Annotated in this window: 51 protein-coding genes and 1 pseudogene (2 of these 52 running past the window's edge); 33 read left to right on the forward strand and 19 right to left on the reverse strand. The window is 67.7% G+C overall.

What is annotated here, in order from left to right:
- The 3 genes in view from F627_RS0106870 to truD are tightly spaced (each overlapping or abutting the next) and all read left to right on the forward strand, a layout consistent with a single transcriptional unit that may run on beyond the window.
- Positions 1 to 1418: the 3' portion of an ATP-dependent DNA helicase gene (locus F627_RS0106870; protein ID WP_018879024.1), read on the forward strand. The gene continues 559 nt to the left of window position 1, outside the view; 1418 of the gene's 1977 nt are visible here — the last part of the coding sequence; the start codon falls outside the window, past its left edge; it ends in the stop codon at positions 1416 to 1418.
- Positions 1409 to 2092, forward strand: coding sequence for a tRNA (adenosine(37)-N6)-threonylcarbamoyltransferase complex dimerization subunit type 1 TsaB (tsaB, locus tag F627_RS0106875; RefSeq protein ID WP_019557983.1), 684 nt, complete (start codon positions 1409 to 1411; stop codon positions 2090 to 2092). Before F627_RS0106870 ends, tsaB begins: the two co-directional genes overlap by 10 nt.
- Positions 2089 to 3165: a tRNA pseudouridine(13) synthase TruD gene (truD, locus tag F627_RS0106880; protein WP_019583640.1), complete on the forward strand. Its 1077-nt coding sequence runs from the start codon at positions 2089 to 2091 to the stop codon at positions 3163 to 3165. Before tsaB ends, truD begins: the two co-directional genes overlap by 4 nt.
- 11 nt (positions 3166 to 3176) lie before the next feature.
- Here the strand turns inward: truD and F627_RS0106885 are convergent, their stop codons facing one another.
- From F627_RS0106885 to F627_RS0106895, 3 genes are all read right to left on the reverse strand, one after another.
- Positions 3177 to 3608 carry a PAS domain S-box protein gene (locus F627_RS0106885; protein ID WP_026332050.1) on the reverse strand — a complete coding sequence of 144 codons (432 nt, stop codon included), beginning with the start codon at positions 3606 to 3608 and terminating at the stop codon, positions 3177 to 3179.
- Positions 3609 to 3829: 221 nt separating this feature from the next.
- Positions 3830 to 4438, reverse strand: a complete 609-nt coding sequence (locus tag F627_RS0106890; protein ID WP_018867398.1) for a DUF3365 domain-containing protein — start codon at positions 4436 to 4438, stop codon at positions 3830 to 3832.
- 598 nt (positions 4439 to 5036) lie between these two features.
- The gene (locus tag F627_RS0106895; protein WP_018875373.1) at positions 5037 to 5594 is read right to left on the reverse strand and encodes a Smr/MutS family protein; all 558 of its coding nucleotides are present in this window, start codon (positions 5592 to 5594) and stop codon (positions 5037 to 5039) included.
- Between the two features lie 109 nt (positions 5595 to 5703).
- Here F627_RS0106895 and surE point away from each other — a divergent pair, with 109 nt between their 5' ends.
- The 5 genes from surE to rpoS are packed head-to-tail and all read left to right on the forward strand — an operon-like array spanning position 5704 to position 9671.
- A complete protein-coding gene (gene surE / locus F627_RS0106900; RefSeq protein ID WP_018875374.1) occupies positions 5704 to 6474 on the forward strand; it encodes a 5'/3'-nucleotidase SurE in 771 nt (256 codons plus the stop codon).
- Positions 6464 to 7129 carry a protein-L-isoaspartate(D-aspartate) O-methyltransferase gene (locus F627_RS0106905; RefSeq protein ID WP_018867401.1) on the forward strand — a complete coding sequence of 222 codons (666 nt, stop codon included), beginning with the start codon at positions 6464 to 6466 and terminating at the stop codon, positions 7127 to 7129. Before surE ends, F627_RS0106905 begins: the two co-directional genes overlap by 11 nt.
- 56 nt (positions 7130 to 7185) lie before the next feature.
- Positions 7186 to 7770 (forward strand): YqaA family protein, encoded by a 585-nt coding sequence (locus F627_RS0106910; RefSeq protein WP_018867402.1) that lies wholly within the window; start codon positions 7186 to 7188, stop codon positions 7768 to 7770.
- Positions 7771 to 7773: 3 nt separating this feature from the next.
- Positions 7774 to 8559 carry a peptidoglycan DD-metalloendopeptidase family protein gene (locus F627_RS0106915; protein ID WP_026279289.1) on the forward strand — a complete coding sequence of 262 codons (786 nt, stop codon included), beginning with the start codon at positions 7774 to 7776 and terminating at the stop codon, positions 8557 to 8559.
- Between the two features lie 23 nt (positions 8560 to 8582).
- Positions 8583 to 9671, forward strand: a complete 1089-nt coding sequence (gene rpoS, locus F627_RS0106920) for an RNA polymerase sigma factor RpoS (RefSeq protein WP_018867405.1) — start codon at positions 8583 to 8585, stop codon at positions 9669 to 9671.
- Positions 9672 to 9697: 26 nt separating this feature from the next.
- Here the strand turns inward: rpoS and F627_RS0106925 are convergent, their stop codons facing one another.
- On the reverse strand, positions 9698 to 10072 hold the full coding sequence (locus F627_RS0106925) for an Mth938-like domain-containing protein (protein WP_018875375.1): 375 nt from the start codon (positions 10070 to 10072) through the stop codon (positions 9698 to 9700).
- Between the two features lie 189 nt (positions 10073 to 10261).
- Between F627_RS0106925 and alaC the strand changes: the two genes are divergently transcribed.
- The 3 genes from alaC (at position 10262) to thrC (ending at position 14056) form a co-directional block, all read left to right on the forward strand.
- The gene (gene alaC / locus F627_RS0106930; protein ID WP_018875376.1) at positions 10262 to 11485 is read left to right on the forward strand and encodes an alanine transaminase; all 1224 of its coding nucleotides are present in this window, start codon (positions 10262 to 10264) and stop codon (positions 11483 to 11485) included.
- Between the two features lie 74 nt (positions 11486 to 11559).
- Positions 11560 to 12873 carry a homoserine dehydrogenase gene (locus tag F627_RS0106935; protein WP_018877755.1) on the forward strand — a complete coding sequence of 438 codons (1314 nt, stop codon included), beginning with the start codon at positions 11560 to 11562 and terminating at the stop codon, positions 12871 to 12873.
- 40 nt (positions 12874 to 12913) lie between these two features.
- The gene (thrC, locus tag F627_RS0106940) at positions 12914 to 14056 is read left to right on the forward strand and encodes a threonine synthase (protein WP_018877754.1); all 1143 of its coding nucleotides are present in this window, start codon (positions 12914 to 12916) and stop codon (positions 14054 to 14056) included.
- 22 nt (positions 14057 to 14078) lie between these two features.
- Here thrC and F627_RS0106945 read toward each other — a convergent pair whose 3' ends face one another.
- Positions 14079 to 14864 (reverse strand): RibD family protein, encoded by a 786-nt coding sequence (locus tag F627_RS0106945; RefSeq protein WP_018867410.1) that lies wholly within the window; start codon positions 14862 to 14864, stop codon positions 14079 to 14081.
- Between the two features lie 194 nt (positions 14865 to 15058).
- Between F627_RS0106945 and ribA the strand changes: the two genes are divergently transcribed.
- On the forward strand, positions 15059 to 16204 hold the full coding sequence (gene ribA, locus F627_RS0106950) for a GTP cyclohydrolase II RibA (RefSeq protein WP_026279290.1): 1146 nt from the start codon (positions 15059 to 15061) through the stop codon (positions 16202 to 16204).
- 8 nt (positions 16205 to 16212) lie between these two features.
- On the opposite strand, the gene F627_RS0106955 is transcribed toward ribA, so the two are convergent.
- A complete protein-coding gene (locus tag F627_RS0106955) occupies positions 16213 to 17016 on the reverse strand; it encodes a creatininase family protein (RefSeq protein ID WP_018867412.1) in 804 nt (267 codons plus the stop codon).
- 31 nt (positions 17017 to 17047) lie between these two features.
- Entirely contained in the window at positions 17048 to 17827 is a 780-nt protein-coding gene (locus tag F627_RS0106960) for an FkbM family methyltransferase (RefSeq protein ID WP_042835176.1), read from the reverse strand.
- A 126-nt stretch (positions 17828 to 17953) separates the two neighbouring features.
- Here F627_RS0106960 and F627_RS0106965 point away from each other — a divergent pair, with 126 nt between their 5' ends.
- The 3 genes from F627_RS0106965 to F627_RS0106975 are packed head-to-tail and all read left to right on the forward strand — an operon-like array spanning position 17954 to position 21494.
- Positions 17954 to 19111, forward strand: a complete 1158-nt coding sequence (locus F627_RS0106965) for a ChaN family lipoprotein (protein WP_026280210.1) — start codon at positions 17954 to 17956, stop codon at positions 19109 to 19111.
- A 3-nt stretch (positions 19112 to 19114) separates the two neighbouring features.
- Complete coding sequence (locus F627_RS0106970; protein WP_019583642.1) at positions 19115 to 21082, forward strand: M1 family metallopeptidase; 1968 nt, start codon at positions 19115 to 19117, stop codon at positions 21080 to 21082.
- A complete protein-coding gene (locus F627_RS0106975) occupies positions 21072 to 21494 on the forward strand; it encodes an HIT domain-containing protein (RefSeq protein WP_018875382.1) in 423 nt (140 codons plus the stop codon). The genes F627_RS0106970 and F627_RS0106975 overlap by 11 nt, the downstream gene beginning before the upstream one ends.
- Before the next feature lie 26 nt (positions 21495 to 21520).
- Here the strand turns inward: F627_RS0106975 and F627_RS0106980 are convergent, their stop codons facing one another.
- Together F627_RS0106980 and F627_RS0106985 are read right to left on the reverse strand one after the other, a co-directional pair.
- Positions 21521 to 22183: an OmpW family protein gene (locus tag F627_RS0106980; RefSeq protein WP_019583643.1), complete on the reverse strand. Its 663-nt coding sequence runs from the start codon at positions 22181 to 22183 to the stop codon at positions 21521 to 21523.
- A 95-nt stretch (positions 22184 to 22278) separates the two neighbouring features.
- Positions 22279 to 22983, reverse strand: a complete 705-nt coding sequence (locus F627_RS0106985) for an SDR family NAD(P)-dependent oxidoreductase (RefSeq protein ID WP_018877748.1) — start codon at positions 22981 to 22983, stop codon at positions 22279 to 22281.
- A gap of 60 nt (positions 22984 to 23043) precedes the next feature.
- Between F627_RS0106985 and F627_RS0106990 the strand changes: the two genes are divergently transcribed.
- The 4 genes from F627_RS0106990 to F627_RS0107005 all read left to right on the forward strand — a co-directional run bounded on the left by F627_RS0106990 (position 23044) and on the right by F627_RS0107005 (position 26665).
- The gene (locus tag F627_RS0106990) at positions 23044 to 24546 is read left to right on the forward strand and encodes a DUF1538 domain-containing protein (RefSeq protein ID WP_018880694.1); all 1503 of its coding nucleotides are present in this window, start codon (positions 23044 to 23046) and stop codon (positions 24544 to 24546) included.
- 4 nt (positions 24547 to 24550) lie between these two features.
- Positions 24551 to 24898 (forward strand): hypothetical protein, encoded by a 348-nt coding sequence (locus tag F627_RS0106995; protein ID WP_018879034.1) that lies wholly within the window; start codon positions 24551 to 24553, stop codon positions 24896 to 24898.
- An 11-nt stretch (positions 24899 to 24909) separates the two neighbouring features.
- Positions 24910 to 25302, forward strand: a complete 393-nt coding sequence (locus F627_RS0107000; RefSeq protein ID WP_018145798.1) for a CBS domain-containing protein — start codon at positions 24910 to 24912, stop codon at positions 25300 to 25302.
- A gap of 88 nt (positions 25303 to 25390) precedes the next feature.
- A complete protein-coding gene (locus F627_RS0107005) occupies positions 25391 to 26665 on the forward strand; it encodes a diguanylate cyclase (RefSeq protein ID WP_018880693.1) in 1275 nt (424 codons plus the stop codon).
- Positions 26666 to 26799: 134 nt separating this feature from the next.
- Here F627_RS0107005 and F627_RS0107010 read toward each other — a convergent pair whose 3' ends face one another.
- Positions 26800 to 27561: a class I SAM-dependent methyltransferase gene (locus tag F627_RS0107010; RefSeq protein ID WP_018867422.1), complete on the reverse strand. Its 762-nt coding sequence runs from the start codon at positions 27559 to 27561 to the stop codon at positions 26800 to 26802.
- Between the two features lie 182 nt (positions 27562 to 27743).
- On the opposite strand from F627_RS0107010, the gene F627_RS0107015 reads away from it, so the two are divergent.
- From F627_RS0107015 to F627_RS0107035, 5 genes are all read left to right on the forward strand, one after another.
- Positions 27744 to 29087, forward strand: a complete 1344-nt coding sequence (locus F627_RS0107015; RefSeq protein ID WP_018877745.1) for a phosphomannomutase/phosphoglucomutase — start codon at positions 27744 to 27746, stop codon at positions 29085 to 29087.
- Positions 29088 to 29092: 5 nt separating this feature from the next.
- Positions 29093 to 30523 (forward strand): mannose-1-phosphate guanylyltransferase/mannose-6-phosphate isomerase, encoded by a 1431-nt coding sequence (locus F627_RS0107020; RefSeq protein ID WP_019583644.1) that lies wholly within the window; start codon positions 29093 to 29095, stop codon positions 30521 to 30523.
- A gap of 86 nt (positions 30524 to 30609) precedes the next feature.
- The gene (gmd, locus tag F627_RS0107025; RefSeq protein WP_018882149.1) at positions 30610 to 31695 is read left to right on the forward strand and encodes a GDP-mannose 4,6-dehydratase; all 1086 of its coding nucleotides are present in this window, start codon (positions 30610 to 30612) and stop codon (positions 31693 to 31695) included.
- The gene (locus F627_RS0107030) at positions 31688 to 32653 is read left to right on the forward strand and encodes a GDP-L-fucose synthase (protein ID WP_018882148.1); all 966 of its coding nucleotides are present in this window, start codon (positions 31688 to 31690) and stop codon (positions 32651 to 32653) included. Before gmd ends, F627_RS0107030 begins: the two co-directional genes overlap by 8 nt.
- Complete coding sequence (locus tag F627_RS0107035) at positions 32650 to 33702, forward strand: glycosyltransferase family 10 domain-containing protein (protein ID WP_018882147.1); 1053 nt, start codon at positions 32650 to 32652, stop codon at positions 33700 to 33702. The genes F627_RS0107030 and F627_RS0107035 overlap by 4 nt, the downstream gene beginning before the upstream one ends.
- 199 nt (positions 33703 to 33901) lie before the next feature.
- On the opposite strand, the gene F627_RS0107040 is transcribed toward F627_RS0107035, so the two are convergent.
- Positions 33902 to 37051 carry an error-prone DNA polymerase gene (locus F627_RS0107040; RefSeq protein WP_026332051.1) on the reverse strand — a complete coding sequence of 1050 codons (3150 nt, stop codon included), beginning with the start codon at positions 37049 to 37051 and terminating at the stop codon, positions 33902 to 33904.
- Between the two features lie 129 nt (positions 37052 to 37180).
- Between F627_RS0107040 and F627_RS0107045 the strand changes: the two genes are divergently transcribed.
- Positions 37181 to 37723 (forward strand): cyclin-dependent kinase inhibitor 3 family protein, encoded by a 543-nt coding sequence (locus F627_RS0107045; RefSeq protein WP_019583646.1) that lies wholly within the window; start codon positions 37181 to 37183, stop codon positions 37721 to 37723.
- Positions 37724 to 37738: 15 nt separating this feature from the next.
- On the opposite strand, the gene F627_RS0107050 is transcribed toward F627_RS0107045, so the two are convergent.
- The 3 genes from F627_RS0107050 to F627_RS0107060 are packed head-to-tail and all read right to left on the reverse strand — an operon-like array spanning position 37739 to position 40731.
- Positions 37739 to 38995 (reverse strand): FAD-binding domain-containing protein, encoded by a 1257-nt coding sequence (locus F627_RS0107050; RefSeq protein WP_019583647.1) that lies wholly within the window; start codon positions 38993 to 38995, stop codon positions 37739 to 37741.
- On the reverse strand, positions 38992 to 39951 hold the full coding sequence (locus tag F627_RS0107055) for an NAD(P)/FAD-dependent oxidoreductase (RefSeq protein ID WP_019583648.1): 960 nt from the start codon (positions 39949 to 39951) through the stop codon (positions 38992 to 38994). The genes F627_RS0107050 and F627_RS0107055 overlap by 4 nt, the downstream gene beginning before the upstream one ends.
- 6 nt (positions 39952 to 39957) lie before the next feature.
- The gene (locus F627_RS0107060; protein ID WP_019583649.1) at positions 39958 to 40731 is read right to left on the reverse strand and encodes an SDR family NAD(P)-dependent oxidoreductase; all 774 of its coding nucleotides are present in this window, start codon (positions 40729 to 40731) and stop codon (positions 39958 to 39960) included.
- 216 nt (positions 40732 to 40947) lie between these two features.
- On the opposite strand from F627_RS0107060, the gene F627_RS0107065 reads away from it, so the two are divergent.
- Both F627_RS0107065 and F627_RS0107070 read left to right on the forward strand, forming a co-directional pair.
- The gene (locus tag F627_RS0107065; RefSeq protein ID WP_019583650.1) at positions 40948 to 42519 is read left to right on the forward strand and encodes a deoxyribodipyrimidine photo-lyase; all 1572 of its coding nucleotides are present in this window, start codon (positions 40948 to 40950) and stop codon (positions 42517 to 42519) included.
- A gap of 141 nt (positions 42520 to 42660) precedes the next feature.
- A complete protein-coding gene (locus F627_RS0107070; protein ID WP_018867434.1) occupies positions 42661 to 43308 on the forward strand; it encodes a bifunctional 2-polyprenyl-6-hydroxyphenol methylase/3-demethylubiquinol 3-O-methyltransferase UbiG in 648 nt (215 codons plus the stop codon).
- Between the two features lie 278 nt (positions 43309 to 43586).
- On the opposite strand, the gene F627_RS0107075 is transcribed toward F627_RS0107070, so the two are convergent.
- From F627_RS0107075 to F627_RS17320, 4 genes are all read right to left on the reverse strand, one after another.
- The gene (locus F627_RS0107075) at positions 43587 to 44537 is read right to left on the reverse strand and encodes a PDC sensor domain-containing protein (RefSeq protein WP_019583651.1); all 951 of its coding nucleotides are present in this window, start codon (positions 44535 to 44537) and stop codon (positions 43587 to 43589) included.
- 691 nt (positions 44538 to 45228) lie between these two features.
- Entirely contained in the window at positions 45229 to 46128 is a 900-nt protein-coding gene (locus F627_RS0107080) for a histone deacetylase (protein WP_018879045.1), read from the reverse strand.
- A gap of 16 nt (positions 46129 to 46144) precedes the next feature.
- A complete protein-coding gene (gene ubiG, locus F627_RS0107085; RefSeq protein ID WP_026280213.1) occupies positions 46145 to 46903 on the reverse strand; it encodes a bifunctional 2-polyprenyl-6-hydroxyphenol methylase/3-demethylubiquinol 3-O-methyltransferase UbiG in 759 nt (252 codons plus the stop codon).
- A gap of 429 nt (positions 46904 to 47332) precedes the next feature.
- Entirely contained in the window at positions 47333 to 47707 is a 375-nt protein-coding gene (locus F627_RS17320) for a hypothetical protein (RefSeq protein ID WP_018875403.1), read from the reverse strand.
- A gap of 532 nt (positions 47708 to 48239) precedes the next feature.
- Between F627_RS17320 and F627_RS0107095 the strand changes: the two genes are divergently transcribed.
- The gene (locus F627_RS0107095) at positions 48240 to 49004 is read left to right on the forward strand and encodes an SDR family NAD(P)-dependent oxidoreductase (protein WP_026280543.1); all 765 of its coding nucleotides are present in this window, start codon (positions 48240 to 48242) and stop codon (positions 49002 to 49004) included.
- Positions 49005 to 49150: 146 nt separating this feature from the next.
- Here the strand turns inward: F627_RS0107095 and lexA are convergent, their stop codons facing one another.
- A complete protein-coding gene (gene lexA / locus F627_RS0107100) occupies positions 49151 to 49801 on the reverse strand; it encodes a transcriptional repressor LexA (RefSeq protein ID WP_019583652.1) in 651 nt (216 codons plus the stop codon).
- 105 nt (positions 49802 to 49906) lie between these two features.
- Here lexA and F627_RS0107105 point away from each other — a divergent pair, with 105 nt between their 5' ends.
- From F627_RS0107105 to F627_RS0107125, 5 genes and pseudogenes are all read left to right on the forward strand, one after another.
- Positions 49907 to 52342 carry a DEAD/DEAH box helicase gene (locus tag F627_RS0107105; protein ID WP_019583653.1) on the forward strand — a complete coding sequence of 812 codons (2436 nt, stop codon included), beginning with the start codon at positions 49907 to 49909 and terminating at the stop codon, positions 52340 to 52342.
- Positions 52329 to 53579, forward strand: coding sequence for a ribonuclease H-like domain-containing protein (locus F627_RS0107110; protein WP_019583654.1), 1251 nt, complete (start codon positions 52329 to 52331; stop codon positions 53577 to 53579). The genes F627_RS0107105 and F627_RS0107110 overlap by 14 nt, the downstream gene beginning before the upstream one ends.
- Before the next feature lie 11 nt (positions 53580 to 53590).
- Positions 53591 to 54257, forward strand: a pseudogene (locus F627_RS16380) (SOS response-associated peptidase).
- A gap of 128 nt (positions 54258 to 54385) precedes the next feature.
- Positions 54386 to 54730 carry a PilZ domain-containing protein gene (locus tag F627_RS15965; protein ID WP_038028152.1) on the forward strand — a complete coding sequence of 115 codons (345 nt, stop codon included), beginning with the start codon at positions 54386 to 54388 and terminating at the stop codon, positions 54728 to 54730.
- A gap of 481 nt (positions 54731 to 55211) precedes the next feature.
- A protein-coding gene (locus F627_RS0107125; protein ID WP_019583655.1) for a DUF5610 domain-containing protein crosses the window boundary here: on the forward strand, positions 55212 to 55995 show its 5' portion. Its footprint extends 347 nt past the window's final position; 784 of the gene's 1131 nt are visible here — the first part of the coding sequence; its start codon is at positions 55212 to 55214; its stop codon lies off the right edge, out of view.

Here is a 55995-nt window from a genome sequence, read left to right on the forward strand (position 1 = left end):
AATGCCCGAACTACAACGATTGCTTTGTGGTGCAGGCGCGCAAGCGTGCCCAGGAGGCGGACGTAGTGGTGGTCAACCACCACCTGCTGCTCGCGGACATGGCCCTGAAGGAGGAAGGTTTCGGAGAACTGCTGCCCGAGGTGGACGCGGTGATCGTCGACGAGGCGCACCAGTTGCCGGATATTGCCGGATCGTTCTTCGGGATTGCCGTCGGCACGCGCGCCCTGCGGGAGCTGGGGCGGGACACGCGGCGTGAACAGGAACAGCATGCGCCGGAGATGCTGGACATTCGCCAGCGGGTCGCGGAACTGGAGGCCTGCGTCGCCGAGTTCCTCGAGGCGTCGCGGACCTGGGAGGGGCGTTCCAGCTGGGATACGGTCAACCCGGAGGGTGCCCTGGATCCGTTGCTGGACCGCCTTGACGCGACCCTGGGGTTTGTCGGGGACGCCCTGGAGGCCGCCGCGGCGCGGGCGCCGGGGCTGGAGCAGCTGCGCGGGCGCAGCGCCCTGTTGCTGGAGCGCCTGCGGGAATGGCGCGAGGAGACCCCGGATACCGTGGCCTGGGCCGAGCGCTTCAGCCAGAGCCTGACGCTGCATCGAACGCCGCTGGATGCGGCGCGTCCGCTCGCGCAGCGCCGGGCCGCGCGTCCGGCGGCATGGATCTTTACCTCGGCCACGCTGGCCGTGGGAGAGGACTTCAGCCATGCGGCGCGGCGCCTCGGACTCCCCGCGGACGTGGCCAGCGAACGCCTGGACAGTCCCTTCGATTTTCCCCGTCAGGCCTGCCTGGTGCATCCGCAGCCACCGCTGCCCAATCCCAACGATCCAGGATATACCCGGGCCTGCATTGCCTGGGCGTGGCCGCTGTTGCGGGACAACCCGGGGGGCGGGTTCTTCCTGTTTACCAGTCACCGGGCCTTGCAGGAGGCGGCCGCTATCCTGCGCGCCGAACTGCCCCGCGATCGCGAGCTGCTGGTCCAGGGCGAACAGCCGCGGGGCGATTTGCTGGCGCGGTTTCGCGAGTCGGGGACGGCCTGGCTGCTGGGGGCCCACAGCTTCTGGGAAGGAGTGGATATCCGCGGCGAGGCACTGTCGATCGTGATCATCGATCGCCTGCCGTTCGCCGCGCCCAACGATCCCGTCCTGCAGGCGCGCGCGTCCGCGCTGGAGGCCGAAGGTCGGTCGCCGTTCATGGAGTTCACCCTGCCGCAGGCCGTGCTGGCCCTGAAGCAGGGCGCGGGGCGGTTGATCCGGGATGCTGATGATGCCGGCATCCTGGCCCTGTGCGATCCGCGCCTGACCGGAAAATCCTACGGTCGGCGTTTTCTCGCCAGCCTGCCGCCGTTCCATCGCACCCGGGAACCGGCGGCCGCGCTGCGCTTTCTGGAGCAGGCCCGGGAGACGAATACATGCGCCTGATTGCGCTCGAAACCGCAACTGAACAGTGTTCGGCCGCCCTGTATCTCGATGGCGAGATCCTTGGCGTTGCCGAGCGCGCGGCGCGGCGCCACGGGGAATTGATCCTGGGGCAGGTGGAACAGCTGCTGCGCGAGGCAGATATCCCGCGTGCCAGCCTGGATGGTGTGGCGGTCGGACGCGGGCCGGGGGCCTTTACGGGCGTCCGCCTCGGCCTAGGCGTGGCACAGGGGATGGCCTTCGCGCTGGATCGCCCCGTGGTGCCGGTCTCCACGCTGCAGGCCCTGGCGCAGCAGGCCCTGCGGGAGGGCCGACGGCCGGCAGGCGTACTGGCGGCACTGGACGCGCGCATGGGCGAGATCTACTGGAGCCTTTGTCCGGTCCGGGGGGACCGCGTGGAGACGGCGGCGGAACAGGTCGGGGCGCCTGCAAGCCTGGCGCCTGCCTGGCCCGAGGGCGAGCGTTTCGGTCTGGGATCCGCGTTCGCCGCCTTCCCCGAACTGGCGGCCGCGCACGGGCTGGCCATGGCCGCCGTGGATCCCGACGCGCTGCCGGATGCCCGCGAGATCGCCCTGCTGGCAGTGGACGCCTGGGAGCGCGGCGAGGCCGTGGCCCCCGAGTATGCGCAGCCGGAGTATATCCGCAACGATGTCGCCCGCCCGGCCACGCCGCGATGAGCCGGGAAACCGAAAACGACACCACTCCCTACCCGTGGTTGCCACCGCTGGTCGCCACGATCAAGGCGGAGCCGGAGAACTTTCGGGTCGAGGAGGTACCCGCCACGACGCCCGAGGGGCAAGGCGAGCATGTCTGGCTGGAGATCGAGAAGCGCCTGCTGAACTCGGAGGACGTGGCCGTGTGGCTGGGACGCGAGTCAGGTGCGGGACGCGGCCGGGTGAGCTACGCCGGGCGCAAGGACCGTCAGGCCGTTACCCGCCAGTGGTTCAGCGTGCAGTGCCCGCCCGAGTCCGAGCCCGACTGGGCCGGCCGGGCCGAGGCCTGGAATAGCCCACAGGAGGCCGAGGCGACGGGCAGCTGGATGCGGGTGCTGCGCGTGGTGCGCCACGCGCGCAAGCTGCGCACCGGCCACCTGGCCGGCAACCGCTTCGAGATCCGGCTGGGTGCCGTGCAGGGTGACCGGGCGGCGGCGGAATCGATCCTGGCGGCGGTGCGTGACGGGGGCATCCCGAACTACTTCGGCGCGCAGCGTTTTGGTCGCGATAATCTGGAGCGGGCGCGCGTCTGGCTGGGTGGCGGGCGGGCGCCGCGCAGCCGCAATCAGCGCAGTCTCCTGCTCTCCGCCGCGCGCTCGGCGATCTTCAACGCGGTACTCGCGGCCCGCGTGCGCCGTGGCGACTGGGATCGGGTGTTGCCGGGGGACGTGGCCAATCTGGAAGGCTCCGGCAGCGTGTTCGCGGTACCGGAGGTGGATGCCGAGCTGGAGGCCCGTGCCGCCCGCCTTGACATCCATCCGACCGGGCCCCTGTGGGGCCGTGGCGCCATGCAGACGGCGGGCGAGGTGGCGGCGCTGGAGGCGGCCATCGCTGCAGAAGAACCGGTATTGGCGGAAGGACTGGAGCAGGAGGGTGTCCGGGCCGCCCGCCGATCACTGCGCATGGTACCGCGGGCCGTTGCATGGCGCTGGGAGGGCGACGACCTGTGGTTGTCGCTGGAACTGGGGGCCGGGGAATATGCGACGGGGGTCCTGGACGCGATTGGCAACGCGCGGGACGCGGACCGGTCGGGCTGACCGGGGCGGGCTCAGGCGGAGTTCTTGAGCTTGCTTTCGGCGCGTTCGGCGCGCTGTTCGGCCTCCACGCGGTCGGTGATGTCCTTCTGGATGCCGATGTAGTACGTGAGCCGGTCCTCGTCGTTGAATACCGGGGTCAGCGACAGTTCGTTCCAGAACAGGCTGCCGTCCTTGCGGTAATTGCGCAGGGTCACGCGGCAGGGGCGGTTTTCCTCGATGGCCGAGCGGATCTCCTGGCGCACCTCCTGATCGGTGTCGCTGCCCTGGAGGAACCGGCAGTCACGGTAGAGGATCTCTTCGGAGCGGTAGCCGGTGAGTTCTTCGAAGGCCCGATTCACATAGATCAGGATGTTGTCGTCGCCCTCGCGCTCGGCGATGACGATGCCGTCGTTGGAGGCGTCCACGGCGAGGGCGAGGAGTTCGGTGTCTATCGTTCGGGTCATAAACGTGTAGCGATCTGGTCTGCGAGTCGAGCGCGCCAGGGCCCTTTACCGGGCGCAACCTCCGCGCTTGTATGGCACGAAAATAGCACGTTCCGGTGCCACTGTGCTCAAAAATCGGACACCAGCCGGGATGTTTTCGCGTGGCACGGACGTAAAAAAGGCCGCCCGAAGGCGGCCTTTCTCGATGGGGTACGGGCTGTTAGCCGCCGCCACGCGAAGATTCACATCTCCTGGGTCACGGTGAAGGCGCCGCGCACGTCACCCTCGCGGAAGCCAGTTGCCTGATCTTCGGGGTAAAGACGTTCCAGCGCGTGCTTTACTTCGCCGCTGACCTCGGATCCGTGGCAGGTCAGGCAGGCCCCGCCGGTCGGGATGGCGGCCATGAAGCGGAACTTCGGCTCGCCGTCTTCGGCCTCGACCACGCCGAAGCGGGGCGGGAGATCCGCGGCCGGTGTGCCGGCCGCGTGCTGGGCCTCGAAGCCCTGCAGGGTGAGGCGTTCCCAGCGGTCCGGGGCGTTGTTCTGGTTACGCAGCTTCAGGCTGGTGCGACCGATCTCAATGCCGGTCTCGGCCGAGATGTCACGTGCAATCTCGGGGGCGCGTTCGTTGCAGACCTGGATGGCCTCGGTCGGGCCGCCCGATTGCATGGCGGACATCAGCTCGCCCTGCAGGGTGCTGGCGAACTTCTGGATGGCGTCACGATTGGCGGCGATGCGTTCCTGCAGATCATCCTGGCTCAGCTGGGGCATCGTGTCGGCACTGGCGTAGCCGCTGCCGGCGGTGAATGCGATCAGGCCGAGGGCCAGGGGGGCAAGCTTCCAGTTCTTCATGGCAAATACCTCGCAGTGCAGAGTCCGTTGCGTCCTGTACCTATACAAGAGCTGTACAAAGCATGGACCGATCGTGGTTGGAATGCAAGGAAGGGCGTACGGAAAGGATAGCCGGCCGGGCTAGCCAATTCCGTAAAACACCTCACAGGCCTCGACTCAGTCTAAGCGTGAATATCGCGAATTGCGAATATGGCAAGGGCCGTATGTGAGTGCGCCGTTGGTTGGGGCGGTCACGGCCCGTTCGCATGGGGTCTCAGGGAGACGCTGATTTAATCGCACGTCCGCGCTCGAGTCGCTTTTGCGTGCGAACAAGGCGCGGTGACTGCCGTGCAGTTATTCTGCACAAGGGAACCGTAACGCCGTGCGCATGCCCGTTTTTGATAACAACGGGCGGCCGAGCCCCTGCTTTCTATGGCTTGTGGGGTCGGTGTCCCCCGATTCTGAATGAATATGGCCCGATCCTGCGTTGCGCCCCGAATCCATCAGAAACGGGCGGGTAGAACCACTACCCGCTGCACGACGCGCCTTGTCTCGGAACGCTTTGTCTCGAAGAACCGGGGGGCACCAACGCGGACGTGCGATTAAATCAGCGTCTCCCTCAGCGAGCGGAATCCGGGTTGCGCGGGCGTTTGAGCAGGACGTAGACCGCCCCGGTTCCACCGTCGGCCGGGCGTGCGGAACAAAAGGCGAGTACATCGTCGCGCTGGCGCAGCCAGTGGTCGGTGAGACCCTTGAGGACCGGGCCTTGCTGGCGCGAGCGCAGTCCCTTGCCATGCACGATGCGAACGCACAGGGCTCCTTCCCGGCGGGCATCGTCGAGGAACAGGCCGATGGCGCGGCGCGCCTCGTCGGCGAACAGGCCATGCAGGTCGATCTCGTCCTGGATGCGGTAATGCCCGCCGCGCAGCTTGCGGAATACCCGCTGGCTGATCCCCGGGCGCGTGAAGCGGAGTTCATCGCCGGGCTGCAGGTCAGCGGCGTTGAGTGGATCGCTGAGCCAGTCGGCGTGGGCCTGGGCCTCGTCGGCGTCGCGCTGGCGGGCCCGGGCGGCGGGTCGCGGCGGCCGCACGTCGGCCTGATCGCTGTGGAGTCGACGAACGTTGCCAACCGCCTGCAGGAATTCGTCGAAATCGTTGGGATCATCCCCGGAGTTCATGGCAGGATACTCGCACTTTTCGGGGGGCGGGCGCGATCGTGTCGATCGACGGGCCCGGCCCGGACGGTTTCCAGTATATTAAGAGCCCTCTCAACGGCCCCTTTCCTGCATGCGCATTCTGGTTAGCAACGACGATGGAATTCACGCCCCGGGCATTCAGTGCCTGGCGACGCATCTGCGCCGGATTGCCGAGGTCCATGTGGTGGCGCCCGACCGCGATCGCAGTGGCGCCAGCAACAGTCTGACCCTGGTGCGGCCGCTGCGCACGCGTCACCTTCAGGGGGGCGACGTGCAGGTGGACGGGACGCCGACCGACTGTGTCCACCTGGCGATCACCGGCCTTTTGCAGCAGGAACCGGACGTGGTGATCTCCGGCATCAATGCCGGTGCCAACATGGGGGATGACGTGCTTTATTCGGGCACGGTCGCCGCCGCGATGGAGGGGCGCTTCCTGGGACTCCCGGCGATCGCGGTCTCGCTGGTGGGGCCGGACCTGCGCCATTACGACGCCGCCGCGAGCGTGGTGGTCGAGCTGCTGGACCGCATCAATCGCGTTCCGCTGCCGGCGGCCACGATCCTGAACGTGAATGTCCCCGACCTGCCGCGCGCCGAGATCCGCGGGGTCCAGGCCACGCGCCTGGGGCATCGCCACCGGGCCGAGCCGATGATCGCGGACGAGGACCCCCGCGGGCGTCCGATCTACTGGGTCGGGCCGGCCGGTTCGGAACAGGATGCCGGGCCCGGTACGGATTTCCATGCGGTGCGCGAGGGGTATGTCTCGGTCACGCCGATCCAGGTGGACCTGACCCGCTTTGACGCGATCGATACGGTAGGGCGCTGGCTGGACGATTCCCTGCCGGAGGCTGGGCATGGTTCCTGATGCCGCCGGCGCGGGCCTGACCTCGCAGCGGGCGCGCGATCGCCTGGTCCGGATCCTGGAGGGGCAGGGGATTCGCGATCCACGGGTCCTGGAGGCCGTGCGCAGCATCCCGCGCCACCTGTTCGTGGAAGAGGCTCTGGGGCACCGTGCCTACGAGAACACGGCCTTGCCGATCGGTCATCGCCAGACCATTTCCCAGCCCTTTATCGTTGCGCGGATGACCGAGGCCCTGCTGGAAGGTGATCGCCCGCGCACGGTCCTGGAGATCGGGACGGGCTCGGGCTATCAGGCCGCCGTGCTGGCCCAGATCGTGGATCGGGTGTTTTCGGTGGAACGCATCCAGGCGCTGAGCCGCAACGCGCGCGAGCTTCTCAGTCGTCTGGGGATCAACAACGTGAACCTGCGCCATAGCGACGGTGGGGAAGGGTGGCCGGAGAAGGGGCCGTTCGACGGCATCATCCTGACCGCGGCGCCCCGGGAGGTGCCGGAGGCGCTGCTTACCCAGCTGGCGCTGGGCGGCCGACTGGTCGCGCCGGTGGAGGGTCCGGACGGGCGCCAGCAACTGGTGCGCTACACCCGGACGGAGGAGGCCTACGTGCGCGACATCCTGGATGCCGTGATGTTCGTGCCCATGCTGCCGGGGGCCGAGCAGTGACGCGGGTGGCGCCCCTTCCGGGTGGGTGTGACTGAGCCGATGGTGGTGTGGCGCCGATGAAGCTCTTCGAGCCCCTATACGACCGGGTGATGGGATGGTCCCGTCACCCCCATGCGCCGCGCTATCTGGCCGGGCTTTCGTTCGCCGAATCCTCGTTCTTTCCGGTCCCGCCGGACGTGATGCTCGCGCCCATGGCGGCCGCTCGCCCGCGCTCGGCCTGGCGTCTGGCCGCGCTGACGACACTGTTTTCTGCCCTCGGCGGTCTGCTGGGTTACCTGATTGGCTGGCTGGCGTTCGAGTGGATCGGCCCCTGGTTGCAGCAGGTGGGGTATGGCGAGGAGTTGCGCCAGGCCGAGGCCTGGTTCGCGACCTGGGGGGTATGGGTGGTGCTGATTGCCGGTTTCTCGCCGATCCCCTACAAGCTGTTCACCGTCACCGCCGGGGCCTTGTCGATGGCCTTGCTGCCGTTCTTCATCGCCTCGCTGGTCGGGCGCGGGCTGCGCTTCTTTCTGGTGGCGCTGTTCATGGCCTGGGCCGGTCCGCGCGCGGAGCAGCACCTGCGCCCGTACATGGAACGCCTGGGCTGGGCCGCAGTGATCCTGCTGGTCGCGGTCATGGCGGTTTACCTGGTCATGGACTGACCGATGCGCCTGCACGCGGTTCAGGGGGTGCTGACGATCGTACTGCTGGCCCTGATCGTGGGCACGCTGGCCGGTTGCGCGGCGCGGGCCCCCAGCGGGAGCGGGGCCTCGATGCCGGATACGCACGTCGTGCAGCGCAACGAGACGCTTTATCGAATTGCCCAGCGCTATGGGCTCGAATGGCGTGACCTCGCGCGGCGCAACGCGATCGATGCCCCCTATTTGATCCACCCGGGGCAGCGCCTGCGGCTGCGGGGCGCCGCCCGCTCGTCCCCGCCCAGCGCGCCTCAGGCATCGTCCGCGCCGAGTTCGCGATCGTCCTCGTCCGGCAGTTCCGGGAGTGGCAGCAGCTCCAGCAGTGGGGCGTCCAGCTCGACCTCCAGCAGTTCGAGTTCCAGTCCGAGTTCGGCGCCTGCCGATCCGGGGGGCTGGCAATGGCCCGCGGACGGCCAGGTATTGCGCGGCTTCTCCAGTAGCGGCACGCGGCGAGGCCTGGCGATCGGCGGCGAACGTGGAGATAACGTCCGCGCGACGCGGGCCGGCGAAGTGGTCTATGCAGGCGGCGGTCTCGTGGGGTATGGTCGATTGGTCATCCTCAAACACGATGCGCGGTTCCTCAGCGCCTACGGGCACAACGATGAACTGCTGGTTTCGGAGGGTGACCGGGTGCAGGCGGGTGACACGATCGCGCGTCTGGGCTCGTCGGGGGCCGAGCGCCCGATGCTGCATTTCGAGATCCGGGTGGATGGGACGCCGGTAGACCCGACGCGCTATCTCCCGGATCGCTGAAACGATCAAGAGCAGGACACTACATGGCCAAGACCCGGCAGCCGGTGGACCCGGAACTGGATGACGAACGCCTGACCGAAGGCCCGGCCGAGGACGAAGACGGGGAGGCGCTGCCCGAAGATCTGGCCCGGCCGGTCGAGTCCATGCAAGCCCCCGAAGATCCTGAAGATGCCGAGGACGACGCGGCGCAGGTGGCCCCCGAGGTCACGGTTGGCCTTGAGCCGGAAACCGAGGCCCCCGTGCGGCCGAAGACCCTGCGTGATGCCCGGCCGGCCGAGCTGGATGCCATCCAGATCTACCTGCGCGATATCGAGTACCGCCCGCTGCTGACCCCCGATGAAGAACGCAAGTACGCCCGGCTGGCACGTCAGGGCGATGACGCCGGTCGGCGCCGCATGATCGAGTGCAACCTGCGGCTGGTGGTAAAGATTGCCAGGCGTTACCTCAACCGGGGGCTGCCACTGCTGGATCTGATCGAGGAAGGCAACCTCGGTCTGATGCACGCGGTCGAGAAGTTCGACCCGGAGCGGGGGTTCCGGTTTTCCACCTATGCGACCTGGTGGATCCGCCAGACCATCGAGCGGGCCCTGATGAATCAGGGGCGGACGATCCGCATTCCCGTGCATGTCAGCAAGGAACTGCGCATGCATGCGCGGATCGCGCGCAACCTGACCCAGGAACTCGGCCGCGACCCGAGCGAGGAGGAGCTGGCGCAGCGCCTCGGCAAGCCGGTGGCCGAGATCCAGAAGCTGCGCGCGATGTCCGAGCCCTCGACCTCGATGGACCTGCCGTCGGGCCCGGACGGGGACCGCTCGCTGACCGATATCCTGGCCGATGCGAATGCCCCGGAGCCCTCTACACTGCTGGAGGATCAGGACCTCCACCATCTGGTGGAGGCCTGGCTGGCGGAACTCGATCACAAGCAGCGCGAGGTGCTGGTGCGTCGGTTCGGGCTGCACGGTTTCGAACGCTCGACGCTGGAGCAGGTGGGGTCGGAGATCGGCGTGACCCGCGAACGCGTGCGGCAAATTCAGATGGATGCCCTCAAGCGGCTGCGCAAGCTGCTCGAATCGCGCGGGATGAAGGGCGACGAGGTCCTGCCGAACTCCTGACCCGGGTTCCCCGGGCGGTGGTCCGACTACCCCTCGATGATCAGAGCTGCGGCGACGTCGCGGCCCTCCGCCATGATCAGGTTGTAGGTGCGGCAGGCCGCCGCGGTATCCATGATCTCCACGCCCAGCCCCTGAGCGCGAAGGTGTCGCCAGACCGCACGGTCCGGAAACCGCTGCAGCTCGCCGGTGCCGATCAGCAGCACCTCGGGCGGGGTGTCCAGTACGGCTTGCAGGTGATCCACCCGCAGCTCGTCCGCCGCCTGCACCGGCCAGTCGGTTTGCAGCTGGTGCGGGCGGACAATCAGGCTGCGGCTGTGGGCCACCTGATTGATCCCGACGCGACCGGTCTCGTAGCCGGTCACGATGTAGGACTCTTCGCTGGTGACTTCGGAGAACAGCATGCTGCGTACGCTACTCCGGCGCCGTGAATGACTCAAGAATGCGCGCCCTCACCAAAGGGCGGCGGCGCCCCGATTCGTTGACAGGTCCGGGCCCGGGTTATACTTTGGCGCGCTTTCCGGTGCGGCATCCGGAGGGGCCTTCAGGGTCCCGGAAAACAACCGCCAAGGCCCCAACCAGGACCCAGACCCGTGACCGACGTCTTCCCCCGTATCGAGCGCCTCCCGCCCTACGTCTTCAACATCGTGAACCAGTTGAAGGCCGAGGCCCGCGCCCGTGGCGAGGACATTATCGACTTCGGGATGGGCAACCCCGACCAGCCGACGCCGCAGCACATCGTGGACAAGCTGTGCGAGGCGGCCCAGCGCGGCGATACCCATCGCTACTCCGTGTCCAAGGGCATCCCGCGCCTGCGTCGTGCGATCACACGCTGGTACAAGACCCAGTTCGACGTGGATCTGGACCCGGAGACCGAGGCCATCGTGACCATCGGTTCCAAGGAGGGCCTGGCGCACCTGGCACTGGCGACCCTGGGGCCGGGGGATGCCGTCCTGGTGCCGAACCCGGCGTATCCCATTCATCCGTATGGCTGCGTGATCGCCGGCGCCGACGTGCGCCATGTGCCGCTGACGCCGGATGTCGACTTCTTCGCCGAGCTGGAGCGGGCGATCCAGGACTCCTGGCCGAAGCCGAAGATGCTGATCCTGAACTTTCCGGCGAACCCGACCACGCAATGCGTGGATCTCGAGTTCTTCGAGCGGGTGGTGGCGATCTGCAAGGAACACGGCATCTGGATCGTGCACGACCTGGCCTATGCGGAGATCAGCTTCGATGGCTACAAGGCGCCGTCGATCTTCGAGGTGCCGGGTGCCAAGGACATTGCGGTGGAGTTCTACACCCTGTCCAAAACCTACAACATGCCCGGCTGGCGCGTGGGCTTCATGTGCGGCAATCCGACGCTGGTGGCCGCCCTCGCGCGCATCAAGTCCTACCTCGATTACGGGACCTTTACCCCGATCCAGGTGGCCGCGATCGCGGCGCTGGAAGGTCCGCAGGACTGTGTCGAGGAGATCCGCGAGTTGTACCGCGTGCGCCGGGATGTACTCTGCGACGGCCTCAACAAGCTCGGCTGGCAGGTGGAAAAGCCGAAGGCGACCATGTTCGTCTGGGCCCCGATCCCGGAACCGTACCGCGAGATGGGATCGCTGGAGTTCGCGAAGAAGATGCTGCGTGACGCCAAGGTGGCCGTCTCGCCGGGCATCGGGTTCGGCAACTATGGCGATGACCACGTGCGCTTCAGCCTGATCGAGAACGAACAGCGCACCCGCCAGGCGCTGCGCGGGATCAAGGCGATGTTCCGGGCCGACTCGATCCTCGCCGACGCGGCCGAGGAAAGCTCGGGTTCGAACGCCTGAGGCGCGCGGGCCGCGCTCCGAATGCAATCAACACCGGGCGCCGGACGGCGCCTGACGTCAAGGACAGCAAGGCTATGACGCCGGTAAAGATCGGAATTCTTGGACTGGGTACGGTGGGCTGCGGCACGGTGAACGTGCTCGCGCGCAACGGCACCGAGATCGCCCGCCGCGCGGGTCGCGATATCCAGGTCGTGGCGGCCGCCGCGCGCGATGTCAACCGCGAGCGGGAATGTGACTGTTCGCAGATTCGGCTGACCACCGATCCGGCGGCGGTCGTGAATGACCCCGAGGTCGAGGTCGTCGTCGAACTGATGGGCGGGACCGACCCGGCCCTGAACCTGGTGCTGGCCGCGATCGACGCCGGCAAGCACGTGGTCACCGCGAACAAGGCCCTGATCGCTTTGCACGGCAACACGATCTTCGAGCGCGCCCAGCAAAAGGGCGTGATGGTCGCCTTCGAGGCCGCGGTGGCCGGTGGCATCCCGATTATCAAGGCGATTCGCGAGGGCCTGGCCGGCAACCAGATCGAATGGCTGGCCGGCATCATCAACGGCACCGGCAACTTCATCCTGACCGAGATGCGCGACAAGGGTCGCGATTTCGAGGACGTGCTGGCCGAGGCCCAGGCACTGGGCTATGCCGAGGCCGACCCGACCTTTGACGTGGAAGGCATCGACGCGGCCCACAAGCTCGCGATCCTGGCCTCCATTGCCTTTGGCATTCCGCTGCAGTTCGACCGGGTTGCGGTGGAAGGCATCAGCAACATCACCCGCGAGGATGTCGGTTTCGCCGCCGAGCTGGGCTACCGCATCAAGCACCTGGGTATCGCCCGGCGCACGCCCAAGGGCTACGAGCTGCGGGTGCACCCCACGCTGATCCCGGAACGCCGACTGATCGCCAACGTGGACGGCGTGATGAACGCGGTGCTGGTCAACGCCGACGCCGTGGGCCCGACGCTTTACTACGGTGCGGGTGCGGGCGCGGAGGCCACCGCCTCGGCCGTGGTGGCCGATCTGGTCGACGTGGTGCGTGCCCTGACCACCGATCCCGAGAATCGCGTGCCGCATCTGGCCTTCCAGCCGGATGCCTTGTCGGACAAGCCGGTGCTGGATCTCGCGGACGTCGAGACGTCGTTCTACCTGCGTCTGCGCACGCAGGACCGTCCGGGCGTGCTGGCCGACATCACCCGCATCCTCGGCGAGCACGGCATCAGCATCGAGGCGATCCTGCAGCGTGAACCGGATCCGGAGCGCGGCGAGGCGACGATCATCATGCTGACGCACAAGGTGCGCGAGGGTGCGATGAACGAGGCGATTACCGCGCTCGAGGCGCTGGATCACCTGCTGACCCCGATTACCCGTATCCGCATGGAAGGGCTGGCGCGCTGATCCCGGCGCCCGGACTGCAACCGCAACGACAGAGAACATCATGGCCTTTGGACACCGCTATACCGGACTGATCGAACGCTACCGCGACCGCCTGCCGGTGCATGACGACACCCGCATCATCTCGCTGGGCGAGGGCAACACGCCGCTGATCCGGCTGAACAACATCCCGCGTGATCTGGCGCGGGAGGTCGAGATCTACGTGAAGTTCGAGGGCCTGAACCCCACCGGTTCGTTCAAGGACCGCGGCATGACCATGGCCGTGACCAAGGCGGTGGAAGAGGGCTCGCGGGCGATCGTCTGCGCCTCCACCGGCAACACCTCCGCGGCGGCGGCTGCCTATGCCGCCCGCGCCGGGATCACCGCGTTCGTGGTGATCCCGGATGGCAAGATCGCGATGGGCAAGCTGGCCCAGGCGATGATGCATGGCGCGACGGTGATTCAGATCGAGGGCAACTTCGACGACGGCATGCGCCTGGTCAAGGAAGTGGCCTCCAACACCCCGGTGACCCTGGTGAACTCGGTCAATCCGTATCGCCTGCAGGGCCAGAAGACCGCCGCTTTCGAAATCGTCGAGGAGCTGGGTCGGGCCCCGGACTATCACTGCCTGCCGGTGGGCAACGCGGGTAACATCACCGCGCACTGGATCGGCTACAGCGAGATGGCGGCCAAGAGCAGTGACGACGTGACCGATGCCTGCGCCTATTGCAAGGGCCACTGCAAATATGCCGGAGGCGGCATGGTGGGTAACCGCCCGCATATGGTGGGCTACCAGGCCTCGGGCTCCGCGCCGTTCATGCGCGGCGCGATGGTGGACAACCCGGATACCGTGGCGACCGCGATTCGCATTGGCCATCCGCAGTCCTGGGACATGGCGTGGAAGGTGCGCGAAGAGTCGGGTGGCTGGTTCGATGAATGCCAGGACGACGAGATCCTTGCCGCGCAGAAGCTGCTGGCCGAGAAGGAGGGCGTGTTCTGCGAGCCGGCCTCGGCCGCATCCCTGGCCGGCGCCCTGCGCGACATCCGCGACGGCAAGATCCCGGAAGGCTCGACGGTCGTGTGCACGCTCACGGGCAACGGACTGAAGGACCCGGACACCGCGATCGCGCAGAGCGTGGTGCAGCCGACCAAGGTGCCGGCCGAGCTGGACGCGGTCTCCCGCGCGATTCGCGACAACCTGAGCTGAGGCCACGCCGTGCCGGCCGGCCTCAGGGCTTGCTGCGCAGGTCCAGGTCGAACAGGGTGTCACCCCCCAGTCGGAAGATCCGGCAGGGCGGGCGCAGGGCCTGATCCAGCGAGTCGATCTCCGGCAGCGTGACGCCGGGGCGCCCGGACCCGATCAGCATCGGTGCGATGGTGAGGTGCAGACGGTCCAGGGTGTCGGCCTGCAGGAAGCGCGAAACCGTTTGCCCGCCACCCTCGACCAGCAGGCGGTGCAGGCCCATCTCCGCCAGCCGCCCGCGGATCTGTGCCGGGTCGAAGCGCCCGTCGTCCCCGGTGGGCATCTCCAGGCATTCCACGTGTTCGGGAAGCCCGCAGGGGCCGTAGCCGGCCGCGTGGAGGACGAGCGTGCGGACCTCGGCATGGCGGAAGACATGGGCATCGGCGGGGATGCGGCCGTCGGGGTCCAGGATCACGCGCACCGGATTCGGGCCCTCGGTCTTGCGCACGGTCAGACGGGGGTCGTCCGCGACCACGGTTCCGGCGCCGACGATGACGGCATCCACCAGGGCCCGCAGGCGGTGCAGGCGCTCGATATCCTCGGGGCCGGTGACGTAGTGCGAATGGCCGCTGGCAGTGGCGATGCGTCCGTCCAGGCTTTGCCCGAGCTGGGCCACGGTGATGCTGGGCGCCTCGACGATCGGGCCGTAGAGATCCAGCAATTCGTGGGCGCCCGGCGCCAGGGGCCCGGGCAGGGGGCAGCAGCCGGGCTCGGCCCGCTGGGCCAGCAGCCAGCGCCAGGCTTGCTCCTCGGTGACCGGATATGCCGTCATGCCGCAAATTCCGGGGTTACGGGACCGCGACCGGCCAGTTGGGGTAGGCTAGGGGCCGATCTCCCGCACGCGTATCCGATCAGTCCCGAATCCGGCAGGTTCCTGATGACACGTCTGGAGTATCCGGGGCTCGCCTTCGGGGAATTCGCGGGTTGCGGGCGGGTCATAAACAAAACTCCCTATGGACGTACCCGATGCACAACGCCGATCGCGGGATCTTTGATCTGCGCCGGGGCCATCCGGTCCTGGTAAGTGGTTCGCAGTCGAGTGTACTCGTTGCGGCCGTCGAGGGTCTGACCCCCGTTCTGCTGGATCGTTTGACCCACATGACCGGGGCGTCGCCTCGACTGATTCTAACTGCGCACCGGGCCTCTGCAATGGGCTGGGCCCAGCCGCTGCAGGAAGGCTGGGAGGGCGTGGCCCTCGAGTTCGCCCCGGACACCGATCCCGAGGCGCTGTTTACTCTGGCCAGTGCCCCCGAGGCCTCGAACGAGGCCGGACACCCCGATGCCGCCCTCGGCCAGCCGACGGTGACGCGGGCATTGCCGGCGGAAGTCGCCGCCCTGGAACTGGTGCGGGCGGGTCGCCTGTTGCCGGCGGTGGTGGCCGCGCCGGTGCCCGAACCGGTGCCCGAGGCGATACAGTCGGCGCTTGCCGATGGCATGTTCCTGGATGTAGACGAGCAGGAGGCCCGGGCCGTGGCCCAGCATCCGCGGCTGGAGCTGGCCTACGTCAGCGAGGCCCCCGTGCCGCTCGCGGATGCTCCGGTCACGCGCTTCATGCTGTTCCGCGAGGGTAACGGGATTCTGGAGCATGTGGCCGTTTTGATCGGCGAGCCCCGGGACTGGCCCGAGGCGGTCCCGGTGCGACTGCATTCGGCCTGCCTGACCGGCGATCTGTTCGGCAGCCTGCGCTGCGACTGCGGCGACCAGTTGCGGCTGGGTGTGAAGACCATCAACGAGTCGGGTGGGGGCGTGCTGCTGTACCTGGCGCAGGAAGGCCGCGGCATCGGGCTGGCCAACAAGCTGCGCGCGTACACCATGCAGACGGCCGGTCTGGACACCATCGACTCCGACTGCCAGCTGGGCTTCGAGGCGGACGGGCGGCGCTACGATGCGGCCGTGGAGATGCTGGAATTCCTGGGTATCGATACCGTCCGTCTGCTGACCAACAACCCCGGCAAGATCGAGGCGCTGCGGGCCGGCGGCATCGACGTGGTGGCGCGCGAGCCGGTGCACGGCAAGCTGAATCCCCACAACCTGCGCTACCTCAGCACCAAGGCCGACCGCGGCGGTCACTGGCTGCAGGAACTGCTGGCCTCGGAGGCCGAGCGCGGCTGAGGGACCGGTCAGGCGCGCAGTTGCGCCAGATCGAAGCGGGCCGTGTCCCGGATGGCGGCGGCCAGGATTCCGGCATAGTGCGCCACCAGGCGTTCGCCGAGGTCCGCGGTCGCCGCGCGGGCATCGCCCACCACCCCCGAAGGGTTGAGGTCCTGCGCCATCCAGGCGAAGGACGCGCGGCCCTCGGGTTCCAGCACCTCCATTGTCTCGGCCAGCGTGGCCCCCAGCGACGGCGCGTCCGCGGCCGCGTCCATGTGGACGGTCTCCGGCGCGAGGAAGCGCATCATCGCGGTCTCGATCAGCCCTCCGTGCAGGCCGTGGCGGAGTTCCTCGGCCGGGATGCCGAATTCGGACGGCGGGGGCTGGGTGAAGTAGTGATGCTTGACCACCAGCATACTGTGGTCCCGGCGCAGCTCCAGCGCGGCCAGGTCGCAGATCGCGGTGTTGCCGCCGTGGCTGTTCACGATCAGCAGTCGGCGAAGACCGCTGCGTGCCACGCTCTCGCCAAGATCACGCAGCAGGGCCAGCGCGGTCTCGGGGCGCAGGGTCAGCGTGCCAGAGAAGTCAGTGTGTTCATGACTGGTAGCGACGGCCACGGGCGGAAGGACGACCCGCGGCAGATCTGCCGGAAGGGTCTTGCAGGCCGCCTGCAGGAGACCGAGGCCGATGCGGTAGTCGGTGTCCAGCGGGAGGTGCGGGCCGTGTTGCTCGATCGCCGACAGGGGCAGGAGCGCAACGGCGTCGCGCGCGGCGAGTTCGGCGATCCCGGCGCTTGTACGGTCCTGCCACCAGAGGAGGTCTCGGGCACTCATGCGTCCAGCCTTGCCGCCTGGGGGCGTGGCGTCAAGCGACAGGGCGGCGGGCGTAGAGATCGCCCGAACCCAGGCGGTCGCCGTGTGCCTCCAGCCAGTTCAGGATTTCGGCGCCGGACTGCCATTGGGCAAAGCGGTACCGGCGTTGTTCGCCGGGGATCAGGTTGTACTCGTAGGTATCGAGCGCGTCCAGTTGCTGGAGGCAGTCGCGGGTGACGTCCAGCGCACCGGCGACGAATTCGAACGAGAGGGCCGGGACCGCGTGGGTGAGCCCGCGCAGGACCTCGGCCTCCAGGCCTTCGACATCGATCTTGCAGAAGGCGGGGGTGCCGTATTCCTCGATCAACTGGTCGAGGGTGACCATGGGGACCGTGATCTCGTCGTCCCAGTGCACGTGCTGGAAGCTCCGGTTGTGGTTGCGCAGCGATCGGACCCAGGGGCGCGAAGCCGAGGAGACCGTGGGGTGGCGCCGGCTGATCTGCAACTGCGCGGAGCCGGCGCGCGGCCCGGCGACCTCGCGGCGGATCGCGATACCCGGCCGGCCGCGCACGGCGCGCCGCAACCAGGGCAGGAGCTGGGGCTGGGGTTCCAGTGCCACGACCCGGGCGCCCAGGGCGGCAAAGGCCAGGGTGCGGTCGCCGACGTGGGCCCCGATGTCGAACACCAGGTCGCCGGGCTGGACGAACGAGGCATACATGCGCTGCAGGCCTCGCTGCCGGCCGGGACGGCGATAGATGATCAGCGAGCGCAGGACACCTATCGCCTGGTCCAGCCAGGCCATGCGGGAAGGGCTTTGCGGGGATGCATTCATCCCGGCAGGCTAACCGAGCCGGGGCCACGGGGGAACGCCGGCGGTCTAGCAGAGTCTTCAGAAGGGTTGGCAGGTACGTGCCTGGCACGAGCGGCCGGGTAGAACGGGCGGGACGAGGAGCGATGCATGAATGCAGGTTTTCGGATGCTGAAACGGCTGGTTTCTTCGGGTCTGCTGGCCGTTTCGCTGGTGAGCGTTGCCCAGGCCGGTGATGACTGTGCCGCCGCTGGCGTCTGGTCGGCGCCGGGCGGCGAGCGGCTGGATACGGCCGAGTTGTATGCCGACCTGGCGAGGCGTGATGCGGTCCTGCTGGGCGAGCGCCATGACCGAATGGATCATCATCGCTGGCAATTGGCGACCCTGGCGGCACTGCATGGGTATCGCCCGGACCTGGTGATCGGCCTCGAGATGCTGCCGCGTTCCAAACAGCCGGTCCTGGATGCCTGGGTCGCGGGCGAACTGGACCCGGAGGCCTTCCTGGAAGCGAGTGGCTGGTATACCCACTGGGGCTTCGATCCCGACCTGTACTGGCCCATCCTGCACTTCGCCCGTTTGCATGACGTGCCCCTGCTGGCGCTGAACCTGGAGCGGGAGTCGATCCGGCGGCTGGGCCATGAAGGCTGGGACGCGTTGGACGAGGAGGCACGCGACGGCGTGTCCGCCCCGGCCGCGCCCAGCGACGGGTACCGCGCGTATCTGGAATCCGTACTGGAACGCCACCCGGCCGGGATGGGGCCGGATGCGGAGCGCTTTGTCGCGACCCAGGTGGCCTGGGACCGCATGATGGCGGGTGCCATCTCCGCGCATCTCGAGGCGGGCGGCGAGCGTCCTCCGCTGGTGGCGGCGATCATCGGCTCGGGGCATCTGGAATACGGCTACGGGGTACCCCACCAGCTCGCCGATCTGGGCGTGACCGACACGGCGGTGCTTTTGCCGCGCGAGCCCGGGGAATGCGCGGAAACCGACCCGGACCTGGCGGATGCCGTATTCGGGGTCCCGCGCGACGATCGATTCGAACTTTCGGGGGCCCTGCTTGGGGTACACCTGGAGGCCGATGACCAGCCGGGTATTCGCATCCTGCGGGTCCAGCCAGACTCGGTGGGCGAGGCCGCGGGCTTGCAGGCGGGGGATCGCGTCCTGCGGGCCGGGGACCGATCCATCCGCGCGGCGAGCGACCTGCAGCGCGTGGTGCGGGCCGTCGCGCCCGGTACCTGGCTGCCCCTGGAGATCGAGCGCGAGGGCGAGCAGCTGGAGCGGGTAGCGCGTTTCCCGCGCGGGGACTGAACCATGCGAACCGGCTTGCTTGCGGGCGTCATCATCGCCGTAGGATTGCTTCTGGCACCGCTCCCCGGCGCGGCCTCGGTTGCCGGGGTGGTGGTGCAGGTGGAACTGGATCCCGGCCAGTCGCGGCTGGAGGGCCGCTACGAGGCGGACCCGGCGCAGGTGGATCCGGCCACTCTGCGGCGCTTCCGGCTCGATCCGGGGATTGCCGTGGACGCCGTGTCGCTGGGCGGGCACCCCGTCGAGTTCGAGCGTAGCGGAGATGGCTGGCTGGAGCTGGCGCGCGCGCCGGAGGCCGATGCCGGTGCCCTGGTGATTCGCTACGGCGCACGTCTGCCCGCACTGGACGATGCGCGACCCGGAAGCGGATTCCTGGCCCCGGAGGGCGGATATCTGCCGGCGGGGGCGGACTGGTATCCGCGAAGACCGGAGCAGGAGCCGCATGCCGTACGCATCGAAGTGACCAGCCTCGGCGGCCATCGGGCGGTCGCATCCGGCTCGCAGGTGGCGGAGGAGCGCGAAGGAGACCAGTACCGCACAACCTTCGAACACCCGGCGGCACGCGCGCTGGCCGTGGCCACCGGACCCTGGGACGCGGTCGAGCAGGAGGTTGGAACGGTCACGGTGCGCACGCTGTTTCCGGCTCATCTGGAAGCCGAGTTCGGCGCGACCTATCGCGAGCAGGCGGCAGGCTATATCGAGCGCTTCAGCGAGGCGATCGGGCCATATCCCTACGACACCTTCACCATCGCCGCGAGTCCGCGGCCGGTGGGGCTGGCCTTCCCGGGTTTTACGCTGATGGGCGAGCGCGTGATTCCGTTGCCGTTCATCCCCCATACCTCCCTCGGTCACGAAGTGCTCCACGCCTGGTGGGGGACGGGGGTGTACGTGGACGCCTCGGGCGGCAACTGGTCGGAAGGGCTGACCACCTTCATGGCCGATTACCAGTTCAAGCGTGATCGTGGTGAGGGGCGTGAGGAGCGCGGGCAGTGGCTGCGTGACTACGCGGCCCTGCCCAGTGAGCAGGACCGGCCACATGGCAGCTTCCGGGGCGGGAATTCCGGCGCCGCGCGGATTGCCGGGTATCACCGCGGAGCGATGCTGTGGCGGATGCTGGAGGACCGGATCGGGGAGGAGGCCCTGCGCGCCGGCGTGCGCGAGCTGTATGCCGAGTGGCTTTTTCGCGAGGCCGACTGGGCGGCCGTGAGCGAGGCTTTCGACCGGGAGACGGACAAGGACCTGCGCCCGTTCTTCGAGCAATGGATCGAGCGCACGGGGGCGCCGGCGCTGGAACTGGCCGCGCTGCGGCTGGAGCCGCGCGGGGACGGGTGGCAGGCGACGGGGCAACTGCGCCAGGCGGATGACGACGATCCGTGGCACCTGCGTGTGCCGCTGGTGCTGAAGACCGAGGAGGGGCGCGAAACGCACTGGATCGAGCTGGAGGGCGTGTCCCGGCCGGTTTCGATCGAGACCGACAGGCGGCCGCGGGCGATCGCCGTCGATCCGGACTGGCGGCTGTTCCGGCATCTGGCCGATGGGGAGTCGCCGGAGATTCTGCGTCAGGGCGCCCTGGACCCGGAGGCGAGGGTGTTTGCGCTCGCGGATGCCGGGGCCGCCGAGGTCGCGCCCTGGCTGGGGCGTGTGCCCGAGGTCGCGGAGGGCATGGGGGGCACGCGGATCCTGCTGGGCACGCATGCCGCCGTGGCGGAATGGCTGGACGCGCGCGGGCTCGCACCGGAGCCCGCGGCCGTGGAGCCGGGCCTGGAAACGGGAACCAGCGCCCGGGCCTGGACGGTCCCTGGCACGCAACTGGTGGTGATCAGCGGCCCGGATGCGGAGGCCCGGCGTGGTGCCGCGGCCGCCTTGCGGCATCGGTCGCACTACAGCTATCTGCTGGGGACCGCGGGTGGGGACTGGGAGACGGGCCTCTGGTCGCAACCCGGGATCTGGCAGGAGCTGGCCAATGACGACTGAGTTTCGACTCGATCCGCGGCTCGTCGCGGACACCTGGGCCGTGGCGGAGTGGCCGCTGTCCAGCGTCCGATTGATGGATCACTGGGACTACCCCTGGTTCATCCTGGTCCCGCGGCGCCCCGACCTGCGGGAACTGCATGCACTCGCGGTGGAGGATGCCACCCAGCTGGCCCGCGAATCGCGCGCCCTGGCCCGGGCGATGGAGCAGGCCTTCGTCCCGCGAGCGCTGAACGTGGCCAAGCTGGGCAACATCGTGGAGCAGTTGCATCTGCACCACGTGGCGCGCTTCGAGGGGGACCCGGCCTGGCCCGGCCCCGTCTGGGGTGCGCCGAAATCGCGGGGTCTGGAAACACAAGAGGCCGAGGACCGCATCGCGCGGGTCCTCGGCCTCGTGGAAGACGTCGGCGGTTAGGCCGGCGTCTTGCTTCAGGGTATGCGTCAGAAGCGGTAGCCGACGTTCATGCCGAAGGTCCAGGGGTCGATGTTGACGGTACCGAGATGGGCGTCACCCAGCGACACGTCGGTGTCGATGTCGATCCAGCGCACTTCGGCATTCACGAACCAGTTGTCGTCCACCGCGAAGTCGATCCCGGCCTGCACCGCGGCGCCCCAGGAGTCGTCCAGGTCAATGTCGGCGCCGAGCGCGTCGCTGGTGTCTTCGTCGAAGAAATAGGTGTAGTTGATGCCGGCACCCACGTAGGGGCGGACCGCGGTACCGGTGTTGAAGTGGTACTGCAGGCTCAGGGTCGGCGGCAGGTGGCGGGTGCTGCCGATGTCGACGCCACCGACGTTCAGGCTGTGCTTGAACGGGATCGCGACCAGCAGCTCCAGGCCCAGGTTGTCCGTCATCATGTAGGTGATGTTGCCGGACGGACGGGTGTTCGAGCCGACGTCAGCCGGAGCTGTTGCGCTCAGCCCCAAGCCGCTGGCATTCAGGTTGCCGTTGTCGGACTTGGGGGCCACGTGGGTCAGGCCGCCGCGGATCAGCCAGTCGCCGGCGGAGACGTCGGCGTTGGCGGCGGTGGCGTGGGCCGGGATCAGGGCGGCAGGGGCCAGGAGGCCGGCCAGCGCCAGGGAGCGGAAGGTCAGGGTGTGTCGCATGTTCGGTTCCTCCGAAGGCGTGATGGTCGTTCGGAGGTACTATCGCGCCGCGCGTATCAGTATTCGTTGATGCAGATCATTTCCGCTGATGGTTTTTAGAACGGCAGTCGCTGGCCCTCGAAGTCGTGGAAACTCCCGGACTGCTCGGCGTCCAGCCGGTCCAGAACATCCAGCAGGCGGCCGGTTGCGTACTCGGGGCTCAGCACCTCCGGCGCGCGGGACCGATACGGCTCTGAAAGCCGGGTGGCGCAGGTGCCGGGCTGCAGGGCGACCACGACCGCCTGACGGTGGCTGAACCGCAGTTCCAGGGCGGTGGTCCGCACGATCTGGTTGAGTGCCGCCTTGGAGGCGCGATAGCTGACCCAGCCGCCGAGGTGATTGTCCTCGATGGAGCCGACCCGGGCCGACAGGGTGGCCAGAACCCCCTTGCGATTGCGCGGGAGCAGCGGTGCCAGGTGCTTGAACAACAGCGCCGGGCCGATGGCGTTGATGGCGAAGGCTCGGGCCATGACGGCCGGATCGAGGTCGCGCAGGCGCTTCTCCGGGCCCTGGCCGTCGATGGTCAGGATGCCGGTGGCATCGAGGATCAGGTCCCATTCCGGTGCCTGCTCGCGCAGCCAGGCGGCGGCATGTTCGATACTGGCCTCGTCGAGGAGATCCACGGGCGGGTCGCTGTGGCGACCGAGTGCGACTACCTGCGTGCAGTTCGGGTCCTGTTCCAGGTGTTGCACGAACGCGGCACCGAGGCCGCCCGTGGCGCCGACCACCACGGCGCGATAGGGTATCTGCAGGGATTCCATACACCCTGCGACCGCCAGGCGGGGAATTGATTCCGGGGTCATATCCCGGGAAGGGAGCGCATGAACTTTCTCCACACCCTGGGTCATGCGGCGCGCAATCTCGCGCCCATCGTGATCGTGGTGGCGGTGTTCCAGGCGCTGGTGCTGCGTACGGTGCCGGATGGCCTGCTGTCCATGGTGGTCGGGCTGGCCATCGTGGTCTTTGGCGTGGCGCTGTTCCTGCAGGGTCTGGAGATGGGCATCTTTCCCATCGGCAAGAACCTATCGAATGCGCTGGCCCGGCGGGGTTCGCTGCTGCTGCTGATGGCGTTCGGCTTTACCCTTGGCTTTGCCACGGTGATCGCGGAACCGGCCCTGATCGCGGTCGCGGAGCAGGCGGAGCTGATCAGCGAGGGGCGGATCGAGGGGTTCGTCCTGCGCCTGATCGTCGCGTTGTCGGTCGGGACCGTAGTTGCGCTGGGGATCCTGCGCACGGTGCTGGGCCACCCGCTGCACTGGTACATCCTGACCGGCTACGTGCTCGTGGTGCTGGTCACCTTCTTTGCCCCGGAAGAGATCGTCGGTCTGGCCTACGACTCTGGCGGGGTGACCACGAACATCGTGACCGTGCCGCTGGTGGCGGCCCTGGGCCTGGGGCTGGCCGCCTCGATCAGCGGACGGAATCCGCTGCGTGACGGTTTCGGGCTGGTGGCGCTGGCGGTGATGGTGCCGATGATTACCGTGCAGCTCTACGGCATCATCGTGTTCACCGGCGCCGATATCGGGGCGCCGACCAACGCCGAGACCGCCGCGATGGATCCGGACACGGATCTGCCGGGGGCCGAGGGTCACTGGCTGGCCACGATGGGCATGGACCTGCTGCTGATGCTGCGCGACGTGGCGCCGATCATCGCGGTCATCGTGGTGTTCCAGTATTTCGTGCTGCGCAAGCGCATCCCGTATCTGCCGCGGGTGATCTTCGGTTTCGTGCTGGTGGTGCTGGGCCTGTACGCCTTCGTGGTCGGGCTCAAGCTGGGACTGTTCCCGATCGGCGAGAGCATGGCCGAGCAGCTGATCACCAACGAGCTGTTCCTGTGGGTTTATCTGTTCGCGTTCTCCATCGGTTTTGCCACCACGATGGCGGAACCGGCCCTGATCGCGATCGGCCAGAAGGCGGAGGAGGCGGCGCGCGGCTCCCTGCGCGGCGATGTGATCCGCATCCTGGTGGCGCTGGGCGTGGCCATCGGTATCACTATCGGGGTGCACCGGATCCTGGCGGGCGATTCCATCCACCACTACATCATGGGCGGCTACCTGCTGGTGATCGTGCTGACCATCCTCGCGCCGAAGCAGATCGTGGCGCTGGCCTTCGACCTGGGCGGCGTGACCACCTCGGAGGTGACGGTGCCGCTGGTGACGGCACTGGGGATTGGTCTCGCGACGCACCTGGAGGACCGCAACGTCCTGATCGACGGCTTTGGCCTGATCGCGTTTGCGTCCATCTTTCCCATCGTCACGGTGATGCTCTACGCGATCGCCGTGGATCTGTACGAACGCTGGTTTACGCGTAACCAGGAGGAGTAGCGCAATGAGATTTTCCGCACTGGTGGCCGTCCTCTCGGATGACCTGGAGGAACAGGCAATCGCCACGGCCAAGGAGGCCGGCGCGGGTGGGGTAACCATCATGGACGCGCGCGGCATCGGGGCCGAGGCGCGCAAGACCTTCCTCGGCATGACCTACGAGGGGAGTCAGTCGGTCCTGTTGTGGGTACTGGAGAAGAAAGTGGCCCTGGGCGTGCTCAAGTCCATTTCCAGGGAGCTCGATCTGGCCAATGATCCGCGCGGGATTGCCTTTACGGTGGATCTCGCCCACCTGGCCGGTATCGGGCGCAACCAGATCGAGCAGTTCCAGGAACAGGTCAAGGAAGAACTTTGACGGAGACGATTATGCTGGTAAGCGAGATTCTCAGACCCAACGTGGTGACCGTGTCCCCCCTGGCGCCGTTGCGCGAGGCCATGCAGTTGATGCGCAAGCATGGCGTGAAGTCCCTGGTGGTGGAGAAGCAGCACGCCCACGATGCCTACGGCATCATCACCTACACCACGATCCTGAAGACGATCGTGGCGGAGGAGGGCGATATTGACCTCTCGAACGTCTATGATGTCTGCACCAAGCCGGTGATCACGGTGCCCGCCGAGATGGACGTGAAATATGTGGCGCGGTTGATGGTGAGCCAGGGGATCCGGCGGCTGGTCGTGCTCAAGGGCAACGAGCTCGAGGGCATTGTGACCACCAGCGACATTGTCGGCTCGATCCTCGAGATGGCCGATATGGACTGAACGCTGCCTTCGCGGACGAGTCCGAGTCCTCGGCCGTATACTTCGCGGGGCCCATCCCCGCGCCCATTCGTTTCCGGAAGGCCGTGCCATGCCGCCCATGTCGTTCATCGAGGGGTTCGAGAAACTCCGCCTTCTGGATGCGGCCATCGAGCAGTCGCACAACTCGGTGGTCATCACCGATGCCGATCTGGATGCGGGCCCGCGGATCGTCTACGTGAATGCCGGCTTCGAGCGCATGACCGGCTACGATCGCGACGAGGCCCTGGGCCAGACCCCGCGCATGCTGCAGGGACCGGCCACCTCGCGCGCGGTGCTGGACCGGATGCGGGGTGCCCTGGCCAGCGGGGAGTGTTTCGATGGCGAGGCCATCAACTACCGCAAGGACGGTTCCTGGTACCGGGTTCGCTGGCACATCTCGCCGGTGTATGCGGAGGATGACGACCGCCGGGTGACCCACTTCGTGTCGGTGCAGCAGGACATCACGGACGAACGGCGCCGCGATGACGAGATCCGGCTGCTGTCCACCGCGCTGGAGGTATCCGCGGACCCGGTCCTGATTACCGACCCCGAGGGCACCATCACCTACGTGAATGCGGCCTTCGAGGAACAGACCGGTTACAGCCGCAACGAGGCACTGGGGCAGACTCCGCGCATCCTGAAATCCGGCCAGCAGGATGCCGATTTCTATCGCGAGATGTGGGACACGCTGAAGCGGGGGGATGCCTTTCGCGGCGAGTTCGTGAATCGGCGCCGGGATGGCTCCCTGATGCACATGGAGCAGAGCATCAGCCCGGTCACCAATGCCGGCGGCGAAGTAACCCACTACGTGTCGATTGGCAAGGACGTGACCGATCGCGTGCGCATGGAAGACGAGATCCGGCGGCTGGCGCACACCGACTGGCTGACGGGTCTGGCCAATCGTCTGAGTCTCGGCGATACCCTCGAGGCGGAGATGGAGCGCAGCCGACGCTACGGGCGTCCGTTGTCCCTGATCATGTTCGATATCGACCGCTTCAAGGACTTCAACGACGACTACGGCCACGAGACCGGGGACGAGGTGCTCAAGCGCCTCGCGGAAACCGTCCGCGGCGCCCTGCGCGAGGCGGATTCCCTCGGTCGCTGGGGCGGGGAGGAGTTCATGGTGGTGGTGCCCGAGACGCCCGGCGCCGGGGCCGCGGCGATGGCGGAAAAACTGCGCAAGGCGGTGGCCGCAATGGAAACACCCTGCCCGATCTCGGTGACGGCCAGTTTCGGTGTCAGCGAGATGCGCCCGGGCGATACGCCGAAGACGCTGGCCCGTCGGGTGGACGAGGCGATGTACCAGGCCAAGGAGTCGGGTCGGAACCGCGTCGTGCTGCTCTGAGCCGAGCACTCAAACCCGACACACCCCGAGCCAGCAAAAAGGGCCGACCCGAATGGGCCGGCCCTTTCGATTTCAGGGGCAATTTCAGAGACGATTTGCGGGGCGCGGCATCGCGCCCCGGCCGCGCCCGCGGGCTACGCGCGGCGGCGCAGGACCCAGATCTCCAGCAGCGCCCAGTCTTCGCCCGGGTAGTTCTCCTGTTCCAGCGGCGACAGCCGGCGGTGCCGGCTGGCGGTGCTGCCCACGAACTCCAGGTGTTCCAGCAGCAGGCGCTTGGTGGCGTCGGCCTTTTCCAGCGCGAAGGGGTTCAGGAAGTTGACGAGCATATAGCCCTCGCGCGGGGTCTCGGCGAAGGAGCGCACCAGCTTCTCGATGGCCGGCGGGTCGAGGTAGACCAGCGACGCGGTGGAGATCACGATATCGGCGTCGGCCATGGCCTTTTCGATCGCGGCCTGGGTCTCCGGCGCCGGCTGGTTCAGATCGGCCTCGAAGGTCTCGTCGAACAGCCCGGCGCTCTTGCCGTAGGCCAGGGCATTGCCGGAGATATCGATCCCGGTGGTCTTCATCGGCAGGCGGCGCGGCGCGGCGACGGTCTTGCAGGCCTGTTCGTCGGCCCAGTTGGCGCGGATCGCCTCGACATCCATGTTGTGGATGGCGGCCATGGTGGTGTTGCCGAAGCAGCAGCACAGGTCCACGTAGTTCAGGGTCTTGCCGGCGGCCGCCTGCTTCTCGGCCCAGGGGAGGATCAGCCGGTCGAAGGTTTGCCGGTTGAAGTCGTCGGAGATGTAGTCGAGCGCGTCGATGATGCGCTCCTTGAACGGTACCGGCGTCTCGGCGACGTAGATGTCGTCGAAATGCTGTTTCTTCTCCTCGGTCTTCACTTGCGGCTCACTCATCGGCTTTTCCTCGTTTGATAAACCCACCATGTTCGGGGGCATGCGCGCGGAACGTCAAGTAACGCTACTGACGCCGGTGATGCTGGCAGGGCCTCGCGCGGCGTTCCGGCTATGTATCATGAAGGAATACGCGGGAAGGGCTTGCGCGCCGTTGTCGCGAAGAATGCGGAAAAGGGACGTGAATGAAGATCGACTGTTTCAAGGCCTATGACGTACGCGGGCGGGTGCCGGATCAGCTCAACCCGGAGGTGGTAAGGGCCATCGGGCGTGCGTTTGCCGAGGAGATTCGGCCGGGGCGAACCGTGGTCGGCCACGATATTCGCCTGTCCAGCCCGGAACTGGCGCGGGCGCTGATCGAGGGCTTGACCGCGGGCGGTAGCGACGTGGCGGACATCGGTATGTGCGGCACGGAGGAGGTCTACTTCGCAACGGCGCACTACGGCGCCGGTGGCGGGATCATGGTTACGGCCAGCCACAACCCGCTGGACTACAACGGCCTGAAACTGGTGCGCAGCGAGGCGCGCCCGATCAGTGGCGACTCGGGCCTGCAGGCGATTCGTCACCGGGCCGAGCGGGGGGATTTCCGGCCCATGCCCAATGGGCAGATCCGGCATCTGGACCACCGGGGCGACTACGTGGCGCGGCTGCTTGCCTCGATCCAGCGCGAGGCCCTGCCGCCCCTGAAGATCGTGGTCAATCCGGGCAACGGCGGCGCGGGCCCGGTGCTGGAGGCGCTGGAGCCGCATCTGCCGTTCGAGCTGATCCGGGTCAATTTCGAGCCGGACGGTCGTTTTCCCAATGGCATCCCCAACCCGCTACTGCCGGAGAACCGCGCCGCCACCGCCAATGCGGTGCGGACTCATGGCGCGGATCTGGGCGTGGCCTGGGACGGGGACTTCGACCGCTGTTTCCTGTTCGACGCCCAGGGGAACTTCATCGAGGGGTACTACATCGTCGGCCTGCTCGCGGAGGCCTGCCTGGACGGCCATGCCGGCGAGCGCATCGTCCATGATCCGCGCCTGACCTGGAACACCATCGAGATGGTGCGCGCCGCGGGCGGCGAGCCGATCCAGTCGAAGACCGGACATGCCTTCATGAAAGAGCGGCTGCGCCTCGAGGATGCCATCTACGGTGGCGAGATGAGCGCGCACCACTATTTCCGCGATTTCTACTACTGCGATACCGGCATGCTGCCGTGGCTGCGAGTGGCCGAGCTGATGGGGCGGCGCGAACAGTCCCTGGGCGAGATGGTCGCCGAGCGCATGGCCCGCTACCCCTGCAGCGGCGAGCTGAACTTCGAGGTGGAGGACGCCGCCGCGGCCAGCGAGCGCGTGCTGCAGGCCTACGCCGGGCAGGGCGGGGAGGAGGATCACACCGACGGCGTCAGCCTGGAATTCGCCGACTGGCGGTTCAACCTGCGCAGCTCGAATACCGAACCGCTGCTGCGCCTGAACGTGGAGACCCGCGCGGACCCGGCCCTGCTGGAGCGCCGCGTGGACGAGATTTCCCGCCTGATACGGGGTTAAGGACGATGGAACAGACGCAAAGCCGGATCGAACTGCAACCGGTGATCCTGGCCGGCGGCTCGGGCACCCGCCTGTGGCCGGTATCCCGCAGCCATTATCCGAAACAGTTCCTGCCCCTGACCGGGGAACAGACCCTGCTGCAGCAGACCGCCCAGCGACTGGACGGTCTGGGCGCGGCCCCGCCGCTGGTGCTGGCCAATGTCGAGCACCGTTTCCTGGCGGCCGAACAACTGCGCGCGGCGGGCGTACAGCAGGCACGCATCCTGCTGGAGCCCGAGGGCCGCAATACCGCCCCGGCGATCGCGCTGGCGGCATTGCAGGCGCGGTCCGAGGGGCGCGATCCGCTGCTCCTGGTGTTGGCGGCGGATCACCACATCGGCGATCCCGAGGCCTTCCGGCACGCGGTGGTGCGGGCGATGGCGCTGGCCGAGGCGGGGCATCTCGTGACCTTCGGGATCGTGCCCACGGCGCCGGAGACCGGCTATGGCTATATCCAGCAGGGTGAGGCACTGGGCGCGGATGGCGCGCGCGTCGCCCGCTTCGTGGAAAAGCCGGACGCGGCCACCGCCCGCGAGTACATCGAGCGCGGCGATTACCTCTGGAACAGCGGGATGTTCGTGTTTCGGGCGTCGCAGTATCTGGAAGAACTGGAACGTTTCGAACCCGTCATCGTGTCTGCTTGCCGGAGCGCCCTGGAAAACGCGCGGGAAGACCTCGACTTCCTCCGGGTGGACCCCGACGCGTTTGCGGCGGCCCCCCATATCTCGGTCGACTATGCCGTGATGGAGCGGACCGAGCACGCCGCCGTCACGCCGCTGGCGGCTGGCTGGAGTGACATCGGCTCGTGGTCGGCCCTGGCGGGGGTGCGGGGCGTGGACGAGCAGGGCAACACCCTGCGCGGGGACTGCCTGCTGGAAGACAGCGAGGGCTGCGTGGTCGATGCCGATGGTCTGCTGGTCGCGGGCATCGGGCTGCGCAATCTGGCGGTAGTGGCCACCCGCGACGCCGTGCTGGTGGCCGACCGCGACCGGGTGCAGGACGTCAAGCGCATCGTCGAACGCCTGCAGGCGGCCGACCGTAGCGAGCACGTGGACCACACCGTGGTGTACCGGCCCTGGGGCTGCTATGAATCCATCGATACCGGGTCGCGCTATCAGGTCAAGCGCATCACCGTGAATCCCGGCGCGCGCCTGTCGCTGCAGATGCATCACCACCGGGCGGAACACTGGGTGGTCGTCAGCGGTACCGCGCGCGTCACCAACGGCGAACAGAACTACCTGGTCACCGAGAACGAGTCGACCTTCATCCCGATCGGGCAGGTGCACTGCCTGGAGAATCCCGGCGCGCTGCCGCTGGAGCTGATCGAGGTGCAGTCCGGCAGTTATCTGGGCGAGGACGACATCGTGCGCCTGGAGGACGTCTACGGGCGCGCCTGAAGCACGTGCCGCCGGGGGCGGGAATGGTATGATCCCGCGTTTTGGGCGGGGCGTGGGGCGCACGCCGCCCGGCAGCGGGAGTCGATATGGCCAAAGTGGCATTGATCACCGGGATCACCGGACAGGACGGGGCCTACCTGGCCGAGTTCCTGCTGGACAAGGGCTACGAGGTACACGGCATCAAGCGTCGTTCCTCGCTGTTCAATACCGATCGCATCGACCACCTGTATCAGGACCCGCACGAGAGCGATCGCCGCTTCATCCTCCACCACGGCGATCTGACCGACTCCACCTGCCTGATCCGCATCATCCAGCAGGTGCAGCCGGACGAGATCTACAACCTGGCCGCGCAGTCGCACGTGGCGGTCTCCTTCGAGGAGCCGGAATACACCGCCAACTCGGATGCCCTGGGCACCCTGCGCCTGCTGGAGGCGATCCGCATCCTCGGCATGGAGCAGACCACGCGCTTCTACCAGGCGAGCACCTCGGAGCTCTATGGCAAGGTGCAGGCCACGCCGCAGGACGAAACCACCCCGTTTTACCCGCGCAGCCCCTATGCGGTGGCCAAGCTGTATGCCTACTGGATTGTGGTCAACTACCGCGAGGCCTACGGCATGTACGCCTGCAACGGCATCCTGTTCAACCACGAATCCCCGGTGCGCGGCGAGACCTTCGTCACCCGCAAGATCACCCGCGCCCTCGCACGCATCAAACTCGGGCTGCAGGAGCGGCTGTACCTCGGCAACCTGGACGCAAAGCGCGACTGGGGCCATGCCCGCGACTACGTCGAGATGCAGTGGCTGATGCTGCAGCAGGACACCCCGGACGACTACGTGATCGCCACTGGCGAACAGCACAGCGTACGCGACTTCGTCGACGCCGCGGCCCATGAGCTGGGCATGCGCATCGAATGGCGCGGCGAGGGCGTGGACGAGCAGGGCTTTGACGACAAGGGCCGCTGCATTGTGTCGGTGGACCCGCGCTATTTCCGGCCCACCGAGGTCGAGACCCTGCTGGGGGATGCCAGCAAGGCCAGGCGCGGGCTGGGCTGGGAACCGCGCATCCGCTTCGAGGAACTGGTGGCCGAGATGGTGCGCGAAGACCTCAGAAGCGCCGAACGCGACGAGCTGGTGCGCGACCACGGCTACCGCACCCTGAGCCGCCATGAGTAAGCCGCAGCGCGTCTTCGTCGCCGGGCATCGGGGGATGGTGGGCAGCGCCATCTGCCGCCAGCTCGAGGACTGGCCGGGCGTGGAGCTGCTGACCCGCACCCACGCCGAGCTCGATCTGACCGATCAGGCCGCGGTGGAGGCGTTCATGCGCGTGGAACGCCCGGACCAGGTCTATCTGGCGGCGGCTAAGGTGGGCGGGATTCACGCCAACAACACCTATCCGGCCGAGTTCATCCGCGACAACCTGGCGATCCAGACCAACGTGATTCACGCCGCCCACGGCGCCGGCGTACGGCGGCTTCTGTTTCTTGGCTCCAGCTGCATCTACCCGCGCGAGGCTCCGCAGCCGATCGCCGAGGCGGCCCTGCTGACCGGGCCGCTGGAGCCGACCAACGAGCCCTACGCCATCGCCAAGATCGCCGGCATCAAGCTGTGCGAGAGCTACAACCGGCAGTACGGCACGGACTACCGCTCGGTCATGCCGACCAACCTCTACGGCCCGGGCGACAACTACCACCCGGAGAACAGCCACGTGATCCCCGGACTGATCCGGCGCTTTCACGAGGCGAAACAGGCCGGCGCCGATTACGTGACCGTCTGGGGCAGCGGGACCCCGCGCCGCGAGTTCCTGCATGTGGATGACATGGCGGGGGCCTGCGTGCACGTGATGAACCTCGACCAGACCACGTACGCGGAGCACACCGAGCCGATGCTGAGCCACATCAACGTGGGCACGGGCGAGGATCTGACCATTGCCGAACTGGCGCAGCGGGTGGCCGGCGTCGTCGGCTTCCGGGGCGAGCTGCGCTTTGACCGCTCGAAGCCGGATGGCACCCCGCGCAAGCAGCTGGATGTGTCGCGCCTCGGGGCGCTGGGCTGGAAGGCCCGCATCGGGCTCGACGAAGGGCTGGCCGGGGCCTATGCCGAGTTCCTGGAACACGGCGGAGCCAACCGGTGAGCGATTCGCCGACGGACCGGATCCGGGTCAAGTTCCTGTCGACGATGCGCGAGGCGATCTGGCGTCACCAGTTGCCGGACGGCGAGGCGCGCTGGGGGCGTTGCGAGTTCACCTTCGACCCGCAGGCCACCGAGTACGACTGGCTGGTGGTGTACGACGAATTCCCGTCCAACACCGGGCGCAACCGGCATTACAGCGAACGCCTCGCCTGTGGCGCCGAGCGCACCCTGCTGGTGACCATGGAGCCGCCCTCGATCAAGTCCTACGGCCGGCGCTTTACGCGCCAGTTCGGCCGGGTACTGACCTCGCACCCGGAATGGGCGCTCAAGCACCGGCGGCGCATCCATTCCCAGCAGGGGATGATCTGGTACTACGGCTTCGGCAGTCAGGGTGAACGGCCGTACAACGACATGCGGGCGAACCCGCCGCTGGAAAAGACCCGCGACATCGCCACCATGTGCTCGGCCAAGCGCCAGCGGCACACCCTGCATCGGCGGCGCTACGACTTCACCTGGGCGCTGAAGGCCCAACTGCCGGAGCTGGAGATCTTCGGCAAGGGCGTACAGCCGCTGGACGACAAGGCCGAATGCCTGGATGCCTACCGCTATCACGTCGCGGTGGAGAACTACGTGGGGCCGCATCACTGGACCGAGAAGCTGGCGGACGCCTTCCTCGGCGCCACGCTGCCGTTCTACTACGGCGCGCCGAATGCCGCGGACTACTTCCCGCCGGAGAGCTTCATTGCCATCGACATCGACGATGTCGAAGGGACGGCCGAGCGCATTCGCCGCGCGATCCGCGACAACGAATACGAACAGCGGCTGCCGCATATCCTCGAGGCCCGGCGTCGCGTGCTGGAGGAGTACAACCAGTTCGCCGTCGTCGCGGGCATCATCGAGGCCGCGCACGATACCGAACCGGCCGGGCCGACCGGCCAGTGGATACACTCGCGCCGGGCCCTGCGCCGCCGCGACCCGCTGGCCGCCCTGGAGGGCGCCTGGGAAAAACTCACCCAGCGCATCGGCCACATTTCCGGCCGCGCTGGCTGAGGTATTTCGCGGGCCAGGGACAACAGGCCGAGAGATCACGCCTGTCCAACCAGGGCCGTTTCGCGTGATCGATTCAGCGATGCATCCCGGGAATTCTCGGTGAACTCCGTCTGCTCTGTGGTTTTCCTTCGTGCCTTCGTGAGCTTCGTGGTGAATAAGGCCCCGGTCTTTTAGTCGCTATGCGGATGACGAATGCCGATCAGCCGAAGTCGCGGGAGCGGGTGGTCAGCTCGCCCAGCCAGGCGCTGCGGTCGATCAGGCGCTGCACGATCAGGTGGCCGACCCCCTCGCTGTACTGCCATTCCCCGTGGGCCTCCAGCAGGCGGCCGTGCAGGACCTCGGCGCGAAAGCGCTCCACCCGGTTCGGCCAGACGATCAGGTTCAGTGTGCCGCTCTCATCCTCCAGGGTCAGGAACACCGTGCCGTTGGCCGATCCCGGCCGCTGGCGGGTGATCACGAGACCGGCATAGCGGGCGCCCGGGTGCCCGGGGCGCTCCAGTAGCCGGGCGGCGGTGGGTAAACGTCTTTGCTCCAGAAACGGGCGCATCAGCGCCAGCGGGTGCGGGCCCAGGCTCAGGCCCTGGGTGGCGTAGTCCTGCACCAGGTCGTCCACCGCATCCGGGCGCGGCAGCAGCGGGGTCACGTCGGCCTCGCGCACCGTCTCGGCCGGGGCTTCGGCAAACAGGGGCAGGGGTTCCTCCACCGCCTCGGTCGCCCAGCGCGCCTGGTGGCGGTTGCCGGCCAGCCCCTTCAGGGCATCGGCGCGGGCCAGGCGGTTGGCCTGGGCGCGGGTCAGGGCGGCGCGGGCCACCAGGTCCGGCACGTCCGCGAACGGGCGTTCGGCGCGCGCGGCGACGACGCGCTCGGCCACGGCCCGCGCGAGCCCGCCAACCCGGTTCAGGCCCAGGCCCAGGCGCAGCGCCAGCGCGTCGCTCCCGGCCACCGGCTCCACCGTGCAGTCCCAGTCGCTGCAGCGCACATCCACCGGGCGCACCTCCACGCCGTGGCGGCGCGCGTCGGCGACGATCTGTGCCGGGGCGTAGAAGCCCATCGGCTGGCTGTTCAGCAGCGCGCAGGCAAAGATCGCCGGTTCGTGGCACTTGAGCCAGGACGAGACATAGGTGATCAGCGCAAAGCTGGCCGAGTGCGACTCGGGGAAGCCGTATTCGCCAAAGCCGAGGATCTGCTTGTACAGCTGCTCGGCGAACTTCTCCGGATAGCCGCGTTGCCGCATGCCGTCCATCAGGCGCTCGCGGTAGCGTGCGAGCTGGCCGGTACGGCGCCAGGCCCCGATCGCGCGGCGCAGCCCGTCCGCCTCGCCGGCGGAGAAGCCTGCAGCGACCATCGCCAGCTCGATCACCTGCTCCTGGAAGATCGGCACGCCCAGGGTGCGCCCCAGCACGCGCTTCACCTCTTCGTTCGGGTAGCGCACCCGCTCCGGGTGGGCGCGGCGCTTCAGGTACGGGTGCACCATCTCGCCCTGGATCGGGCCGGGGCGCACGATGGCGATCTCGATCACCAGGTCGTAGAAGTTCGCGGGCTTCAGGCGCGGCAGCATGCTCATCTGCGCGCGCGACTCGATCTGGAACACGCCCAGGGTGTCGGCCTTCTGCAGCATGCGGTAGACCGCCGGGTCCTCGGCGGGGATGTCGGCCAGGCCCCAGTCGCGTCCCCGGTGGCGGGCCATCAGCTCCAGCGCGCGGCGCACGCAGGAGAGCATGCCCAGCGCCAGCACGTCGATCTTCAACAGCCCCACCGCGTCGAGATCGTCCTTGTCCCACTGGATCACCGAGCGCTCCGGCATCGCCGCGTTCTCGATCGGCACCAGCTCGTCCAGCCGGCCCTCGGCGATCACGAAGCCGCCGGTGTGCTGCGACAGGTGGCGGGGGAAGCCCAGCAGCTCGGCGGTCAGCGCCTGCCACTGTCGGGCCAGGGCACCATCCGGGTCCAGCCCGACCTCGCGCAGGCGCTCGGCAGGGATGCCGTCGTCCCACCAGGCGAGGTTGGCGGTCAGCGCATCCAGCCGCGCGCGCGAGATGCCCAGGGCGCGGCCGACGTCGCGCAGGGCGCTGCGCCGGCGGTAGCGGATCACCGTGCAGGCCAGCGCCGCGCGCTCGCGGCCGTAGCGCTGGTAGATGTACTGAATCACCTCCTCGCGGCGCTCGTGCTCGAAGTCGACATCGATATCCGGCGGCTCGCCACGCTCGGCGGAGATGAAGCGCTCGAACAGCATGCTGGAGCGCGAGGGGTCCACCGCCGTGATCCCGAGCGCATAACAAACGGCGGAATTCGCCGCCGAGCCGCGCCCCTGGCACAGGATCCCGCGGCCGCGGGCAAAGCGCACGATGTCGTAGACCGTCAGGAAGTAGGGCTCGTAGCCGAGCTGCGCAATGATCCCGAGCTCGCGCTCGATCTGCTCGGACACCTTCGGCGGGATGCCGTCGGGCCAGCGCCCGCGCGCGCCCTTCAGGGTCTCCTCGCGCAGGTAGGCGGCCGGGCTCGTGTCCCGGGGCAGGGGATCGGTCGGGTAGCGGTAGGTGACCGCATCCAGCGAGAAGTCGCAGTCCTGTGCGATCCGCACACTGGCTGCGAGCCAGGCGGCGGGATACAGCGTGGCCAGGTCGTCGCGCGGGCGCAGGCAGCGCTCGCCGTTGGGGAAGCGCGCCGGGGCCGCCTCGGCAACCGTGGTGCGCAGGCGCAGCGCGGTCAGCACGTCCTGCAGGGCACGCCGGCCGCGAGCGTGCATGTGCACATCGCCGCAGGCGACGATCGGGAGCCCCGTCGTGTCGGCGAGCTGCCGTGCGCGGGTCGCGAGCGGGGCATCCTCCGGCGTGCGCAACTGGCTGACTGCCAGATGGGCCTGGTCCGGCACGGCCCACCCGGCCAGCCAGCGGGCCGTTTCGGCGAGCGTCGGCTCCGCGATCTCGGGCTCGATGCGCAGCAGGACGTGCCAGCCGGTACGGGCCTCGGCGGGCAGGGCGTCGAGGTCCGCTTGCGTCAGGTGGTAGTGCCCCTTGTCCGCCGCCCCGCGCGCCCGGGTGATCAGACGGCACAGCGCGGCATAGCCCGCCGCATTACGCACCAGCAGGGTCAGGGCGGGGCCGTGTGTCAGCCGGAAGGTCGCCCCCAGGATCAGGTGCAACCCGCAGTCCTTCGCCGCCGCGTGGGCGCGGACCACGCCGGCCAGCGAGGCGGTATCGGTCAGCGCCAGCGCGCAGTAGCCCAGCGCCCGGGCGCGCTCCACCAGCTCCTCCGGGTGCGAGGCCCCGCGCAGGAACGAGAAGTTGCTGACGCTCGTCAATTCGGCATACGCCGGGCTTGCGGGCTGAGGGGGCGGGGTGTCTTCCATATACTGTATATAAAAACAGTACAGCGGCGCACGCAAGAAACCGGGCCCGCGCGGAGGGTCCCGGAATGCACCTCACCGCCTGCAGTGGCGCTACACTGAGGGGACATTCCCGACGCGCTGGAGCGCCTTGTGAACCCGCCAAGCACCGATTCGCCCGTTCTCGATATCGGCATTATTCCGTTGCCCGAGGGCGGGGCCATTGGGATGACCCGCTGCCCCGGAAAACGCCCGAATGAAGCGGTCTGCGCGCCGCGGGATGTTCAGGCGGATCTTGTGGCCCTGCGGGACTGGGGCGCGGAGACCGTCGTGACCCTGAACCAGAACCGCGAGCTGACGGGGCTCGGGGTGCCGGACCTGGGCGCAAGCGTCCAGGCAGCCGGCATGCGCTGGGTGCACCTGCCGATCGGGGACATGGCCGCCCCGGACCGTCCCTGGGAAACAGGCTGGGGAGACGTCGGGCCCCGCATCCATCAGTGGCTGCGGGCGGGGGAGCGCGTGGCCTTTCATTGTGGTGGCGGGCAGGGTCGCGCGGGGACCATCGCGGCCCTTACGCTCATTGAACGCGGATACACGCCGGACGAGGCCATTCAGACGGTGCGCAAGGCCCGCCCCGGTGCGATCGAGAGCCCCGACCAGGAGCGCTACCTGCTGAATCGACCGCTCCCCACTTGATCGGACTGCCTGGCGTTACAGGCCGTTCCGGGCGAGCAGTTCCGGGATCTGGCGCTTGAACCGGAAGAATCCGTGGGTGGCATGGGGCCAAGCGAGGTCGTCCCACATCCGGCGCAGCGGAATGACCTCGATTCCGTCTTCCCCCAGCTCGTGAGCAATGACATCCAGGGCGTCGGCCAGGGGCCCGACAGGCGCCTCCGGTGTGGCGATGGTGGTCACGCCGGCGGCGGCACACTGCGACCGGAGGGTCTCCGCATGGAGTTGCGGGAGAACGGTTGCGGGTTGCTGTAGGCTCTCGCCCGCGCGCCGCGCCGCATCCTCGGCTAGCGTGTCTACCCAGTGGCTAGTCGCGGCCCCAAATGGCCAGGGCATGTCAGGGTGGCCGCGCCGGGCGACGGCGATTGCCGCCACGTCGGTCTCCTTCGGCAATACTTCCTGACCGCTCAAGTCGTCGCCATGCAACAGGAGGAGCACGCGCCGGCCGCGCGGCAGGGTTCGCGGGCCCGGGAGGGCCCCAGCAGCAGGCGGACTCTCGTCGCGGATAGCGGGCGCTTCGGACGCCAGACCGTGCGGACCGAACCGATTGTCGGTAAACCGGGCAATATTGTCGGTCGTTGCGAGGTAGGTCTTGCCCGGCGTCTGGATGCCCGCGACCCAGCGCCAGCCCAGGGTGTTGGAGGCAGGGTCGGCATCGAGCAGATGGCGCAGGAAGAAGTCCGCCCCCAACGTCCACGGCAGCCTCAGAGTGAAGATCCAGATCGACGCAAACCACATGCGCGCATGGTTGTGCAGATACCCGGTTGCGACCAGTTCGCGGGCCCATTGGTCGAATCCGTCGACTCCGCTGCGCCCGGCCTCGGCCGCGGCGACGGCCTCGCGCAGGCCATCGTCTTCGGCGAGGCGTGCCCGATCGCTGTCGCGTTCTTCCAGGAAGGCCCGCCAGACGCGGGGGCGCATCTGCAGCCACCCCTTCCAGTAGGTACGCCAGAAGACTTCCTGGACAAACTTCTCGGCCGCCTCGGGTGAATGCCGGGCCAGGACCCGTGCGATCACCTCGTGTTCGCTAATGGCCCGATGGCGGATGTAAGGCGAAAGCAGCGATACGTTGTCGCGGCCACCGGGCCCGGGGTCGCGGTTGCGCTGGGCCGCATAGTGACGCCCCGCGCGGGGGACAAAATCCGACAGCCGCTCCAGGGCGGCCGCCCGTGACGGCGGGAAAAGGGCGTCGCGTTCGTCTGGTGTGTCGCCGTCGGTGTCGACGAGGCCGGTCATGGGGTGCCCCTGTGCGGGGCGGGAAGGTTCTCGAGGACCGCGTCCGCTAGGGCCTGGCCGCTGTCGAATGCCGACTCGACGCGCGGTCCCAGGGCCCAGTCCCCGCAGGCGCCCAGGCGCTGCCCGGCGTCCCAGAGGCAGGGGCGGCCGGCGGCCTGCTCGACTCGCGCGTACAGCCACCGGTGGACCTGATGCTGGAGCAGGCGGGCGGAGCCGAGCAGGGGCCGCAGGGCGCTCAGTAGCGGATGGGCCAGTTGATCCGGGTCTTCCTGGATGTGCTCGCGGGACCAGTCGGGGCCAGCGTGGGCCACGAGGGCCTCGGATTCCGCATCTCGGCCAGGTTTGGTGCCGTTCCGGGCAACCCATGCCAGTGGTTGCCCGGACAATTCGCGCGACGTTTCGTGCAGGTCGGTCCGGCCTTCGACGGCGGCCATCAACGCAATGCAGGGGGCATAGCGAACGCCCGCGAGCTCCGCAAACCCCGTCTCGGCGGTGGCCGCCAGCTCTGCGGCCTGCGGTGCGGGCAGGGCGAGCAGGACTGCGTCGAACGGGCCCTCAAGGCCGGCATGTTCAGGCACCGGCTCGATCTGTAGATACCAAACCTCGTCTGAACGTCGAAGGCCGTCGACTCGGGAGTTGCGCCGCACCTCCAGGGGTGCAGCCAGGGCACCGGCCGGGGCCGTCATGTCGGGGTGGCCCACAAGCCTGTCGGCTCCCCATTCCGCCACCACACCCTGCGCTTGCCAGGCCTGTACCTGACGGCGAAAGCCTGCCCCACGAGCAGTGAAATACTGGGCCCCGTGATCGAAGCTCAGGCCATCCGTGCGCCGCGTCGCCATGCGTCCGCCGAGGCCCCGGCTCTTCTCCAGCACGAGACAGTCATGACCGGCATCGTGCAGCCGCCGGGCGGCTGCGAGCCCGGAGATCCCGGCACCAATGATCGCGATGCGTGCCACAACCCTTCAGCCGCCTGTCGGGACCATTGGGCGCACGCGGGAGAACCCTCCGTCCACCGACAGGACCTGGCGGGTGACCCATCCGGCCTCGTCGGACAACAACCATGTGACAGCCCGCGCGAGGTCTTCCGCCTGCCCGTAACGCTGCAGCGGATACTGCGCCACGATCTGTGCCTCGGCACGCGGGGAGGCAAACAACCGTTCGGTGGCGCCCGTCCGTGTCAGCCCGGGTGCAATCCCGTTAACCCGGATGCCGTGGCCGGCGTAGGTCGCGGCAGCGGCCGGGACCAGGCTGGCGATCGCACCCTTGGCCATCGCAATCGCCTCGTGATTGGACACGCCGATCTGAGCAACGACCGAGCTGAACAGAACGGCGCTGCCGCGGGGTTCGTCCGTCTGGAGTCGGGCCTTCACCCAGGCGCGCAAAGTGTAAAAGGCGCTGTCCTGGTTGGCCGCCATGCAGTCGCGATACTGCGCCTCTGTGGTTCGGTGCAACGGGGCCAGCAGCGCGCTGCCGGCACAGTGAGCGAGTCGCGTGGGGGGCTCGCCGAAATGTTCGGAGGCCCGGACCACGGCCGCATCCGCGCCTTCAGCGGTGCTGACATCCGCGGCGATCGTACAGGCCTCGAGGTCATTCGGAAGCTGCCCGCGAAGGGCGTCCAGCCCCTCGGCGTTGCGCGAGACAAGAGCGACCCGGTCATATGCGGGATCGAGGGATCGCAACAGCGCGCTTGCCACCCCGCCGGTTGCGCCGGTCACCAGGACTGTCCGTTTGGTCATCGCGCGTGGCTCCTTCGGGCTACTTACATGGGGCAAGACAAAGCGTTCGTCCTGTCTCCGGAGGGCAAGTTCAACAGGGACCTTCGAGCCGCCCCTGAGCGGGTTGTCGCTTTGCCCCGCACGAACCCCGAGCGCGGCCGGGTGTCTGCACTGGGAAGACCGGGCGGCGGCTTCCATGCAGACCCGCCCAGCCCCACCTTGCGGAGTCCGTGACAGATGCCCAAGCCCGTTCACCTCGTATGGTTCAAGCGCGATCTGCGCGTCGATGATCACGGCCCGCTCCATCACGCCGCACAGGCGGGACCCATACTGCCGCTGTACATCGTGGAGCCCGGCTACTGGGAGCTGCCGGATACGAGCCGGCGCCATTGGGATTTCATCCGGGCCAGCCTCCTGGAACTGGACCAGGCCTTGTCCGATCTTGGTCGGTCCCTCGTCGTGCGCGAGGGCTCTGCGGTGGAGGTGCTCCAGCAGCTACTCGACGAGATCCCGGTTGCAGCCGTGTACAGCCATCAGGAAACCGGGAATCGCTGGACCTATGACCGTGATCGTGCGGTCGCACGCCTGCTGCGCGATCGCGGTGTCCCGTGGCGCGAGTATCGTCAGCATGGGGTCGTGCGCGGGCTGCGCAACCGCGATGGCTGGGCGTCCCAGTGGGAGGATTTGATGCGTGAACGCCCCTTTGGCGCACCTGGGGCTTTGGCTGCTGGACCCGCGGTGGCCGGCGGGGTCGACCGCCTGCCGCAGGCTCCGGCGGGTGTTGCGGCCGACGCCGCGATCGATCTGCAGTCCCCGGGGTTGCAAGCCGGGCGCCGCGTTGTGCGCGAGTTCCTGCGCGAGCGCGCAGAGCACTATGCCGGTGGTATCAGCAGCCCCGCGCGGGCCTGGACCGCCAGTTCGCGGCTGAGCCCGCATCTGGCTTACGGCACGGTTTCGTTGCGCCGCGTGCTGCAGGCCTCGCGCGAACGTCAGAGGGAGGTGGGCGCGCCGCGCGGCCTGGATCGCCGGCAGGCAGCATGGAAGAGGTCGCTGCGCCAGTTCGAGGAGCGGTTGCACTGGCACTGCCACTTCATGCAGAAGCTGGAAGATGCCCCGGACATCGAGTTCCAGAACCTGCATCGTGCTTGCGATGGACTGCGTGAAGACGCCTTTGATGAGCACCGTTTTCGTGCCTGGCAAGACGGCCTCACGGGATACCCCCTGGTCGATGCGGGCATGCGCGCCTTGCGCGATCACGGCTGGATCAACTTCCGTATGCGCGCGATGGTCGTCGCGTTCGCCTCATATCACCTCTGGCTCCACTGGCGCCGGCCCGCGCAGCATCTGGCACGCATGTTCACGGACTACGAGCCCGGCATCCACTATAGCCAGATGCAGATGCAGTCGGGAACGACGGGTATCAACGCCCTGCGCATCTACAACCCGGTGAAGCAATCGCTGGATCAGGATCCGGACGGCGTGTTTATTCGGCAATGGGTACCGGAACTGGCGCGAGTACCGGGCGACTGGATTCACCAGCCCTGGAAGATGACAGAGGGCCTGCAGCGTGAATCCGGTTGCCGCATTGGCCACGACTATCCGCTGCCGGTGGTGGATCACGAGCACGCGGCGCGGCTGGCACGTGAACGCTTCAAGTCGGTGCGCGGGACCGGGGCTTCCCGTCAGGAGACGGCCGGTATCCACCAGCGCCATGGCAGCCGGCGCCGCCCTTCTGCGCGTACCCCGGGCCGGACGAGGCAGGCGCGTACGCGGGATCAGATGGACCTGTTCCCGGACCCGGATCCGTGAGCGGCTTCCGGGGTACGGCTTCGGTGCTCGTCGAACAGCGCGGCTGTCCTGCATGTGTACGCGGTAGAGTAGGGCGTTACGGCCGGCTCGGTAGGGCGGGCTCGCTCCGTCAATCGTCACCGGTACCGCTCGAGGCATACCATGCGAAGCGCGATCTATGATTTCCTGATCCTGCGGCTGACGGCCCGCTGGTACGCGGCGGCGCTGGAACGGATTCCCGACGGGGCACGGGTTCTGGACGTGGGGATCGGCACGGCCGGGGCATTACTGGCCAACGCACCGGGTGTCAGACGCAAGGAATTGCGTGTCACGGGGATCGACATCGACGGCGACTACGTCCGTCGGGCCCAGCGGCGGTTGGCGGAGTCACCGTTGGCCGACTGCGTCGAGGCGCGTCAGGAATCCGTGTACGACCACGCGGGCGGCCCCTACGACGTGGTGTATTTCTCGGCGAGCTTCATGCTGCTGCCCGATCCAGAACAGGCCCTGCGCCATGCCACTGGCCAGCTACGACCGGACGGTCGCTTCCTGTTCACGCAGACCATCCAGCGTCGGCCCTCTCGCTGGATGGAGTGGTTCAAGCCGCTGCTGCGACGGCTCACTACCATCGATTTCGGGCAGGTGACCTACGAGGCGGATCTCCGTGCCCAGCTGGCGGCGGCCGGGCTGGTGGTCGAGGAATGGACCGTACTCGCCACCCACGGGGCTCGCGCCTCCTGTCTGGTGGTGGCGAGACCTGCCAGTACGACCGCCGGTCAGGATGCCAGCCAGCGCGCCAGCAGCATATAGCGGCCACTCATCGATCCAGACCACCAACCCCCGTAGGAGCCTGCTTGCAGGCGAAGTTCCGAACAGGCGGTCATTCCGGAAACGCACAGCGGTTATTCGGGAACTCGGGCTCCGGGGCCGGGGCGGACGCCAGAGATCCCGGCTCTGCGCTTTGCTCCGGCCGGGATGACGGTGTGGCGCGTGGAAGGAGAAGGGCGCCCACTTCCTCACGCTTCGCCGTCTCTCCGCTCGGGGCGATGTGGGGTCAATCCGAAGGCAGACATCCAGGCACCGAGGGGTTACGGGCGTTCGTGCTCTTCTCCGGAGCCCAGCCAGAAGTCCAGGCGTTTGGCCAGAAACTCCTGCCCGCTCATGTAGTGGGACCCATCACAGGAGAAGTTGAGGCCAACCATGCCGTTGAAGATATTGAGGGAGCCGGAGCGCAGGTAGATCGTGTCGTCCATGAAGCGCAGCTCGCGGAAGGTACGGAACACGGCTGCGACCTGCTCCGTGGAGAGTACTGCCTCCTCGGGGTAGGTCCGCTGGGGATAGGCGAGACAGATCCCGGGATCCGTGAGGTCCTCGTAGTCCAGCAAGCGGTAGCGGAACGGGTCGTCGCGCAGCCACAAGGTGGCCCGGGAACTGGAGAAATGCAGCTTGCCGTGGAATACGCCGTGGGCGGCCACCAGCTCGGTCAGGAGATCCAGTACCTCGTCGATCCGGGTGTCGAGCGGGCTGTCCACCCGATGCTGGTTGAACAGGCCCCCGCGGATCGCTGGATCCCCCTTCAGCTGCATCCATTGGTCCGGCTGCTGATAGAGGTCGCGGGTCAGGGGCAGCTCCCGCAGGTCGAAGTCCGCCCCCAGGAATCCCAGCAGTGTGCCGTCGCTTTCGGTCAGACGTTGCACGGCCGTCAGGGTAGGGCGGCGCCGATTGCGGCTGATGTAGGCCGACGACATGGAGAATTCGGCACCCGCCAGGGCATCGGCCATGTAGGGCCGGGTGCTGCGATCCCTTCCGGCCTGGTCCGGCAAGGGGCCTTCCGGGGATACGTTGGCGGTCACCTGGTGAGCGCGCGGATCGAGCACATAGAGGTACTTGCAGGACGGCAGCGCGCCCAGGGCCACGGCGAGTCGCTGCTCGAGGGCCTCACGATCGCCCCACCTCTCGGCGCAGGGGCCCACCAGCCGCGCCAGGGCGGTCGACAGTTGCCCCTGAAGCAGCAGTCGCTGCCGGGCCACCGCCGTCATTGTCGCTTCACTCATGGTCTTCGCTCGGATGATACCGATGGAAACGCGCCCGCCAGGGGCGACCGTCTCGCGAGGGTGCCGCAGGACCGGCGGTGGCGCAACAACCGACTTGACGCATCCTGACGTCGGATAGGCCACGGCGTTGGGCGTGTCACCATTACGGGCTATAAGTGGCCCCTTGATGGGACTATTCGTAGAGACAGCTACCACAGCGCGGTGCGCGCTCAACAGCTCAGGTCGGTCCTCTGGCCGAGGCAGCGGCAAAAGACAAGCACCGGCCCGCGAAATCCAAAGGTAAGCCCCTGATCCCCGCAGGTTCCGTCAGCGAGCTGCGCGAGAAGCCAGCCATCACCGAAACGACGATACCGCCCCAAAGCGCTTGCGCCTGTTCGTCACCGAGGCTGAAGCCTCCCTACTGTAGGAGGCGAGCCCTCTCGCCGATCGGGCATGTCCGGCGCCCCATCGCCCAGAGGGCTGGGCTCCTACCGGAGAAGGGGGCTGTGGCGGCATGTGAACAAGATGGGTGTCCTCTTCCGTGGTCATCCCGGAAACCGCGCAGCGGTTATCCGGGATCTCGGCCGCCGAGGCAGGAGCGGACGTCAGAGATCCCCCTCTCCGCTTCGCTCCGGCCGGGATGACCGTGGGCACCGGGAGGAAGATGGGTGCCCTCTTGCTCGGTCCTCTTTCTCGGTCACAGGGACGCGGCGGTCCGATGGAGAATCGCATGGCGATCGGCAAGCGCCGTGATGTCGCGGTCGTAACCCCCGCCGATCACCGCTGCCACGGGCGCGGCCCTCTCGCGACAGACCTGCAGCACGTGCCGGTCACGCGCCTCGAGGCCCGCATCGGTCAGCTCCAGATGCCCCAGCCGATCCGCTTGATGTACATCGACGCCGGCGTCGTACACCACCAGGTCCGGGCGCACGTCGTCGATCAGGGTCGCAAGGGCATCTCGCAGGGTGGCCAGATACGCATCATCGCCGGTGCCGCGGGCGAGTTCGATGTCGTGGTCGCCGGGCGTCTTGCGCGCCGGGAAATTGCTGCCCGCGTGCATGGAGAAGGTCACCACCTCGGGGGTATCCGCGAAGATGGCGGCCGTCCCATCGCCCTGGTGGACGTCGAGGTCGATGATCAGGACACGCTGGACCCATCCCATAGCGCGCGCATGGGCCGCTGCGACGGCAATATCGTTGATCAGGCAGTACCCGCTCGCGAACCCCGCGTGGGCATGGTGGGTGCCGCCGGCGGTATTCAGAGCCAGGCCGTCGCTCAGTGCGGCCTCCACGGTCAGCAGGGTGCCGCCCGTCTCCAGTCGCACGCGCTCCACCAGCGCTTCCGACCACTGGAACCCGCTGCGCCTCTGGGCGGCTTTGCTGGTCTGGCCGGACAGGAAGGCATCCAGGTAGGCCGGTGTATGCACGCGGGCCAGAGCCCCCCGAGGGGCGATCTCCGGTTGCAGCCAGTCGATTGTCGTGTCGCCCAGCTCGGTTTCCAGCCGGTCCCGCAGGACCCGGAACTTTGCCATGGGGAATGGATGCCCATCCGGCAGTTCGATCGTGTAGCGCGGATGATGGATCAGCGGAAGCGGCATACGGCGGACTTGTCCTTCAGGCTTCGGACTTCTGTGCCAGGATCATGTAATTGACACTCATCGATCTCGACAGCCACATCCGGCGGGAAAGCGGATTCACCTTGACTCCCGTCTGCGCCACAGGCTCCAGGCCGTCCCGCGCCAGCAGGTCCCGCGTTTCCCGAGGCGTCACAAAGCGCTTCCACTGATGAGTGCCCCGGGGCAGGATGCGGAACAGATACTCCGCCCCGACAATCGCCACCACGAACGAGACCGGATTGCGATTGATGGTGGCCACGAAGGTGTGCCCGCCGGGACGCAGCATGCGGTTGACGCTCCCCATGAACGCGGGCAGGTCCGCCACATGTTCGACCACCTCCATGTTCAGGATCACATCGAAGGTCTCGCCACGCGCGGCGAGGGCCTCCGCGGTGTTCACTTCGTACCCGATATCCAGGCCCTGCTCCGCGGCATGAAGCCGCGCAGCGGCAATGTTGCGGTCAACGACGTCCACGCCCAGTACATCCGCGCCCAGGCGGGCCATGGCCTCGCTCAGCAACCCGCCGCCACACCCGATATCGAGCATGCGCAGGCCGGCCAGGGGGCGCTCGGCCTCCGCGTTCCGCTCGAGCGAGCGACAGAGTTGGTCCCGGATGTAGTCGCTGCGCAGGCCGTTCAGCACGTGCAGGGGCCAGAGTCTTCCATCCGGTTGCCACCACATCTCGGCCAGGGCGCGGTAGCGCTCCACCTCGTCCGGGTCTACGGTTTGGTCACGTTCCACATTCGGAGAAGTCATGGGCTGGGTCGCTCGCCATCGGCACAAAGGTCTCTTTCCGACCACACGTCGCCGGTTTTGATCGCAGCTGCGGACGATCCGCATTCCCGTGTACCCCTGATCACGCCCCATAGCCCTGAGAGATTCTGGGCCCAGTAGGCGCCTGCCTGCAGACGAAGACCCGTCAAAAGTCGGGCGCGGGCAGGGGATTCGCCTGCAAGCAGGCCCCTGCAGGAGGCGTTTGGTGTCCCGGGCCGATCGGAATCCGCGCTGTGGTTAACGGCCCTTGGGGACAGGCGGGGTGACGTCAGAGAGTCCGGCTCTTCGCGGCCGTATCGGCCGGTTACCGGCATCCAACCCTGTCATTGATCAGCACAACGTACGGAACTTGCTGTGACGTCGTATCAACCAACGAGTTGAGGAAATCGCCACGGACACCTAAAACATGGATCAGTGTTTCCCTAAAGGGTGCAATTGCCTAGTCCAGCAGGAGGGAGCGTCATGAGTTGCCAGGAACATCCGAATCACGAGCATGAACACGGACCCGGCTGCGGACACACCGCGGTGGAGCACAACAGACACGTCGATTACCTGCATGATGGCCATCTCCACCATCCGCATGGCGACCATGTTGACGAGCATGTCATCGAGGTGAGCGAAACGAACCCGGATCACTGCACCCCGGACCACCAGTGCCAAGGTCATGACCCGAATCACGTGCACGGTCCCGGCTGCGGCCACGAGCCCGTTCCGCACGGGGACCACGTCGATTACCTGGTAGATGGCCACCTGCATCACCCCCATGGTGACCACTGCGACGACCACGGGCCCCTCAAGGTCGTGGCATCGGGGACCTGACTCACGCCATCTCGGCCACGGGATTGGTTTGCCCGGCTCCCCGATCCTGTGTTGCGCCCCGAATGCATCAAAGACGCGCGGGTAGAACCGCTACCCGCTGCGCGTCGCGCCTGGTCTCGGAAAACCTGTGGCACCCACGCGAGTGGGTACATCGATCAGCGTTTCCCTAACGGACCTCACGACGCCGGTTTTGATCGCGGCGGCGGGCGCACCGCAGGATCGTGTACCCCAGATGCCTCTCCCATAGCCCTGAGGGATTCTGGGCGCGGTGGGCGCCTGCCTGCAGGCCAAGCCCCGGCCAAAGCCGAGCGGGCCGGGTATTCGCCTGCAAGCAGGCTTCTGCAGGAGACTTGCGGTGTTCCGGACTGGCTGGAGAGCTTGCCGGGCACAGTTGCGATGCTGGATCTGACCAGGGGTGGGTGGCCTCTTGGTTGGTGTTGGACCGGACCGAGCGAATAATGGGATTGTTCTCGGAGCGTTTGTGATCAGGAGAAGCAGCATGAGGGGTCTGGAAGGAAAGGTGATCGCAATTACCGGTGGCGCCGGAGGTATAGGCGAGTGCACTGCGCGCATGGCGTACGAGCTGGGTGCCAGCCTGGTGATTACCGACCGCGAGACCGGACCGGTCGAAGCCATCGCCCGGTCCCTGGGTGAGCGGGCGATCGGGATGGCGGTGGACGTCACTCAGCGTGAGGATAACGAGCGCATGGTGGCGGCCGCGCTGGAACGCTTCGGCCGTCTCGACGGGGTGTTCCTCAACGCCGGGATCGAGGGCGAGGTCGGCCCATTCGAAAGCCGCTCCGATGCAGCCTGGGAGAAGGTCTTCGCCGTCAACGTGCAGGGCGTGCGCCTGGGCGCGGAGGCCGCTTTGCCGGCGCTGCGACGTGGCAGCGGCGGGAGTATCGTGATCACCTCCAGCGTGGCCGGGCTGCGCGGCGCCGTGGGCTTGTCGCCGTACGTGTCCAGCAAGCATGCGGTGGTCGGCATGATGAAGTGCCTGGCCGCTGAGCTGGGGCCGGAGAACATCCGTGTGAATACACTCAACCCGGGGCCGGTCGCGAATCGCATGATGCAGTCCATAGAGGAGCAAGCGAAGCCCGGTCACGCCGACGAGGTGCACCAGGCCTTCGAGGCACGCATTCCGCTGGGCCGCTACGTCAGCAACGAGGAGTGTGCCGGTATGGCGGTTTTCCTGCTGTCTGACGCTGCTTCGGGCTGCACTGGCAACACGTATGTTGTTGACGGCGGCCTCTGCTCGCAGTAACGCCGAAGGAACCGGCGGTCCTCGGTCTTCGTTGGCGCGAACGTAAAGTGTCGTCGTCCAGCGGGTAGTGGTTCTACCCGCAAGCGGCGCAACGCAGGATTGGGGAATCTGGGGTGCCACCCCTACAACCTATCGATATATCCCACCTAGACCGGGCGGTAACGGCGCATCTGGCCGACGAGCACCCCCTGGATGCGCAGCTGGTCCGGGGTGACGAAAAGGGGTGTGTAGGCCGGGTTCTCCGCATGCAGCAGGACGCGACCCGGCTTCTGTTCGATCCGCTTCAGCGTGGCGACTCCGTTATCGATCAGGGCGACCACGATCTCGCCGTTGCGGGCTTCGCTGCGCGACTCGATGACCACCCAGTCTCCGTCCAGGATGCCGACATCCTGCATCGAGTCGCCCTTCACCTTGAGCACGTAGCACTCGCCGCGCCCGCGCAGGTGGGCGGGTACCTCCACGGGCTCGGGATGCGCCAGGGCATCGATGGGCTGGCCCGCCGCGATCCGGCCCAGCAGGGGCAGGGTGTTCGGGGTCCACGTGTCCCCATCCGTTGCGGGGTATTGGGTATCCGTGAGCGCCGGCAGTTCATTGGCCAGCCGGATGCCGCGATGACGGCCCCGGGCAGGCTGGACGTAGCCCGCGGCTTCCAGCGCCCGGATGTGCTTGTGCAGCGAGCCGCGCGAGCGCAACCCCAGCGCCTGTGCCAGCTCTTCCAGGCTCGGGGCGTGCCCCTCCGCCGCGAAGCGCTGCAGGGCCTCGAGCACCCGACGCTGGTGCGGGGTCAGTGCCTCCATGGCATCCGCTCTCCTGGTGTTGGATCGTGCTGGACCGGGAACATTGTTCTCCGTTTGTTCTCCGGGCTATGATCGCCACTGTACGGCTCCCGCGAGAAGATTGCCATGACCGAACCGGCGTGCGTCATCCACGAAGATTCTGTCCCCGAGCTGAGCGCCGAACCCCAGGGTGGTGAGGCGGGTGCACGACGCCTGGTCGAGCGCATCAAGGAGCGTTACGCCAAGCGCATTACCGGTGAACTGGTCCTGCCGGCGCGGCCCGCGCAGTATGCGGATCTCCCAGTGGATCTGGACCCGGCCATTGCCGGCGCCCTCCGGTCGCGGGGCGTGGAGCAGCTGTACAGCCACCAGCGCGAGGCCTGGGATCAGATCCGCGCCGGCCGCCACACCGTGGTGGTCACGCCGACCGCCTCGGGCAAGACGCTTTGCTACAACCTGCCGGTGCTGCAGGCAGCCCGCGAGAACAAGGCCAAGGCGTTGTACCTGTTCCCGACCAAGGCGCTATCGCAGGACCAGGTCGCGGAGCTCATGGAGCTCAATGAGGCCGGGGACCTGGGAGTCCGTGCCTACACGTTCGACGGCGATACCCCGGGGGATGCCCGCAAGGCGGTGCGTACCCGGGGCGACATCGTCGTGACCAACCCGGACATGCTTCACCAGGGCGTCCTGCCGCACCACACCAAGTGGGCCCAGTTCTTCGAGAGCCTGCAGTACGTGGTGATCGACGAGACGCACACCTATCGCGGCGTGTTCGGTTCCCACGTGGCGAACGTGATGCGGCGGCTACGCCGTATCTGCCGGTTCTATGGAGCGGACCCGGTTTTCATCATGAGCTCGGCGACCATCGCCAACCCGGAAGAACTGGCCTCGGGTCTGGTCGGCGAGCCGGTGACGGCGATCACCGAGAGCGGGGCACCGGCCGGGGAACGCCATCTGCTGCTGTGGAACCCGCCGGTGGTCAACGCGGACCTCGGCATCCGCGCCTCGGCCCGTTCCCAGGTCACGCGAATCGCACGCATGGCCCTGCGCGGCAAGCTCACCACCATCATCTTTGCGCGCACCCGACTGATGGTCGAAGTGATCACCCGCTACATGAAAGACGTGTTCGACAACGACCCGCGCAAGGCCTCGCGCGTCGCGGCGTACCGGGGTGGTTACCTCCCGAACGAGCGCCGCCAGACCGAGAAGGCGCTGCGCAGCGGCAACGTCGATTGCGTCATCGCCACCTCCGCGCTGGAGCTGGGGGTGGATATCGGCAGCCTCGATGTCTGCCTGCTGACCGGGTACCCCGGGACCATTGCCAGCACTTGGCAGCGTCTCGGCCGGGCCGGCCGGCGTAACCGCCCGTCGCTGGGCGTGCTGGTCGCCAGTTCCGATCCGCTGGACCAGTACATCATCCGGAACCCGGAGTTCTTCCTCGGTCAGTCCCCGGAACAGGCGCGCATCGCGCCGGATCAGCTTCTGATCCTGCTGGATCACGTGCGCTGCGCGGCCTTCGAGCTGCCCTTCCGCAAGGGCGAGACCTTTGGTGGCGAGGATCTGGAGTCTCTGCTGGCCTACCTGGAGGAGCAGGGCGTCCTGCACCGCGAGTCGGATACCTGGCACTGGACCGAGGACAGCTACCCCGCCCAGAGCGTCAGCCTGCGCTCCGTCGCCGAGGGCAACTTCGTGGTCGTGGACACGACCGACGGCCAGCAACAGATCATCGCCGAGGTGGATTTCTCCAGCGCGGCCGAGACGCTGTACGAAGGGGCGATCTATCTGGTCCAGGCCGTGCCCTACCAAGTTGAGCGGCTGGACTGGACCGGGCGCAAGGCCTTCGTCACGCGCACCCGCGCGGACTACTACACCGACGCCATCGACTACACCCGCCTGAAGATCCTCGACGGCTTCGAACGCAGCCCGGCGGGGCAGGGCGAGGCCGCACGCGGCGAGGTCCACATCGTCCGGCGCATTCCCGGCTACAAGAAGATCCGCTACTACACCCACGAGAACATCGGCTACGGCAACATCCACCTGCCGGACCAGGAGATGCACACCACGGCCGTCTGGTGGCAGATGGCACCCGAGGCGCTGGAACAGCGCTTCGCCTCTCGCCACGAGGCCCTGGATGGCTTTCTCGGTGCCGCCTACGCCATGCACCACGTGGCCGCACTGGTGGTGATGTCCGAGCCGCAGGATCTGGGCCGGGCGGTGGGCGATGGTGATGCCCGCTGGTTTGCCACCGTGGGCGCGAACGGCCGCGGCCAGTTGCGCACGCTGGATGGCGGCGAGTGCGATCCGGAACAGGAGGGCCGCTTTCGCCCGGCCGTGTTTCTGTACGACCACTATCCGGGCGGCGTCGGCCTGTCCGCGCCCCTGTTCGATGCGCGCCAACGGGTCATCGGCGACGCATTGACCCTCATCCGGCAGTGCGACTGTGCCCACGGCTGTCCGGGCTGCATCGGACCCATCCTGGCCAGTGACGAGGTGCGCGGGTTCTCGCCGAAACAGGCTGCGATCACGGTCCTGGAGGGCCTGGAATCCCATGGGTCTGCATGACCGCCTGAACACCCTGCGCCGCCAGTCCGGTAGCGAACCGCCGGCCCCTGGCCGGACCTCGGCGGATCCTCACAGTGCCGGGGCCGCATCGGGCAAGGGCAACGTGCTGGACGAGATCCGGGCCCGGCTCGACCGTATGGGTGGGGCGGGCACCGGTCGAACACGGCCGAACCGTACAGCCGCCGAATCCGCCATCCCGCCCGAAGAACTGGCCAGGCGCTTGGATGGCGAACTCCTGACGCCACAGGTGATCCAGCTCGACCGCGCGATGCCGGATCGCCACGCCCATGGCCGGCATACCCTGGCACGGGCGCGCGAACCGGCAATGCCGTTCTGGAACACCGATCAGCGCCTGGGTTTTATCGATACCGAGACCACGGGCCTCGCCGGGGGTGCCGGGACGGTCGCGTTTCTGGTCGGGCTGGCGACCCTTCGGGATGACCGGGTCCGCCTGCGTCAGTGGTTGATGACGGCGTTCGCGGGCGAGGGTGCCCTGCTGGAAGCGGTCGACGCCGCGCTGAGCGAGTGCGACCACCTCGTCAGCTACAACGGCAAGACCTTCGATCTGCCGCTGCTCCGAGATCGTCGTCGTATGCAGCGACGCCCGGATGCGCCGGAGGCCGCGCACACCGATTTCCTGCACCCGGTGCGCAGCCTGTTTAGCCACGCCTGGCCGGACTGTCGCCTGCGAACGGTCGAGGAGCGCCTGCTGGGACTCGATCGTCAGGACGATCTGCCCGGGGCCGAGGCCCCGTGGGCCTGGAAGGCCTATCTTGCCTCCGGGCGCAGCGAGGAACTGGAGCGCGTCGTCCGGCACAACACCGACGACATCCTGTCCCTGACCCTGCTGGGTCCGGCGCTGGCGTCCGTGCTGTTACAGCCCGCGGCCCATGGGGCGTCGGTGGAGGGCGCCGCGCGCCTACAGGAACGCCTGCAGGGCGCGGACACTGCCCGGCGGCTGCTCGAATCACACCAGCACCAGCTATCGCCAGCCGGCCGGTTGTGGCTTGCGCGCGAATGGCGTCGCGAGGGGCGATATGACCAGGCCGTGCCCGTCTGGGAGGCGCTGGCGGAGCAGGGCGTCCAGGAGGCACTGGAGGCGCTGGCCAAATACCACGAGCACCAGCGCCGGGACTGGAAACGCGCGCTGCAGTATGCCGGGCAACTGGGATCCGGGCCCCGGGCCAAGGCACGGATCGCAAGACTGCAGGGGCGGATCGACGCAACGGCCCGGTAAGGCGAGACGACATGTGTGGACGATTTGCGCGCTACTCGGCCACCAGCGAACTGGCCTGGCGCTATTTCGAGACACCGATTGACCAGGACCTTGATGCCCCGCGGTACAACGTGGCACCAGGCACGGACATCGAGGCGTTCCGGGCGGACGAGCAAGCCAGGGCCACGTTTCACACCATGCACTGAGGCTTGCCCGGCCGAAAGGCGTCACCGAAGGGCCGCAGCCAGTCCATGCGCGTGCCGAAAAGATGGCCAGCAGCCCGTACTTTCGGAGCGCCTTCGCGCATCGGCGCTGCATCATCCCGGCGGACGGCTGGTTCGAATGGCAACTGACCGGACGGGGCAGGCAGCCGCATTCCATCACCCTGACCGACCACGCGCTGCAGGACGTGCTGTTCCTCGCCGGCATCTGGGGGGGCCGACCGCGGAGGGTGGGGCCTGCTGCGCGATCATTACCGAGCCCTCGTCCGAGCAGCTGGCGTTCATTCACGCCCGACAGCCCCTCGCGCTGGACGCCACATGCCGCTGGGATTGGCTGGACCCCGCCATCACGGGCTGCGAGCAGGTTCGTCACATGACCCGGCGCCTGCCGCCCAGCGCCTTGCAGGCATACCCCGTTTCGACCCGAGTGAACCGGCCGCAAAACGACGCCCCGTCCGTCCTGGGCCATACCAGCTAGCTGTCCCGAGACGCAACGATCGGGACCCGGCCCGTCTGACCGCGGGTGCGCATTTCGGTACCCTGACAGTTAGGGACGAGGCACATGGAAATGTCGGAGATTGCGGCTTCGCGGCAGGGGGGTGGTCGATGGAACTTCGGGAAGGGCGACGCAGGGGCGTTCGCATGACCGCGGAAGTACAGCCGTTGCAGGGTGCCCCCGCATTCCGGGCAAATGGGTGGGTCCGCGATGTCAGCCTTAGCGGCCTTTACGTAGAGATGCCCGTTTCAGGTATCTCCGAGCATTCAAGACTGAAAGTGACGGTGAGCCCGGAAGAGGGCGCCGACGGCCGGACCTATGTTTGGCAGTGCATCGTGATGCGGGTGGATGAGCATGGCGCGGGCGTCATGTTCGATACCGAGGATCCGTCGAGTGTCGAGGGCCTGCTCGATCTGATGCGCGAGTCCATCGGACTCCCACCCGATTCGCGATAATCCGAACCCCAAGAGCGAATCCTGCTGCTCGGCCCAGCGATTGGCCAAGAGAAAAAGGCCAGGCCTGGCCCTTTGACCCGCGCACAATACCGATTTCGCTCGCACCCGCGCCCCCTGACCAACCCCGATGGCCCTGAGAGACCCGGGGCCCCGTAGGAGGCTGCTTGCAGGCGAAGCCCCTGCCAAAGCCAGACGCGGGCAGGGGCTTCGCCTGCAAGCAGCCTCCTACAGGCCGTTCTGTTTCCGACTAGGCGGTCATTCCAGTAACGCCCAGTGGTTATCCGGGATCTGGTGCACCGGGGCAGGGGCCAACTGCAGAGCTCCCGGCTCCTCGATTCGCCCAGCCGGGATAACGCAGTGGCCCCCGGAGCAGAGGGGGCACCGTCCCACACTGGATGCTCCCTTGCCCCGAAGGTAGGCTAAAGAATCTCCACCGGCGGCCGTTAACGCCGTACCCGTCCCCGTGTGTGAGTGCGCCGCCATGCCTGTCGATACCAGTTTCCACCCAATCTCCCTAAAGGGCCCCGCAGGGCGGTCTGGCTTTGCGCGCCAGGGCCTTGCGCAGGCCGACGGCGGCTCCGGCCGCAGCCTGAACGCCCTGCAGAATCAGATCCTGCAGAACCTGGCGCGGGCCATCCCCGGCGAAAGCCTTGGCAGCCTCAAGCGTCTGGATGCCAGCGACTTCACCCCGGAAAAGGTGGCCGACCGGATCGCGACCTTCGTGGAGATGGGTCTGGCGAATGCCCGGGCCCGCGGCGCGTCGGGCGCCGAGCTGGAGGCGCTGAGGGAGCAGGCGACCCAGGGCGTGGAACAGGGCTTTCGGGAGGCGCGGGAGATCCTGTCGGGTCTCAACCTGTTGGAAGGCCGCATCGCCGATGACGTGGACGAGACCGAACGCCTGACCTTCGCGGCCCTGGAAGACTTTCGGCTGCCTCCCGCCGAGCGCACCCTGGCTGGCACCACGCGCCTGTCCATGAGCGAGCGCTTCTCGCGCGCCGAGAGCCTGGAACTGAACATCACCACCCAGTCGGGTGCGGAGGTTCAGATCCGGTTTCAGAGCGTCCAGGACGCGCGGCTGCAGACCCAGGTCCAGGTGCAGGACGGGGCAGCCGATGGCTGGCTGGATGTCAGCCGGTACGCGGCGAGCGGCTACCAGTTCTCCGTGCAGGGTGACCTGGACCCGGACGAACTGCGTGCCGTCGAGGAGCTGGTGCGCGATATCGGCTCGCTCGCGGACGAATTCTTCCATGGCGATGTCCAGCGGG

The sequence above is a fragment of the Thioalkalivibrio sp. ALE16 genome (assembly GCF_000381305.1).
In the GTDB taxonomy this organism is placed as follows: Bacteria; Pseudomonadota; Gammaproteobacteria; order Ectothiorhodospirales; family Ectothiorhodospiraceae; genus Thioalkalivibrio.

What these genes read in the sequence shown, in the direction of transcription:
- F627_RS0106935 (WP_018877755.1), top strand. Translation starts at nt 11,560, where the DNA reads ATGACGCCGGTAAAGATCGGAATTCTTGGACTGGGTACGGTGGGCTGC.
- F627_RS0106905 (WP_018867401.1), top strand. Translation starts at nt 6,464, where the DNA reads ATGGTTCCTGATGCCGCCGGCGCGGGCCTGACCTCGCAGCGGGCGCGC.
- F627_RS0107000 (WP_018145798.1), top strand. Translation starts at nt 24,910, where the DNA reads ATGCTGGTAAGCGAGATTCTCAGACCCAACGTGGTGACCGTGTCCCCC.
- ribA (WP_026279290.1), top strand. Translation starts at nt 15,059, where the DNA reads ATGCACAACGCCGATCGCGGGATCTTTGATCTGCGCCGGGGCCATCCG.
- F627_RS0106955 (WP_018867412.1), bottom strand. Translation starts at nt 17,016, where the DNA reads ATGAGTGCCCGAGACCTCCTCTGGTGGCAGGACCGTACAAGCGCCGGG.
- F627_RS0107110 (WP_019583654.1), top strand. Translation starts at nt 52,329, where the DNA reads ATGGGTCTGCATGACCGCCTGAACACCCTGCGCCGCCAGTCCGGTAGC.
- F627_RS0106885 (WP_026332050.1), bottom strand. Translation starts at nt 3,608, where the DNA reads ATGACCCGAACGATAGACACCGAACTCCTCGCCCTCGCCGTGGACGCC.
- F627_RS0106890 (WP_018867398.1), bottom strand. Translation starts at nt 4,438, where the DNA reads ATGAAGAACTGGAAGCTTGCCCCCCTGGCCCTCGGCCTGATCGCATTC.
- F627_RS0107095 (WP_026280543.1), top strand. Translation starts at nt 48,240, where the DNA reads ATGAGGGGTCTGGAAGGAAAGGTGATCGCAATTACCGGTGGCGCCGGA.
- F627_RS0107015 (WP_018877745.1), top strand. Translation starts at nt 27,744, where the DNA reads ATGAAGATCGACTGTTTCAAGGCCTATGACGTACGCGGGCGGGTGCCG.
- F627_RS0106985 (WP_018877748.1), bottom strand. Translation starts at nt 22,983, where the DNA reads ATGGAATCCCTGCAGATACCCTATCGCGCCGTGGTGGTCGGCGCCACG.
- F627_RS0106925 (WP_018875375.1), bottom strand. Translation starts at nt 10,072, where the DNA reads ATGCTGTTCTCCGAAGTCACCAGCGAAGAGTCCTACATCGTGACCGGC.
- F627_RS0107070 (WP_018867434.1), top strand. Translation starts at nt 42,661, where the DNA reads ATGCGAAGCGCGATCTATGATTTCCTGATCCTGCGGCTGACGGCCCGC.
- F627_RS0107075 (WP_019583651.1), bottom strand. Translation starts at nt 44,537, where the DNA reads ATGACGGCGGTGGCCCGGCAGCGACTGCTGCTTCAGGGGCAACTGTCG.
- F627_RS0107105 (WP_019583653.1), top strand. Translation starts at nt 49,907, where the DNA reads ATGACCGAACCGGCGTGCGTCATCCACGAAGATTCTGTCCCCGAGCTG.
- truD (WP_019583640.1), top strand. Translation starts at nt 2,089, where the DNA reads ATGAGCCGGGAAACCGAAAACGACACCACTCCCTACCCGTGGTTGCCA.
- F627_RS0107010 (WP_018867422.1), bottom strand. Translation starts at nt 27,561, where the DNA reads ATGAGTGAGCCGCAAGTGAAGACCGAGGAGAAGAAACAGCATTTCGAC.
- ubiG (WP_026280213.1), bottom strand. Translation starts at nt 46,903, where the DNA reads ATGACTTCTCCGAATGTGGAACGTGACCAAACCGTAGACCCGGACGAG.
- F627_RS0106990 (WP_018880694.1), top strand. Translation starts at nt 23,044, where the DNA reads ATGAACTTTCTCCACACCCTGGGTCATGCGGCGCGCAATCTCGCGCCC.
- surE (WP_018875374.1), top strand. Translation starts at nt 5,704, where the DNA reads ATGCGCATTCTGGTTAGCAACGACGATGGAATTCACGCCCCGGGCATT.
- F627_RS0106970 (WP_019583642.1), top strand. Translation starts at nt 19,115, where the DNA reads ATGCGAACCGGCTTGCTTGCGGGCGTCATCATCGCCGTAGGATTGCTT.
- F627_RS0106895 (WP_018875373.1), bottom strand. Translation starts at nt 5,594, where the DNA reads ATGAACTCCGGGGATGATCCCAACGATTTCGACGAATTCCTGCAGGCG.
- F627_RS0106910 (WP_018867402.1), top strand. Translation starts at nt 7,186, where the DNA reads ATGAAGCTCTTCGAGCCCCTATACGACCGGGTGATGGGATGGTCCCGT.
- F627_RS0107065 (WP_019583650.1), top strand. Translation starts at nt 40,948, where the DNA reads ATGCCCAAGCCCGTTCACCTCGTATGGTTCAAGCGCGATCTGCGCGTC.
- F627_RS15965 (WP_038028152.1), top strand. Translation starts at nt 54,386, where the DNA reads ATGGAACTTCGGGAAGGGCGACGCAGGGGCGTTCGCATGACCGCGGAA.
- F627_RS0107040 (WP_026332051.1), bottom strand. Translation starts at nt 37,051, where the DNA reads ATGGAAGACACCCCGCCCCCTCAGCCCGCAAGCCCGGCGTATGCCGAA.
- gmd (WP_018882149.1), top strand. Translation starts at nt 30,610, where the DNA reads ATGGCCAAAGTGGCATTGATCACCGGGATCACCGGACAGGACGGGGCC.
- lexA (WP_019583652.1), bottom strand. Translation starts at nt 49,801, where the DNA reads ATGGAGGCACTGACCCCGCACCAGCGTCGGGTGCTCGAGGCCCTGCAG.
- rpoS (WP_018867405.1), top strand. Translation starts at nt 8,583, where the DNA reads ATGGCCAAGACCCGGCAGCCGGTGGACCCGGAACTGGATGACGAACGC.
- F627_RS0107050 (WP_019583647.1), bottom strand. Translation starts at nt 38,995, where the DNA reads ATGACCGGCCTCGTCGACACCGACGGCGACACACCAGACGAACGCGAC.
- F627_RS0107030 (WP_018882148.1), top strand. Translation starts at nt 31,688, where the DNA reads ATGAGTAAGCCGCAGCGCGTCTTCGTCGCCGGGCATCGGGGGATGGTG.
- F627_RS0107080 (WP_018879045.1), bottom strand. Translation starts at nt 46,128, where the DNA reads ATGCCGCTTCCGCTGATCCATCATCCGCGCTACACGATCGAACTGCCG.
- F627_RS0106915 (WP_026279289.1), top strand. Translation starts at nt 7,774, where the DNA reads ATGCGCCTGCACGCGGTTCAGGGGGTGCTGACGATCGTACTGCTGGCC.
- F627_RS0107020 (WP_019583644.1), top strand. Translation starts at nt 29,093, where the DNA reads ATGGAACAGACGCAAAGCCGGATCGAACTGCAACCGGTGATCCTGGCC.
- F627_RS0106960 (WP_042835176.1), bottom strand. Translation starts at nt 17,827, where the DNA reads ATGAATGCATCCCCGCAAAGCCCTTCCCGCATGGCCTGGCTGGACCAG.
- F627_RS0106975 (WP_018875382.1), top strand. Translation starts at nt 21,072, where the DNA reads ATGACGACTGAGTTTCGACTCGATCCGCGGCTCGTCGCGGACACCTGG.
- F627_RS0107060 (WP_019583649.1), bottom strand. Translation starts at nt 40,731, where the DNA reads ATGACCAAACGGACAGTCCTGGTGACCGGCGCAACCGGCGGGGTGGCA.
- F627_RS0106965 (WP_026280210.1), top strand. Translation starts at nt 17,954, where the DNA reads ATGAATGCAGGTTTTCGGATGCTGAAACGGCTGGTTTCTTCGGGTCTG.
- F627_RS0106995 (WP_018879034.1), top strand. Translation starts at nt 24,551, where the DNA reads ATGAGATTTTCCGCACTGGTGGCCGTCCTCTCGGATGACCTGGAGGAA.
- F627_RS0107005 (WP_018880693.1), top strand. Translation starts at nt 25,391, where the DNA reads ATGCCGCCCATGTCGTTCATCGAGGGGTTCGAGAAACTCCGCCTTCTG.
- F627_RS0106980 (WP_019583643.1), bottom strand. Translation starts at nt 22,183, where the DNA reads ATGCGACACACCCTGACCTTCCGCTCCCTGGCGCTGGCCGGCCTCCTG.
- F627_RS0106945 (WP_018867410.1), bottom strand. Translation starts at nt 14,864, where the DNA reads ATGACGGCATATCCGGTCACCGAGGAGCAAGCCTGGCGCTGGCTGCTG.
- tsaB (WP_019557983.1), top strand. Translation starts at nt 1,409, where the DNA reads ATGCGCCTGATTGCGCTCGAAACCGCAACTGAACAGTGTTCGGCCGCC.
- thrC (WP_018877754.1), top strand. Translation starts at nt 12,914, where the DNA reads ATGGCCTTTGGACACCGCTATACCGGACTGATCGAACGCTACCGCGAC.